This is a genomic window from Sneathiella litorea (assembly GCF_009882915.1).
Taxonomy (GTDB): Bacteria; Pseudomonadota; Alphaproteobacteria; order Sneathiellales; family Sneathiellaceae; genus Sneathiella; species Sneathiella litorea.
This window is the reverse complement of sequence record NZ_WTUW01000009.1, coordinates 230,687-285,602: the sequence shown is the minus strand read 5'-3', so window position 1 is coordinate 285,602 and position 54,916 is coordinate 230,687. Positions and strand designations below refer to the sequence as shown.

Here is a 54,916-nt window from a genome sequence, read left to right as displayed (position 1 = left end):
CACGGTATTCCCCATTGTGCGGAAATTGGCGTGAAGGTTCATGACATGGATGCGGACGGGGTGACGTTCAGTCTGCCGTATCAGGAACGGTTTGCGGGGAACCCCATCAGTGGCGTCCTGCATGGCGGGATTATCACGACCCTGATCGATACAGCGGCGGGCATGTGTATTTATGCGAGACTGCAGAAATATATGCCGATTGCGACGCTGGATTTGCGCATTGACTACCTGAAGCCCGCGACGCCGGGGGAGGATGTGTTCACCCGCGCAACCTGTTACAGGGTGACCAAGCAAATCGCCTTCACCCGCGCCATTGCCTATCACAGTGACCCGGATGACCCGATCGCCAACAGCGTTGGGACTTTCATGCTGAAATCCTCCAAGGGGACACCGCTTAATGAGGCGGCTGCCCAAAGGGGGAAATCATGAAAAACCTGACAACGGAAGATTTCGTCACCCTGATCGAAACGGCGAAGGCGAGCAAGGACTGGCAGCCGGTATTCGACATCATCCCGTATTTCTCCTTTCTCGGCCTCCGGCTTGAACCGTCTGACGACAAGCTGATCTGCGTCCTGCCCGAAGAAAAGAAGTTTATCGGGAACCCAACCCTGCCGGCGCTGCATGGCGGGGTCGTGGGGGCGTTTCTGGAAAGCACCGCCCTGGTCCATCTGTTCGCGACGCAGGAGGTGACCCGCCTGCCGAAAATCATCAATATCACGGTGGAATATCTCCGCTCCGGCAAGCCCATCGACACATATGCCGAGGCCATCATCACCAAGCCCGGCCGCCGGGTTGCCAATATGCGGATCGAGGCCTGGCAGAAAGACCGGAACAAGCCGATTGCCGCCGCCCATGCCAATTTCCTTGTCAGTTAGGGAATGCTTCCTAAATGATCAGAGAGCGCCTTTTTTTGTTGGAGTGAGTTTTACATGACCGAAGTTGCCCTTGCCAATTTGCCCGAATGGGACCTGAGCGATCTTTACCCGTCGCGGACCTCACCGGAACTGATCGAGGATCTGGATACGGCGGCGCGGGATGCAAAGGCCTTCGCCGAGCAGTATAAGGGAAAACTCACCGAACTGGACGGGCAGGGGCTGTATCTCGCCATCGCCAAATATGAGGAAATCGGCGAGATGGAAGGACGGATCATGTCCTATGCCTATCTGGTCTATGCGGGTAATATGTCGGACCCGGATATCGGCAAGTTCTTCCAGACCATGCAGGAGAAAATCAGTGCCATCGGCACCGACCTTCTGTTCTTCACATTGGAACTCAACCGGGTTGAGGAAGACAGGCTGCAGGCGATGTATGAGGCGAGCAGCCTCAAGAAGTACGAGCCTTGGCTCAATAATGTCCGGGCCTTGAAGCCCTACCAGCTTTCCGACGATATCGAGAAGCTGCTGCATGAGAAGGATATCTCCGGGCGGAGCGCCTGGGTGCGCCTGTTCGATGAGACGATTGCCGGCCTCAAGTTCGAGATTGATGGCGAGGAAATGGCCTCCCAGCAGGCGTTGCACCTGCTGTCCAATCCGAATGCGGAAGTCCGTAAGAAAGCTGCCAAAAGCATCGGCAAGGTGTTTGGGGAAAATGTCCGGCTGTTCTCGCTGATTACCAATACCCTTGCGAAAGACAAGGCAATCGAGGATGAGTGGCGTGCCGCGCCCGAGCCCGCAACCATGCGCCATCTGTCCAACCAGGTCGAGGCTGACGTGGTGAACGCGCTTTCCAAGGCCGTGCAGGATGCCTATCCGAGGCTGTCGCATCGCTATTACGCGATCAAGGCAAAATGGATGGGGCAGGACAAGATTGATTACTGGGACCGTAATGCGCCGCTGCCTGATTCCGATGACCGTGTCATCCCGTGGGACGAGGCGCGCGATACGGTGCTGGAGGCCTATGGCCGATTCTCGCCTGAACTGTCAGAACTTGGCAAGGAGTTCTTTGAAAAACCATGGATTGACGCCTCTGTCCGTCCCGGCAAGTCGCCCGGCGCCTTTGCCCATCCGACAGTGCCAAGCGTGCATCCCTACCTCCTGCTCAACTATCAGGGCAATATCCGCGATGTGATGACGCTCGCCCATGAGCTGGGCCATGGCGTGCATCAGCTTCTGGCAGCGCCGCAGGGCGGCCTGCTCGCCGATACGCCGCTCACTTTGGCCGAGACGGCCAGTGTTTTCGGGGAGCAGCTCACCTTCCGTGCACTTCTTGAAAAGGAAACTGATCCTGACAAACGGCGGATCATGCTGGCCGGCAAGGTGGAGGATATGCTCAATACCGTAGTTCGCCAGATCGCCTTTTATGAATTTGAGCGGCGCCTGCATGACGCCCGAAAAGAAGAGGAGCTCTCTCCTGACCAGATCGGCAAGATCTGGATGGATGTGCAGAAGGAAAGCCTTGGTCCTGCGATCCGGCTGCATGACGAGTATCAGTATTACTGGAGCTATATCCCGCATTTCATCCATTCGCCCTTCTATGTTTATGCCTATGCCTTTGGCGATTGCCTCGTGAACGCGCTCTACGCCATCTATCAGGAGGCGGAGAGCGGCTTTCAGGACAAATATTTCGATATGCTGAAGGCGGGCGGGACGCTCCGGCACAAGGAATTGCTGGCGCCGTTCAATCTCGATGCGTCGGACCCGGCCTTCTGGTCGAAAGGTCTGAGCGTGATCGAGGGCTTTATTGATGAACTGGAAGCGCTTTAGGCGGCTGTTTGGTCGCTTTTTATTGCATTGCACACGACAATCTGTTGCCCGACAGGCATTTTTCGGTATATTTCAGGTCAAATTATTCGTTACCTGAAGAAAAGAGGGGTCTGTCAAGATGAGTGAACAAGGCAATATGGACATTTCGGCGCAGCGGGAATCTTACGGGGCATTCATCAAGCTGTTTAAATACAGCACAATTTTCCTGGTGATTCTTCTGTCTCTGATGGGCTTTTTCCTTACTTGAGGCAAGCCGACTGCTGGCGTGGCCGGTAGCATCCATTGGCACGGCGGGGCGCCTTTCTACCCCGCAATAAATAACAGATAAAAGGATCGATTATGAAGATCGCCATCCCCCGGGAGCGTAGGGAAAATGAAAAGCGCGTCGCGGCATCGCCGGACTCTGTAAAGAAGTTCGTTGGTCTGGGCGCCGAGGTAATTATCGAGACGGGAGCCGGTGTCGCCAGTTCCTTCTCCGATGCGGAATTCGAGGCCGCGGGCGCAACCATTGCCCCCGATGAGGCCAGCGCTCTGAAAGACGCCGATATCGTGCTGAAAATCCAGCGCCCGCTTACCAAGGAAGAAGGTGAGGACGAGATTGCCCTGATGAAGAAAGGTGCAACTCTGATCGGCCATCTTGCCGCGCTGCAGAACAAGGATCAGGCTGCGGAGTATGCCAAGGCCGGAATCACAGCGCTCTCGTTAGAGCTGCTGCCGCGCATCAGCCGCGCCCAGTCCATGGACATTCTCTCCAGCCAGTCAAACCTCGCCGGCTATAAGGCCGTGCTGGACGCGACGTCGGAATATGGCAAGGCCCTGCCAATGATGATGACGGCGGCCGGAACCATCGCGCCCGCCAAGATTTTCATTATGGGGGTCGGTGTTGCCGGTCTTCAGGCAATCGCTACCGCCCGTCGCCTCGGCGCTATCGTGACCGCGACGGACGTGCGCGCCGCGACGAAGGAGCAGGTTGAGAGCCTCGGTGCGAAATTCGTCATGGTCGAAAGTGACGAGACCGGCGAGACCGAAGGCGGCTATGCCAAGGAAATGAGCGACGACTACAAGAAACGCCAGGCGGAGCTTGTGTTTGAGCATATCAAGAAACAGGATATCGTTGTTACCACCGCCCTGATCCCGGGGCGTGAGGCACCGATCCTCATCACCGATGAAATGCTCGCCGTGATGAAGGCGGGCTCGGTTATCGTCGATCTCGCGGTTGAGGCGGGGGGCAATGTCACCCAGTCGAAGCCGGGCGAGGTTGTGACCACCGACAATGGCGTGAAGATCGTCGGCCATCTCAATGTCCCGAGCCGGCTGGCGAGCGATTCCTCGTCCCTGTTCGCGAAGAATCTTTTCAACTTCCTCAATCCCATGATCGACAAGGAAACGGGGAGTTTAAACCTGAACTGGGAGGACGAGCTTATTCTCGGCACCGCGCTCACCCGCGATGGCAACATTATCCACCCACAACTAACCGAGGGAGGGAACTGATTATGGATATGGTAGATCCAACCGTTTTCCGGCTTGCCATTTTTGTGCTCGCCATTTTTGTCGGCTACTATGTGGTCTGGAGCGTGACACCGGCCCTGCATACGCCGCTGATGGCGGTGACCAACGCGATTTCCTCGGTGATTATCGTCGGGGCGCTGATTGCGGCGGGTCCGGCAGAGGTGAACCTCGCCAAGATCTTCGGCTTTATTGCCATCGTGCTCGCCTCGGTCAATATCTTCGGGGGCTTCCTTGTGACACAGCGGATGCTGTCCATGTACAAGAAAAAACAGAAATAAGGGGGACAATCCGTGTCAGCTAACTTTACGGCGCTTGCCTATCTGGTCTCCGCCATCCTTTTCGTTCTGGCGCTGCGTGGCCTGTCCTCACCGGACAGCTCCCGGCGCGGGAATATCATGGGTATGGCCGGTATGGCCATCGCCATCATTGTCACTATCCTGCGGCCCGACGTTCTCTCCTATGAGTGGATCATCGGCGGCATTGTCGTTGGCGGCGCCATCGGCGCGGTGATTGCCCAGCGCATCGCCATGACCGCCATGCCGCAGCTTGTGGCGGCATTCCACAGTCTCGTCGGTCTTGCCGCCGTGCTGGTCGCTGCGGCCGCTTTCTACAACCCGGACGCCTATGGTATTCTCGGCGCGAACGGCGAACTGACCGTTCTTTCCCGCGTGGAAATGTCTATCGGTATCGTTGTCGGCGCCATCACCTTCTCCGGCTCCATCATCGCCTTTACCAAGTTGCAGGGGCTGGTCTCCGGCAACCCGGTGATTTTTCCGGGGCAGCATTTCGTCAACCTGCTGATCGGCCTTGCCATCGTCGCGTTGATTATCTGGTTCTGCCTTGATCTTGACCCGACGATCTTCTGGGCGATGACCATCCTGGCCTTCGTCATCGGCTTCCTGATCATCATCCCGATCGGCGGCGCCGATATGCCGGTGGTGGTCTCGATGCTGAACAGCTATTCCGGCTGGGCGGCAGCGGGTATCGGCTTTACGCTGGAAAACACCGCGCTGATCATCGTCGGCGCGCTGGTCGGCTCTTCCGGTGCGATCCTCTCCTACATCATGTGTAAGGCGATGAACCGCTCCTTCTTCAGCGTGATCCTCGGCGGCTTCGGCGGCGATACGGCAGCGGCCGGTCCCGACAAGGGCGACCGTCCGTACAAGGCGGGCTCTGCTGACGATGCGGCCTTCATCATGAAGAATGCAGGCAAGGTCATCATCGTGCCGGGCTACGGCCTCGCGGTGGCGCAGGCGCAGCATGCCCTGCGCGAGATGGTCGATGCCCTGAAGGAAGAGGGCGTTGAGGTTGTCTATGCCATTCATCCGGTCGCCGGGCGTATGCCGGGCCATATGAATGTGTTGCTGGCCGAGGCTCAGGTCCCTTATGACGAGGTGTTCGAGCTGGAGGAAATCAACTCCGACTTCTCCGGGGCCGATGTGGCGCTGGTGGTGGGGGCGAACGACGTGACCAACCCGGCCGCGCGCGATGACCCGTCCAGCCCGATCTACGGCATGCCGATCCTTGATGTGGACAAGGCGCGGACGGTTCTGTTCGTGAAGCGCTCCATGTCATCCGGTTACGCCGGCATCGACAACGATCTTTTCTATAAAGACAACACGATGATGCTCCTCGCCGACGCGAAGAAAATGGTCGAGGATATCATCAAGGCGCTCTAACAACCGCGCCACCCAAAGCAAAAGCCGCTGGTGAGAGCCAGCGGCTTTTTTTGTGATCTCGCTCACTTGACCCTGTCAGGGAAAGGGCCATCTCCGTGAGAGAGATTATAAAGGATAAGAAAATGCGTATTTTATTGATCGGGGCGGCGCTGTTTCTGCTCGCGGCCTGCCAGACGACGACGGCGGAGCAGGACCCGGACCTGATGTGCTGTACCTGGGGCAATCACCAGCATCCGTGAACCAGCGGTGAAGGCGCTCTCCTAGTAGAGATTCTCTTTATAGGCGACCTCAAGATAGGCGTCGGCCTCTGCAGCGTCCATCCCGGCGATCTGATCGGCCATCACCTGTCCCAGCGTCGGGAAGCTTGAGCGTTCGACCTTATTATCCTCCGCCCACAGCTTGGAGCGGATCAGCGCCTTTGCGCAATGCATATAGGCCGACTTTACCTCAACCAGAAGCGCCGATGTCGGAGGCTTTCCATCAACGGCCTGCCGGTCCAGAAATTTCGGGTCGGTTGTGATTGTCGCGTTGCCATTAATGCGCAGGGTCTCGTTTATTCCGGGCACCAGAAAGATCAGGCCAACGGCTGGATTGCGGATGATGTTGATCAGGCTGTCGAGACGGTTATTGCCGCGCCGGTCGGGGATGAGCAGGGTCTTGTCATCCAGCACCGTGACAAAGCCCGGCGCATCGCCGCGCGGGGAGGCATCGGCCGTGCCGTCGCCGCCATCGGTTCCCATCACCAGAAAGGGCGAAAGCGCGATGAAGTTCCGGCAATGCTTGTCGAGCCGGGAAATCTCCTTCTTGATGGCCCGTTCCCCCGGCTGCTTGTAAATGCCGTACAGTTCCTCGACGGTGGTAATTGTATGCTCTGTCATGGTTATTTCCCTGCTTGTTCTTCTTTCAGCCCGGGTATCATACCCGCCTTACGCGCGTAGTTATAGTGGAGATTTTTTGATGTGGATCAATGCCAGACGCAGATGATTTGGTCTACACTTTTGCCACTCTCCTTCCCATATCGCGGAGTTCGCCGTGTTTTATGATCGCTTTACCCGTTTCCTGCATTTTCTATTTGCCTTCGGTATTGTCGCCCAGCTTTTAACCAGTGAATGGATGGTCCATCCAAAGCCGGACCGGGCCGCCAATTTTCTCTATGAAATTCATGAGAAGCTGGGCGTCGCGCTGCTGGTCGTGCTGGTTATCCATTGGCTTTGGTCGCTGGTCCGTCGTGGTCCGGTGCCGTTCGGCCAGGTTTTCCCGTGGGCCAGCGCCACGCGCCGCGCTGCGCTTTGGCAGGATATCAAGCATTACCTTGCGTCCATCCTGAAACTGCGTCTTCCCGGCGTGGATGAGCCGAGCCCTCTCGCGGGGGCCATACAGGGGGTCGGGTTGGTGATTGCCACCGTGATGGCGGCGACGGGCACATTGATCTTCTTTAATATTGGCGAAAACGGGCAATTCAGCAGCTGGCTCGCTCTTGTTAAAGAAGTCCATGAGTTCTTTGGACCGGTCCTGTGGGCCTATCTTGTGGTTCATGTCGGTGCGTCGGTCCTGCATGAAATTCTTGGGCACCGGATTATCCATCCGATGTTCAGTATTCGCAAAAAGAAACCGGACGCCTGACGTGATTCGGGATTCTGTAATTCCTTGAATTTATTGAGAAATTATATCGTATCGGATTAACTGATACTCAAGTGCGGCGCACATTATTTTGTGTCGATAGATGTCTATTCCAGTTTCCCTATGTCAATGCTAACCGTCACCGCGCCAATTGCTTTGTATGTGGCGGGGTCGACAATGGAGATGCTGACCTGAGAAAAATAGTCCTGCTGTGAATCATCAAAATCGACTTCCGTGATCAGAACGCCTTTCGGGCCGGCGCCATAGGACTTTAGCCATTTGTCTTCGTCGCCCTGCCAATAGTCAGAGGTAATGTCGCTCTGTCCGACATTGAGCCCTTTCTTATCCATAACGATTATTTCTGTATATTTGCCGTGCGAGTCAGTCTTGATGCTTTTGAGATAGCTGGACAGACTGTTCGACAGGACAGCCTTTATCATCTTGTGATTATCCACCTTAACTTCCTCACGCCATTGCCGGTCTCTTGCGTCAATATCGGCCTGACTGAGCGTGGTGGAAAGCTTGTTTTGTTCCCGGATGGCATTGACCACCTCGTCAACCTGGGCCCAATCGCGGATTTCGCTTTCTACCAGATCTGCGATAGCAACCTTATAGTCATGCGCGAATGCGGTTGCCGACTGGCCGATGACGACAGACATCGCGACAAGACGGACGAAGGCTTTGAGGATCATTCAGCAGGCTCCAGGTGGCGGATCATTTTTTCGTAGTAAACATTAATAAAACCAAGTGTTTTCTATATGTATTAGAATACTGAATGCAATCCATTTAATTACAGTTAATAAAACGTGTGTGAGGGGGGAGTCGGAGTATTTTCACAATTACTTGTTCAGGCAACCTGACGGTCGGTTTCCTTGGGGAAGGTGACGGTCACCGTCGTGCCTCGGCCGACCTCACTCTCGATATGCAGTTGGCCGTTGTGTGCGGCGACGAAGGACTTCACGATTGAAAGGCCAAGGCCAACCCCTTCAGAAGTAATATGGGAGGTACTGTTGCCCTTGACGAACGGTTGCGTGATATGGGGTAATTGTTCCTTCTTGATTCCTTCCCCCGTATCCTTGACCGCAATCGATACATTCTTGTCGGTCACTGTCGCGGTTATGCTGATTTTGTCCCCCGGATAGGAGAACTTGATCGCGTTGGTCAGCAGGTTCAGGAAGATCTGGCGCAGGGCGGTCTCATCGGCGTATATGTTCGGCAGGGAACCGTTGGCGACCAGCGCCACCATGATCCCCTGGTTGGCGGCGCGGTGGCGCACCGATTTCACGCATTCGGTTAGCAGGTCACGGATTGAAACCGGTTCCAGGACCAATTCACGCTTGCCCAGCTCGATGGCGGAGATATCCAGCACCTCGTTAATAAGCGATAGAAGATGGCGGCCGCTATGGTTGATATCCTCGGCATATTCCGTGTATTTCCGGTTCCCGACCGGGCCGAAATACTGGCCAATCAGAATGTCGCTGAAACCGATTATCGCATTGAGCGGTGTTCTGAGTTCATGGCTCATGGTCGCGAGGAATTTTGATTTTGCGAGGTTGGCTTCCTCCGCCTTCATCAGTGCGTTGCGCAATGCTTCCTCGGTCTTTTTGTTGGTACTGATATCGGTGATGGAGCCACCGACCGCGATCACCGCGCCCTCATCATCCAGGATGGGAAACATTTGTGCGAAGGTCGGGCGGGGGCCCTGTTGGACGGTCGGGCTGATATATTCCTGCTCGACCATCCTTTTCTCTTCAATAATCTGTTTTTCCTGCTCCATGACCAGTTTAGTGTAGTCCGCCGGGAAAAAATCCGAGGCGTTGCGTCCCTTAATGTCGCGCCCCGCCGGGTTGAACCATTCATGCCATTTAGAGTTTGCATGAAGATATGCCCCCTCGATATCCTTGATGATGATGGCAGAGGGGGAATTCTCGATAAAGGTCCGGAACAGCTTGTCACTCGCCTTGATGCGAAGTTGACGCACCATCGCCAGATGTATGAGATAGGCAATCGCGACAGAGAGCAGGATCAGCGTTATCAGGACAATCTCATCCACCAGGGAGGCATGGGCCGCGATTGTCTCGGCCGTCGGCAGCAGGCTGATCGTCCATACCCGATTACCGATTACAATCCATTTGTGTAGGACGCTATCGTCGTCCCATCCAGCCAGCGTATCAATCGTGCCGAACACGCGCCGCGTTTTGTCCTGGATCATGACGTTATATTTTTTGAGAAGGCCATCCGGCATCGCCTCCCGGATTAACGGTTCGGTGCGAAAGACGATATTCACGAATCCTGTCAACCGTTCCATCCGGACCACCGGGATATAGGCGACAAAGCCGTCTCCTCCCTGGGTAAGCTGGCCCGGCGGCGTGATCTGTAACCGGCCGGTACGTTCCGCCGCGGCCAGCGTCGCGGCCGGTAGCGGGAGTGTGCTGACATCCAGATTGAGCGCCGCCTCATTGCCCTTCAGCGGAGAAACCCAGCGGATTACTCCCATGGAGTCGACCCAGTTAATGGCCTGAAAGTCCCTGAAAATATCGTGCATATAGGAGGCTTGGGTGAGAAAATCCTCGCGGGTCCTGATCTGGCCGTTTGTCAGGGAATTACGGATCTGCCTGCCGATGGCGAGGCGGGTCGATATATGGCTTTCCAGACGCGCGGCAAAGTTCCCCAGATCGCTGCGCGCTTCCGTAACATGGCCCTGGGTATAATCCGTCGGTGTCATCACCCATGCCGTGACCACGAGCAGGATCATCGCTAGCCCAATAGCGATTGGCACCCCAATTGTGTAACGCGGTAAGCGATTGACAAAGCGGTGAAAACTGTCACGGTCGATACGTCTTTTCATCCCGCGCAGTCTAGTAAACATATCTTTAACAAACCCTAAACAATCGTTCTTGAGTTCTGGCTTTTTTAGCCCCGCCGGGCACATTGTTCACAACTTTGTGAGCCTGTTGGTTTGCCGTTGCCTTTTTATAGTCAATTAAATCTAATCTAGGCGCGGGTATTCGCCGTTGCCTGCCCTGATTTCAGCCATTTTACGGAGAGGAAACCTACATGACATTCTTGAAAACACTGACCGCTGCCAGCCTGCTGCTCGTAGCGAGTTTTCCCGTTGCAAGCGCCGAGGATCATCCGATGGGCTTTTTTGTCACCAGCGTCGGGCCGGGTAACGGCGGCGATCTTGGCGGACTTGAGGGCGCGGATGCCTGGTGCACGAAGCTGGCCACCGATGCCGGCGCTCCGGCGCGGGACTGGCGCGCCTATCTCAGCACACAGGAAGAGGGCAAGCGCGGTATCTCCGCCCGCGAGCGCATTGGTCTTGGCCCGTGGTATAACGCCAACGGGGAACTGATCGCGAGTGATCTCGACACGTTGCACCTGAGCCCCAACATCATCAAGCGCACCGCCGTTGATGAAAACGGCAACCCGGTCAAGGGCCGGGGCGACAGCGCGAACGAGCATGACATCCTGACCGGCACCATGTCCGACGGCACCGCCTATTTCCCGAGCGTGACCGACGACAAGACCTGCAGCAACTGGACCAGCTCAGGTGAGGGGAGCGCCACTGTCGGCCATCATGACCGCCACGGCGGGGGCAACACGTCCTGGAATGCGGCGCATGACAGCCGTGGTTGCAGCCCTGATGCGCTCAAAACCACGGGCGGCAACGGTTATTTCTACTGCTTCGCTGCGGACTAATCCGCCTCAGCCGCAGCAGTTATCCCCTGCCTGTTTCGGCGGGCAGGGAACACTCCCGTAGGAGCAATAGACGCAGCAGTCTCCCGCCTTCGGCTTGAGCAGCGCGCCGCAGCCCTTGCAGTCGTAAAACCACTGGCAGGCGTCAGTCGGCATGATCTCGACCTCCTTGTGGCCGCATTCGGGGCAGGTCAGGACGGAGGTGAGCTCGATAGATATTTCTTGCGTTTCCATAGGGCATAGACCGTTATTGCGATAAACAGGAAAAGGGCGGGGAGCAGCACATAGTCGAGCCAGCCCAGCAGGGCGGACAATCCCACCGCGCCCAGCAGGATCACCAGCACCGGCGTGAAGCAGCAAAGCGCAGCAATAACGCTGCCGATAACCCCGATTTTTAACAAGCTCTCGTTTTTCATGCCCTCATGTTACGCCGCCCCGCCGGGAAGGAAAGGCAACTTTCTACACTTTCCCGTGAGGCGGGCAGAGTGGGCGGCTCAGCCGTTCTGCATCTCTTCCATCCCGATCACGTCGCGATAGAGGAACGACGCGGTCGAGACCAAAATCGCAACGAAGAAGATCGAGATAAGTAAGTTCACGAGGAGGAGAATTACCATTGCGACAATAGATTGATCGATGATGTCGGTGATCAAATTCATCGCAAAATAGAGGATCGCCATCGGCGCTATCAGGATCAGCACGACCATCACGACGGCGATAACATAGGAAACAATCAGTGACATGCCCTTTTTCAGGAACAGCCCAAGATTTATAGGCTGATCGAGCGCGATGGCCGGATACATGAACAAGACCGTCATATAGACCGGCAACATGAGCAGAAGGCTGATAATCGCGCCGGCCCCAGATTTCAGCAACGCCGTAAAGGCGAAAAAAACCGCGAGGGCGATAACCGCCGTCCCGACGCCGAGCCCGGCGAACTTGATCTCCCTAAGGCCAAAGCCGAGCGCGAGGGCCTTGCGTCCCCGCTCGGCGGGGAGCAGGGTATAGCGGTGCCAGGATACAGCGAAGATGCTGAACAGGATTATGTTAATCAACTGCAGGGCGATGGAGAAGTCCGTCGTCAGCACGCCGAGTCCGATTTCGATCAGCAGCGCCACAAGAAAGATCGGCAGACCCCGCCGGAGGCAGGCCCCGACATTTTCGAACACAAATGCCCCCGCTGCCAAAATGGCCTTCGGTACCATCAGAAGAGGCACCCCGTTCTGTTGGTTTTCACTCAAACCGATAACTCCCGAACTGAAAAGCTCATTTTGCGAGTATAGGGGCGGGCGAAATCACTGGCAATGCGAATTGTGTTGGAATTGCTGTCAGTGGAGTTTGTTACGTTGCGGATAAGCAAGAACAGTGACCTATCTATGGCAACAGACGCTGCACTGATGCCGAGAAATGCACTCCAATATTCCCAAACTTTGAACTTATCCGTCATTGTTTGCTTCCGCTGGGGGCTTTTGTTGTAATGATTTCAGCATCTGCGTGTTTTGAAGTAAGTGAATGTCCTGTACAAAGGCAAATTTCTTGACATTTATCTAAATCTAAAGTAGTATATACGCCTTTCCTAATCGTGGCAAACTATCGTAATTCGGTCAACGATCAGGCGTTAGGAAGTCGCGCATGATTTCTCCGGCGCGGCTTTCTGCGTGAGCGGGAGGATCTCAGGCAGTCCGGGGATGGTGATCCCCCAGGCGCTTGAGGCCGACGGTTTGAAGAACTGCGAGGACAGCAACGGCAATGGCGAGGATCTCGACCACCCAGCTGCCCTCCGTCGTCAAACGGTCCTGGAACAAGTGGAGGGACAGACCACTCCCCACCACCCAGGCAACGTCGGCGGCAATGATGAGCCGGGCGAACAGCGGATTGATATTTTTCTGCGTGCCCGTCCAGGCGACATCGGCGGCGAAGAGCACCAAGCCCACCCCAAGCGTGTAGAGGATCCATGGAGCGATCCCCGTCCAGCGCGCGAGCGGGTCCGCGAAGGCGAGCGCCACCCCTCCCGTAAGAAGCGAGGTTCCTGCATTGATCAGCAGGGTATTTCGTAGCAGGTAAGACTTAACCGACATCTTGATCTCCTTTCAGTTGGACCGGCCATGGTGGCCACTGGAAGCAGGATGGCGGGGAGAGGTTATCTTCTCAATTACCTCATGGGTAATGTTCCGGATCTTTTTTTCGGGCTATTCTGGATGCCGAAATAAAGTGAAAGGAGAGAAAATGACTGCGTCTGCCTTGCAAACCCCGGTGCCCGAGCTCGGTCGGCTCTTAAAGCACTGGCGGCAGGTTCAGGGAATGAGCCAGCTCGGCCCGGCACCTGAGCTTTATTGAGAGCAGAGAAGGGGTAACGCCCTTTTCGGTGGATAAGGCCAAAAACGCCAAAAGCCGCAACCCGGAGCCCGGGGCGGCTTTTTGAATTCTATATATCCCGGCGAACCGGGAGGCGCGTTTTAGCCTTCGCGCTGCATCCGCTTGCGAGCGAGCTTGCGGGCGCGTCGAATGGCTTCCGCTTTCTGGCGGGCGCGCTTTTCAGACGGCTTTTCATAGGCGCCCCGGAGCTTCAGCTCACGGAAGATGCCTTCGCGTTGCATTTTCTTTTTCAGCGCCCGGAGCGCCTGGTCTACATTGTTGTCACGAACAGAGACTTGCACAGTTAATCGTGCTCCTATCTAAAAACTTTAGTTGTTCCGGTTACGGAGTGGCGCGGGTGTAGCACGCTTCATTTCCCCTGTGAAGGGGAAAAACCGCATTTTTAAGGTGAATTCCTCAAAGAAAAGAGTAAATAACATAAAAGACACGAAAATGGAAGGGCTTATGGCAATTCGAGACATCCTGAAAATGGGCAACCCGATCCTCAGAGAGCGCGCGGAACCAATCATTCCGCCCTTTGGTGACGAGATTTACCAGCTTGTGCAGGACATGCGCGACAGCCTCGAGTCGGTTGGCGGGGTTGGCCTTGCCGCGCCGCAGATCGGGGTCTCGAAATCCCTCGTCATCTTCGAGGTGCCGGCCGATCGCGTCGAGATGGAGGAGGGGGACATGGCGGAGAGTGTGCCCTCCACCGTGCTGATCAACCCCAAAATCGAGCCGCTCTCCGACGAGACGGAGTTGGGGTGGGAGGGCTGCCTCTCGGTGCCGGGCCTGCGCGGCCTTGTCCCGCGCGCGACCCATATCCGCTATGAAGGCCTCGGCCTCAACGGCCGGGAAATCTCGGTCGAGGCGCGCGGCTTCCACGCCCGCGTCGTGCAGCATGAATGCGACCATCTTTTCGGCATTCTGTACCCTGAGCGGATGACAGACATGCGCTTTCTGATGTATGAAAGTGAGGTGCAGGCCTTTATGGAGGACTTGCGCGCCAAATCCGAACCGGCGAGGGACGAGACATGAGCAAAAAGGCGGAGACCGAGCGGGAATGGCGACTGCGCCTGTTGGAGGCGGTGCTGCCCCATGTGCTGTTCGACGGCTGGAGCCGCAAGGCGATGAAAGCAGGCGCCGCGGATCTGGGCGAGGATATCGAGCGTCTCGATCTCGCCTTCCCCGACGGCGCGACGGACATGATCCGGCTGTTTATCGAGAATGCGGATGATGAAATGGAGGCGGAGCTGCAAAAGCAGGGCGTGCTCTCCCTCAAAATCCGGGAGCGTATCACCCTCGCCATCAAGGTGAGGCTGGAGCTCTATGCGGAGCATAAGGAGGCGGTGCGCCGCGCGGTCAATATTCTTGCCCTCCCGCAGAATGCGGCGCTCGCCCTGAAGCTCACCGCCAACACGGTCAGCCGTGTGTGGTGGGCGACGGGCGATACCTCCGCCGATTACAACTGGTACACCAAGCGGCTTACCCTGTCCGCCGTCTATGGCGCGACGCTGCTCTACTGGCTCGCCGACAAGTCGGCGGGGCACCAGAAAACATGGGAATTCCTCGACCGCCGGATCGAGAATGTCATGCAGATCGAGACCGCCAAATTCAAATGCCGCGAAAAACTAAAGCAAAAACCCGACTTTTCGCATCTACCGAGTGCAAAGAGATTTTGGCGGAACCTGACGGAGCGGTAAAAAGGTAGAGACTAAACACCAAATGAGTGTATAATCCTCATCAAATTTACGGTTTTGGTGAGGGAAAAATTGAATTATTCAAACCATCCACTAGCTGATGTAGGACTTAAGTTCCAAAATTTTAAGTGCTTCGGCGACTCTATGGACGAATACATAAATTTTTTGCCCATTAATATAATTATTGGACGAAATAATTCAGGTAAGTCGGCATTAATTGACATAATTGATTTATGTGTTTCCAAAGGCAAAAAATATGATTCAAGAGTACATAAGAAAGGAAGCAGAGAATATTCAATTTTTGTAAAACAAGTATTAGATGAGCAGTCGGTAGGAAGCGTTTTTCGGGAGGGCTATGTAGGCGGCGGAATTCCAATAGATCATTGGAAGGCTGGAAAAAAAATTGTCGGACAACTTATTGAACGGGCAATTGACCAATCATGGAATACGAGTGAAGTCAGTACTCCTAGTATGGACTTTATTGAACGGTCTTCTGTAAAAGCATTTTCCGATGCATTGGTTGAAAAAACTATTATCCCGTTTAGTGATATTAATTTATTTAGGATCGATGCTGAACGGGATGTTCAGCCAGAAGAAAAAAATTCTACACACAAACTAGAATCCAATGGTTATGGGACTACTAACCTAGTTAGGGCTTTTATCAATAGCGATAAACTAGACCGCGATGAAGTGGAAATTGGGCTACTAAAAGATCTAAATTTTGTTTATTCAGGCGATTGCGAATTCTCAAAAATTTTGTGCCATGAAAATGATAGTGATATTTGGGAAATATTTCTGAAGGAAGAAAGTAAAGGCGATATTCGGCTTTCCCAATCAGGTAGTAGTCTTAAATCTATCTTCATTATACTAGCAATGCTTCGGCTTATGCCAATTATAGACGAAGTAGATTGGACATCCGTGGTTTTAGCAATTGAAGAACCAGAAAATAATCTTCATCCAGCGTTGTTACGGCGTTTGCTAAACTTTTTATCAGTTCAACAAAGAAAAAAAAGGTTTACTTTACTAATTACGACTCATTCCCCTGTTGGGATAGATTGGTCCGTGAAGAATGAAAATAGCCAGATTGTTCATGTTCGCCATAACGGCAAAGAAGCGATTGCAGCGTCGGCCATTGGGTATGAGCATAATAGAAAAATTCTCGATGATTTGGATATTAGAGCCTCAGATATTCTGCAAGCAAATGGAATTATTTGGGTAGAAGGACCTACAGAAAGAATATATTTGAAAAAATGGATTGACCTTTTTTCTAAAGGAAAAATTAAGGAAGGTGTCCATTATTCGATTATGTTTTATGGGGGAAAATTACTTAGTCATCTTGATGCACTTCCTAAAGATGAAAGCAAAACATTAATTTCCTTGCTGTCAATAAATCGTAATGCGGCTGTCGTAATGGATAGTGATCGGCATAGAGGCACTTCAACCAGAAAACCTCGAATGAATTTGAATGAGACAAAAAAGCGCATTCGGGACGAACTTGAATTTATGGATGGTTTCGTTTGGATCACGGAAGGGCGAGAAATAGAAAACTATGTGCCTGTCACGGTGTTTGAGAGATTAGTGAGTAAAAAGTTCTCTAATATAGATCAGTACACTAAAATGACAGAACATCCGAACTTAAAGAAATACAAGCAGAAGAAAGTCGCATTGGCTCACGCTGTTGTGGAAGAAGTTACTGCGGATGATATGAGGTCGCATCTTGATCTTTGGCAACAGTTAGATACGCTTTGTCAGCACATTGAACGATGGAACGGCGAATGACACCATAAAAAAAGGGCCGGAGAACCGGCCCTTTTTGCTTGTGCCTGTAGAGGCGTCTGGCGTTAGTCGCTGGTGCCTTCGACCACGTATTTCTTCTCGTGGAGGAGCCCCATATAGAGGCAGACGCACATGGCGAGCAGCACCACCGTAAACGGCAGGCCGACCGTGATCGCCGCCGCCTGTAGCGCGGTGAGGGCATCCGCCCCGCCGCCAAACAGCAGCGCCGCCGCGACGACACCCTCGATGATCACCCAGAAGATCCGCTGCACCACCGGCGCATCGACCTTGCCGCCCGCCGTGATCGCGTCGATCACGAGGGAACCGCTGTCCGATGAGGTGATGAAGAAAACCAGCACCAGCACAATCCCGATCACCGAGGTGAGGGTGGCGTAGGGCAAATTCTCCAGCATATGGAACATGGCCAGCTCGACCGATTCCAGCCCACCCGCGAGGGAGCCGACACCGTTCTGGATCTGGTCAAGGGCGGAACCGCCGAAGACGCTCATCCAGACCAGCGTGACGATCGTCGGGATGATCAGCACGGCAATCAGGAATTCCCGCACCGTCCGGCCCTTGGAAACGCGGGCGATAAACATGCCGACGAAGGGGGACCAGGAAATCCACCAGGCCCAATAGAACACTGTCCAGCCGTGCATCCAGGCTTCGTCCTCGCGACCGACGAAGTTACTGTAGGAGACGATCTGGCCAAGATAGCCGATCAGGGTGTCGCCCATGGTCGCAATAATCACCGCCGTCGGACCCACAATAAAGACAAACAGCAGAAGCACGGCCGCAATGCCCATATTGATGTTCGAGAGCAGCTTCACCCCACCGTCAAGGCCACGAATAACCGAGAACAGCGCCAGCGCCGTCACCACGATGATCACGGCAATCTGGGTGTTGATCCCGGCCTCGAACCCGAAGAGATACGCAAGACCGGCCGAGGCCTGCTGCGCCCCGAAGCCGAGCGATGTCGCCAGCCCGAAAAGCGTTGCGAGAACCGCCACCGTATCGATGATATGGCCGACAATGCCCCAGCTATGATCGCCGATCAGCGGATAGAAGGCGGACCGGATGGTCAGCGGCAAGCCCTTGTTATAGGAGAAAAACGCAAGTGACAGTGCCACAACCGCGTAAATTGCCCAAGGGTGAAGCCCCCAATGGAACATGGTTGCACTCATCGCCATGTCGGCCGCGGCCGGGGTCCGCGCCTCCACGCCGAGGGGCGTCTCATACCAGCCGGTGTAATAGGCCGTGGGCTCTGCCACACTCCAGAACATCAGGCCAATGCCCATGCCCGCCGCGAACAGCATCGCAAACCAGGACGGGCGGCTGAATTCAGGTTTGGCAGTCTCTCCGCCCAGACGGATCTTGCCAACAGGGAGGACGATCAGGGCAAGGCAAAAGATCACGAAAATATTGCCTGCCGCCATGAACAGCCAGTCGAATGCGCCGATTGACCACCATTTCGCGCCATCAAGAGCGCCTTTCGCGGCCTCTGGCGCCATCAGGACGCCGACCACGAACAGGATCGCCAGCCCGGCAGATACCCAGAACACCGGGTGATGAACATCCATCCCCCAGCGCTGCAGATTACTCTGCCCGACCTCGAAGTCGGTTTCATAAAGGTCTTCTACATCACTCATACTACCCCTCTTTCTCTCCCGGCAGGCCGCCGCCCCGGACGGGGAGGCAGGGCCAGGAGGACTCTGAACGATTGCCAGTGTGCCTAAAAAATTAGCAAACATGGCTTCCGAAGTCCAATCGGACACCGGCAGAGCGGGGGGCTTAACATCTCGCCGGAGAGTGTGTCCAGAGGTTTTTTGAGTGTTTTACAACACGTTATGCGCGAAAATTAACACGGCTATTGCCATCACCATCCGCAGCAATGACGAGGGTTCCATTGCCGATTATCTTTACGTCATAATAGTGATTCTTGCCGACATTATTTTCCAGCCCCTTATAGAGCACCACAACGTAAATCTCTGTCGCGTCAATCTGGAAGCTGTCTGGGCTATCGATTTTACCATTCGTCACCTCGGCGGTGGCGAGCTCTTTCGATTGATCCTTGGAATAGATAATGATCTTCTTGACGTCCGTCATCTTGCTGCCGGACAGGTCGAGTGTAATCTGGGCCATGTTTTATCTCCATCTATGGGTTGAATGACGTTAAGACGGCGAAGAGACTGCTTCTGTGATAAATGATGGCAAGCGGCAAAAAAAAGGCCGTCCAGCGGGAGTAGATCGCCGGACGGCCAAGGTAAGGATCATGGAAGGGGAGACTTCAACATGACCCGCGGGAATCTCTAAAATAATGGGACGCGCGTTGCCGATAAATTGTTTCGAAGACGCGGTACCGTAATCATGCCTTATACAAAGCAAGCACTGTGCCAGAAAATTAAATTGTTATATTTCAATAACTTATGTAAATTACTTTCGGCGAGCGCCAGCAAGATGCCCAGAATTTCAGCAACAAATGCTGCAATGCAATATTTTTGTTCAAAATATAGGCGGCAAGTGGCTGGCGATTGCCGGGGATTTCGCCTAGATTGGCGTCATCATTGAGAAGGAGCGTAGAGTGCAAGGGGACATTGAGCGCAGGCTGGCTGAAGCGACCGCGTTGCAGCGGCGCGGGGACAAGAATGCGGCGGCAGCGATTTACCGCCAGATTTTGAAGAAAGAGCGCAAAATCGCGCCAGCCCATTACAATCTCGCACTTTTGTTAAAGGACCAGGGGAAATGGCAGGCGGCGGAAAAATCCTTCAAGGCCGCGCTTGCCGTCGATCCGGCCTATGCCCTTGGCTGGCGCGGGTATGCACGATTCCTGGCCGAACGGAAACGGCCGAAGGAAGCCATCCGCGCCGGGCTGAAACTGGCTGCCCTTGACGAATTTTTGCCCGCGTCCCTGCAGCAGCTGGCCGATCTTCTGGAACTGGTGCCGGTCGGCGATCTTGGCCCCGCCGGGGATGAGGCCATGCTCCGCTGCCTCAATTCCGATGAGGTGGAGAGTGACCGTTTTATCGTGACCCTGCTTGCGCGCATCCATCGCCAGAAGGGTATCGTCAGGATGCTGGACGGAACGGGTGGGCTCGCCGGGCTGGAAGGGGCGCTCAATGAGCCCGTGATCGCAGCCGCCTTCTCGCGGCTGATCCTGCCTTCTGCGGACATATCCGCCCTGATTGCTGAAGCACGCGAACAGCTGCTGCAGGAGGAATGGGAAATGGCGCAGGAACTGATGGCGTTGCTCGCGCTGCAGCTTGCACTCACCGAATATGCCCTTGAAAGCCCGCCGGGAACGCCCCCGGCGCCGGACGCGCTGGAGCCGGCACTGCGTGCCGCGCTCTATGCGCCGCTGTCGCCGGAGGTGGCGACGGAACTGCTGGAGAAAGAGGCGGAGCAGCTCGCCACCCGGCCGTGGTGCCGCCTGCTGCTGACCCGGATGGGCCCTCAGGCCGCGCGGGAGCGGGAACTTGCGGCGACCCTGCCGCGTTTATCCGCGAGCGGCGATCCGGTGTCGGGCGCGGTGCAGGCGCAGTATGAGGAAAGTCCCTATCCACGCTGGCGGGAGCTTCGAAGCGGCGGGGAAACAACCCTTCCGGCCCTCCTGAAGCGGCTGTTCCCGGACATGACGCCGCCGTTTCCCGCCGAGAACCCGAAAGTGCTGGTTGCCGGCTGCGGCACCGGGCGGCATGCGCTGCGCACGGCCAAGCGGATTATCGGGGCGGAGGTGACGGCGATCGATCTTTCCCGCGCGTCGCTGGCCTATGGCGCTCGGCAGGCAGAGGCGCATGATATCAGCAATGTCACTTTCGCCCAGGCGGATATTGTCGACCTGCCGGACAGTCTCGGCCAGTTTGACCTGATCGAGGCGAGCGGGGTGCTGCATCATATGGCCGATCCTGAAGCCGCGTGGAAAGGCTTGCTGTCCTTCCTCGCCCCGAACGGGGTGATGAAGATCGCGCTCTATAGCGAGCAGGCGCGGCAGGATGTGATCGTGGTCCGCGAGATGGTGGGGGAGAGGCTCGATCAGCTCACTCTTGATGATATCCGCGCGCTCCGGCAAAAGTTGCTGGCCCTGCCGGAGGATCACCCGGCGGCGTCCGTGACAAGGGAGCTGGATTTCTTCAGTCTCAGCGGTTGCCGCGATTTTCTCTTTCATCAGCATGAACAGCGCTTCGATCTTCCGCGGATCAAAACGGCGATGGAGGATTTGCGGCTTGAGTTTCTCGGCTTCGAGTTTGCCGATCCGCAGGTCATGACCGCCTACCGCGCGCGCCATCCGAAGGACCCGTCGGGCCGCACCCTCGATAACTGGGTTAAAATCGAGGCGGAAAATCCCACGCTGTTTCGCGGGATGTACCAGTTCTGGTGCCGAATAAAAAAGTAAATCCTCGCTATTGCCGGAGGCCTATGACACTATTAATTTAGTTTTTTGGTATATTCCAAACCTAACAGGCTCAAGGCAATGACACTGCAACGTCGACTTGCTACGATCATGGTCGCCGATGTCGTCGGATACAGCCGCATGATGGAAAAGGCGGAAGAAGAGACAGCGGCGCGTCTTGATGTGTGTCAGAAATTGATCACCGAGTCAGTCTCGGCCGGCGGTGGCCGCATTTTCAACCGCGCCGGCGATGCCGCCCTGGCGGAATTTCCAAGCCCGATCAATGCTGTCAAGACGGCGGTTGATATTCGCGAAGGCCTCGCCGGGTCAGTGCCGGAAATCGCCAACAGCATGAAGATGCGCTTTGGCCTGCATCTTGCCGATGTCATGGTATCCGGCTCGGACCTGCTCGGCGATGGCGTCAATCTCGCCGCCCGTATCCAGCAGGAAGCCGACCCCGACAGCATTCACCTGTCGCAAACCCTGTTCGACCAGATCAAGCGCAATTCGCCCTTTTCCTTTGATGATCTGGGGGAACGGCATTTCAAGAATATATCCGACCCGATCCACGTCTACCGCTTGAAGGGACATCTGGGCGCCCATGTGTTCCTGTCGGCCCCGAGCCAGCGCACCGCCGCGCTCAAGACCATTCATCCGAATTCCCTCGCAGTGCTACCCTTTGTCTCGGCAGGCGGGGACGAGGACCAGCGCTATCTCGCGGAAGGGCTGACCGAGGAGATCATTCTGGAGCTGGCCCGCTTCAAGAAACTGCATGTCGCCTCGCGCAGCGCCAGTTTCGTCTATTGGGAAATGAAGGCCAACCCCTCCGACGTTGCCCGTGACCTCGGCGTCAGCTATGTGCTGGAAGGGCAGGTGCGGCGGCTGGGGGACAAGGTCCGGCTGTCCCTGGAACTCACAAACGGACAGACAGGAATTGCCGTCTGGACCGACCGGATTACGCGGCAGTTCGCCGACCTGTTCGAGTTGCTTGATACCATGACAAAGCAGATCGCCGCCACCATCCTCGGCCGGGTGGAGGCAGACGCGATTGAAACGGCCCGGCGCAAGCCGCCGGAGAATATGAAGGGGTATGATTTCATGCTGCGGGGGCTGGATATGCACCGCATCGGCGGCATTACCTATGAAGCCTCGCGGGAGGCGGTCCGGTGGTTTGACAAGGCGATCGAGGAAGACCCGACCTACGGGCCGGCCTATGCCTGGCGGATCTGCGCTTCCTCCTGGCTGCCGGAATTCGATCTCGCCAAGGAGAGGCATTATATCGAGAAGGCGCTGGAACTGGATGCCAACAATCCCGAGGCGCAGCGGATCATGGGAACGGTCCATATGATGGAGGGAAATTTCGAGGCCGCGAAATATCATCATGAGCGGGCCATGGCGCTGAGCCCGTCGGATGCTTACCTCCTTGCCCGGTCGGCGGCCTTTTATTCGTTTAACGGGGAACCGGATAAGGCGCTGAAACTGCTGGAAAAGGCCGAGGATCTGGACGGCCTGCTGCCGGTCTGGTGCGTCGAGGAGCGCGGGATCGCCTATTTCTGCGCCGGCCAGTTCGAGCAGGCGGTGCAGGCGTTGACGGAACTCCCCTCGCAAACCTCGCGCAGCCGCTTGTATCATTGTGCGGCGCTGATCGCGCTCGGACGGCAGGCGGACGCCAAGGTCGTGATGCAGAAGGCGCTGGCGGTGAACAAGGACCTGACGGCCGCTGAATTCTTTTTCAAGGAAACATGGCGGGACATGGCGTTTCGCCGCAAGCTGCGCCATGACCTGATCGCGGCGGGCCTGCCGAAATAGCGCCGAAGTCGCGCCGAAACCGCGGCGAACTGCGGCAGTTTCCATGCTGCGCCGCAATATATTTCTTTGCATTCCGGCGCTTCTGCCCTATGGTGCGGCCAAATATTCAGAAATTTCGAACTTGGAAGTTTATCACGTGATCAAGCCAACGCTTGCCGCCGTTGCTGGCCTATTGTCTACCGGACGCAAACACGCCGATCCAATCCGCTTTACACCCGCCCGCATTAAGACGGAACTCCTGTCGGGCCTGACTGTGGCCTTGGCCCTGGTGCCCGAAGCAGTCGCCTTCGCCTTTGTTGCGGGTGTGCATCCGCTGGTCGGGCTATATGCGGCCTTTATTGTCGGGCTGATAACGGCGCTGATCGGTGGCCGCCCGGGAATGATTTCCGGGGCGACCGGGGCGCTGGCCGTGGTTCTTGTGTCCCTTGTCGCGCTGCATGGGGTGGAGTATCTGTTCGCCACCGTTGTGCTGATGGGGATATTGCAGATTCTCGCCGGCGTGTTCCGGCTTGGGAAATTTATCCGACTGGTGCCGCATCCGGTGATGCTGGGCTTCGTGAATGGCCTCGCCATCGTGATTTTCATGGCGCAGCTTACCCAGTTTAAAATGACGGATGCCTCCGGCGCCCTGGTCTGGATGAGCGGCACACCGCTGGTGACCATGCTCGGCCTCGTTGCGGCGACCATGGCGATCATCTGGCTGATGCCGAAGATTACGAAAGCCGTGCCCGCACCACTTGCCGGCATTGCGATTGTCGCGGCAATCGTGATTGCCTTTGGTGTCGATGTGCCGCGCGTTGGTGATCTCGCCTCCATTAAGGGCGGCCTGCCGGACTTTCACATTCCGATGGTCCCGATCAATCTGGAAACCCTGAAGATCATCTTTCCTTTCGCCCTGATCCTCGCCGCGATTGGCCTGATCGAGAGCCTGCTGACCCTCAATCTTGTTGGTGAGATTACCGAGCAGAGCGGCGGCGCGTCGCAGGAATGTGTGGCGCAGGGCCTCGCCAATACGGTCACCGGCTTTTTCGGCGGCATGGGGGGCTGCGCCATGATTGGCCAGTCGATGATTAATATGAAGTCGGGCGGACGGACGCGGATCTCGGGCATTTCCGCCGCGCTCTTCCTGCTGGTTTTTATCCTTTTTGCCTCCCCGCTGATCGAGCAGATCCCGCTCGCCGCGCTGGTCGGGGTGATGTTCATGGTCGTGATCGGCACCTTCGCCTGGCAGAGCCTCCGCATCATGCGGATTATCCCGCTGTCCGATACGCTGGTCATCATCCTGGTGACGGCGGTAACGGTGCTAAGCGACCTTGCCGTGGCGGTTGTCGTCGGCGTTATTGTCTCTGCGCTTGTCTATGCGTGGAACAATGCGCGGCGTATTCATGCGAATACGGAAATCCTCGCCGATGGCTCGAAGGTCTACAAGATCGAGGGGCCGCTGTTCTTCGGTTCCACCGATGGCTTCGCGGAGATTTTCGATGTGAAGGGCGACCCTGATCTTGTCATTGTTGATTTTATCAACAGCCGCGTCGTTGACCAGTCCGCCTTGCAGGCGATCGAGGTGCTGGCGTCCAAATACAACGCGCTCGGCAAGCATGTCCAGCTTCGCCATCTGTCGCGGGACTGCCACCGGCTTTTGAACCGGGCCGGACAGTTGATGGTCGATTCTGATGACGATCCGACTTATGGCGTCGCCGTCAATTATTCGGTCAAGACCGGGATTTTGAGCGGCGGCCACTAGGCGCATAACAACCGTCTTGCCTTTGGCGGGAGAGGTCCTATTGTTGGCGGATCAATTCTGGCAACAATCGGGACATAACAATGCTGAATGAAAAAGTCATCCTGATCACCGACGCCCTGCATTTCCTTGGAAAAACCGGGTCGCGCGTCATGATAGCCGAGGGGGCGACCGTCTACGCCCATGACAACGCCTTTACCGATGCGACGGCGCGCGAAAAATTTGCCGCCGAGATTCCGGGCGTCAAACCACTCGCCGCGCAGGACCCGACCGCAATCGTCGATCAGGTCATCGCCGCGGAAGGGCGGATCGATGTGATGATCAACAATGACGCCTTTCCCGCTCTCAAGGCCGCGATTGACGAGGTGGATCTCGGCGATTTGCGCAACACGCTGGAGGCGCTGGTGGTGCGCGGCTTTCATTTTGCGAAGGAAGTTGCAAAGCACATGAAGAAAGCGGGGCAGGGCAAGATCCTGTTTATTTCCTCCGCCGCGCCGAAGAACGGCATTCCCAACTACTCCATGTATGTGGCGGCTCGCGGCGGCGCCAATGCGCTGGCCCAGACGCTGGCCAAGGAGCTGGGGCGTTATAATATCCAGGTCAATGCGCTGGCGCCGAATTTCATCGAGAGCCCGGATTATTTCCCGAAGGAATTGCTGGAGAATGAGGCCGCGTTCAAGAAGATCACCTCGCAGATTCCGCTTGGCCGTCTCGGCACACAGGAAGAGGCGGGCGACTATCTGCTGTTCCTCGTCTCCGACAAGTCGAACTACATCACCGGACAGGTGCTTTACTTCGCCGGTGGCTGGGCGGTTTAGGCGTCAGGCTTTTGGTTTCTGGTTGAGGGGCAGGAGACGGGTCACATGCCCCATCTTGCGCCCTTCGCGGGCTTCCTTCTTGCCATAGAGATGGAGGTTGTTTTCCGGGTCTTCGAGCAGGGCGCCCCAGCGTTGCACATCGTCCCCGATCAGGTTGGTCATCACCGCGTTTGAATGATGCGCGGGATCACCAAGGGGCAGGCCGCAGACGGCGCGGATAATCTGGCGGAACTGGCTCGTCGCGCATCCCTCGATGGTCCAGTGGCCGGAGTTATGGGGACGCGGCGCGAGTTCATTGACGACAATCTGGTTATCCTGTGAGATGAACATCTCGACCGCAATCATCCCGACAAGATCGATTTTTATGGCAATTTTCTCGGCGATCTCAATTGCCTTCTCGGTCAGCCAGTCCGGAATATCGGCGGGCGCGAGCGTGATGTCGAGGATATGGTTCTTGTGGCGGTTCTCGACCGGGCAGAAGGCGGCGGTCTTTCCAAGTGCATTGCGCGCGATGATCACGGAAATTTCCATCTTGAAGTTTACCAGCCCTTCAAGGATCGAGGGGGTGTTCTTCATCCCGGCCCATACATCATCAAGATCGCTGGATTCCGTAATCTTCACTTGTCCCTTGCCGTCATAGCCGAGCCGCCGGGTCTTCAGGATTGCGGGCGTCTTGATCTGCCGGATAGCCTGGATCAGCTCGTCCATGGATTCCACATTGGCGAAAATCGCCGTCTCGATCCCGAGGTTGTTGATGAAGCTTTTCTCGAACAATCTGTCCTGGGTGATTTCCAGCACCTTCGCGCCGGGCCGGACAGGGACAATGTCGTTGAGGAAGCGAACCGTGTCAGTCGGGATGTTCTCAAATTCCAGCGTGACCACGTCTACGGTTTCGGCGAACGCCTTGAGCGCGTCCTTGTCGCTATAGCTGGCGACAGTGGAGCGATGGCTCACCTGCGCGGCAGGGCTGTTTTCCTCAGGGCCAAAAATATGGACGAAATAGCCCATCTCCGCGGCGGCGATAGCCATCATCCGGCCAAGCTGACCGTCTCCCAGAATACCGATATGTCCGCCGGGTGAAATTGTTGTCATGAAGGGGGTTGCCTTTATTTGGGGTCAAGCGCGACGGCGTCGGTCTGCCGCATGCGCCATTCATTGATGGCCGTTGCATAGGTGCTGTTCTGAAGAGCAAGGATCTGTCCCGCAAGGAGCGCTGCGTTGATCGCGCCGGCCTTTCCGATGGCGAGGGTGCCGACGGGGACGCCGCCCGGCATCTGGACAATGGAAAGCAGGCTGTCCATGCCTTTGAGGGACTTGCTTTCTACCGGCACGCCGAGAACGGGCAGGCTCGTCAGGGCCGCGGCCATGCCGGGAAGATGTGCAGCGCCGCCCGCGCCGGCGATGATCACCTTCAGCCCGCGCGCCGCCGCATGGGTAGCATATTCATAAAGACGATCCGGTGTCCGGTGCGCCGATACAATCTTGGACTCGAATGGAATTCCCAGTGTTTCCAGCGTATCTGCGGCATTCTTCATGATCTCCCAGTCAGACTGGCTACCCATGATAATTCCGACATCTGCATCCCGATTAGTCATTAATGCGGTTCCCTGTTGTGCCCCTTGCGATTTGAAGCAGGAGATTATAGGCATGCGGTCAAAAGACGCAAGTGAAGCTTGCGCCTTTGCCATGCGACAGGCTTAATTACAGCGACACTGTGTAAATCTTTGAGTTTTCGTACAAATTATAATAAACTTGTAGCTATAAATATAATTTGCCGGGGACAAGGGGCATTTCATGAAAATCGGACCAAGCGGCCAAAACCGATCTGTGGCGGAAAGCAGCAGAAAATCCGAGAAGGCGCGCGCAAGTGCAATAAGCCGTTACAGTGCCCCCCGGCAGATCGATGACAGCGCCTCCGTCCTTGGTATTCCGGAGACAGAGCTCACCCCGCGGGTGCGGGACGCTATTTTCACGCTGATGTCGGAGGTTGATACCCTGCGCCAGAATATCAAGGACCTGACCCGTCGCCTGAATGAGACGGAACAGATTGCCGATCAGGATCCGCTGCTGCCGATCTATAACCGCCGCGCCTTTGTTCGTGAACTGACCCGCGTGCAGGCTTCTGTCGAGCGATACCAGACGGAGGCAAGCCTCGTCTATCTCGACCTTAACCATTTTAAGTCGATCAATGATGATCTTGGCCATGAGGCCGGGGACTATGTGCTGGCCCAAGTGGCGATGCGACTGAAGGAATGCGTGCGTGACACCGATATTGTCGGGCGTCTCGGCGGTGATGAGTTCGGCCTGATCCTGTCCCGCACCAAGCCGGAAGATGCGCGTAACCTGATCGACCGACTGCCGCAGCTGTTTGCGGAAAAACCGATTATCTGGAAAGGGGCCGCGCTGGAGACCTCGCTGGCCTCCGGCGTTGTGTCCATCCATGCGGGGCAGAACCCGGAAAAGACCCTGAGTGCCGCCGATACTGAAATGTATAAGAGAAAACAGCAGGCAAGCCGACCGGAAGCCTGAATGGCGCGCAGCTTTTAATCAGGCGATTATATCCGGCAGCATCATATTCTGTGTTGCGTAGATTTGGTCCTTCAGGATCAGCTTCCGCTTTTTCAACCGTTGCAGTTGCAGCGAGTTGTAATTGCCGGTTTCGATCAGCGCGTCAATTGCCCGGTCGAGATCACCATGCTCGGTTTTCAACTGTTCCAGCCTTGCGCGAAGCATTTCCTGCTCGTCAATTTCCGCCATAATAAAAAGGCACTCCGACAACTATTTTCCAATGAAGCGACAGCTATGCTACCCTAACGCGGGTAACGACTTAGTAGCGTGTAAATATTAGCAGTTTTTCCCGCGAAAGCCTAGGGTCAGGGGCCGGAAAGGGAATATTTTTCTGGTAAGGGGACGTAGTTCAAGATGGCGATATATTCCTCTGCCGTGTTTCCGCCCAGCCAGCTCTGGGATTACGCGGTAAAGCTCTATAATAACCGCGACGTTGCGGCCGCCTGCATCCGACTTCAGGACCGGCGAGGGGTGGATGTGAACATGCTGCTCTTTTGTCTCTGGGCGGCGGCGAGTGGTCGGGGCCATCTCTCACCAGAGGAGCTGGAGGCCGGAATCGAGGCGGGCGCACGCTGGCAGGCCGAGGTGGTGGTGCCCCTTCGTCATGTCCGTCGCCACCTCAAGGGGCCGACTGCCCCGGCCGAAAATCGTCTTTCGGCAGAACTGGGCCGCGGCGTATCGGAAAGCGAGCTTTTCGCAGAGCATATAGAAATCCAATTCCTGAATGAAATCCTGAAACGGCCGGCCACCGGTTCCTTCGGCATGGAGGAGCGGGGCCTCGCGGCGGCGGACAATCTTGCGGCTTATCTCCCCCAGGTTACAGAAGTTATCAATAAGGATGACCTGTCCGACCTGCTGCAGATCTGGCAGCAGGCTTTTCCCGGAGCCGACCCCCGCCTGACCGACCTGTTCGGACCCCATATATAGACGGATAATGGACGAAGAAGAATGAGACAGCTTGATATGCTCTTGAAAACCCTTTTTCCCATGATGTTCCTTGTCGTCCTCTCACTCGCTGCCCCGGCCAATGGGGCCAGTAAAGAAGACGACCTGCGCAATGCCCTGATCACGAACGGGCAGGCCTGTGCAAAGAAGGGCGATCAGATATGTGCAAATGCCTGCCAGTCGGCGTCCAAAAATATTGCCGATAAGGCCGGTGTGGACAATTGCTTCTGGCTCCACAAGAAAGCCGCGATGGGCGGCAGGCTCAAGCGCGGGGACCCCACGTTCGAAAAAATGCGGCACCAGAGCAATATTTGTACCGGCCACCGGGATGCCCCCTGTGCAAAGGCCTGCAATGCCGCGGCGGGCGATCCGGCGAATGCTCAGCTGGTCGCGCAATGCAACGGCGAATACCAGCGGGTTGTCGCGGCCCATCTGCCACCCAAACCCAAATCCAAGCCGGAGGCAAGCATGACCCTGGCGCAGCGCATCGCCCTGATGAACGACAAAGGCGCCTATTGCAAGGCGAAGGATAGCTATAGTCACGACGCCGGCACGCAACGGGCGATCATGAGGTGTAAGAGGGCTTGTCTCGACAAGAGGATCAATAACGCAAATAATTCCGATCAACTGCGGGAGAAGATGGTCAGTCAATGCGAGACAGCCTATTACAACGTCTACCGAAAACTCGGGAAATAGGGGAGAGCTACGCGCCGCCTTTCAGCCCCGTCCATTCCCGCGCGAGGTCATTTTCGATCCCCATCAGGTTGAGCAGATGGCCAGTGAACTGATCAATGATCTCGCCGGTCGTTTCGGGCTTTGTGTAGAAGGCGGGCATTGGCGGAGCGATGATTGCGCCCATCTCGGATAGCTGGGTGAGGGTGCGAAGATGCCCGGTATGAAACGGTGTTTCCCGCACGGCCAGAATAAGTTTACGCCGTTCTTTTAAGCAAACATCTGCGGCGCGGGTTAGCAGGCTCGAGGTCACGCCCGTCGCAATTTCCGACATGGACCGGATGGAGCAGGGCACGACAATCATCCCCATGGTCTGGAATGAACCCGATGCGATGGCCGCGCCGATGTCGGCGGATTTATGAGTGTGGGAGGCGAGGGACTTCACCTCCGAGACACTGAAATCCGTTTCCTGCGTGATGGTGATTTCCCCGGCCTTGCTGATCACCAGATGGGTCTCGACATTGAGATTCTGGCAAGCCTCAAGCAGGCGAATGCCAAGCGCAGCACCGGACGCCCCGCTTATGCCGATAGCAAGTCGTTGATTTTCCATCGTCATCCGATTTTCCGGCAAAATATTCCACTCCAAGGGTATTGAATCATGGCCAGCTTGTTCATAAATCTGTAATATAAAGTTGTCTACCGCTGGTCCGCCAGCGTCCTGTCTTTTTTACAGAGGAGATACACTATGAGCACTGCAGATCATGTTGCACAGCTGACCGAAAAACACCACCGCATCGAAGAAAAAATCGAAAATGAAATGGCCAGCCCGTCCGCAGATCATGTGCATATAAGTGAACTCAAGCGTAAAAAACTCAAGATTAAGGAGAAGATATCCTTACTCTCGGCGGAGGGAGAAGTTACTCATTAACGAAGGACTTACAGACCTTATCTAACCTCCTACAGGGGTACAAGCCAGCGCCGAAATTGGTTTCGGCGCTTTTTTGTGGGCGAACGCTATCGCTGCTCTGGCAGGGTGCGGCGGAGTTTAATTTTTTCCGGGAAAAGAGAGCGGGAAGGGTATCCAATGCCGGCCGATTGCGATAGAATTGCCACGGTTTAAAACAGGTGAATTAGGGATTTCCTGCGTAAAATCCTTTTTGGCGATTCGTCAAGCGTATAAATTTTCAAAATTTTTCCACAACCAGTTGACGCCCCGACAGCGTTTATACAATATGTAGTGGTTAATGTCGTGTTTGAGTAAGTGTTTCAGTCCGCTAACGATACTAAAAATGGCTCATTTTTGTAATTACCGGATAAACAACCAGCATACCGGGAAATTATTACACAAATAAGGCAAGTGGCGCGAAATATTATTATCAGGGCCGGCTCAGTCCGATTCTGGAGTGTACAAGAGATTAGAAGGGGTAAGAGGAATGCTGGATACGGTCGATATGTTGACGGATATCGTTCAGGTAAAAGATGGCGCACGGGTCCAGATTGACCATAGTCGCGACAAGTACCTGACAGAATTCGGCAAGGCGGTCCTGAAAGATCGCTATCTTCTGCCGGGGGAAAGTTTTCAGGACCTGTTTGGCCGGGTGGCGAGCGCCTATGGCGAAGGCGATTCCCATGCCCAGCGCATCTATGAGTATATCAGCAAGCTCTGGTTCATGCCGTCAACGCCGGTTTTGTCAAACGGCGGTTCAACCCGCGGGCTTCCCATTTCCTGCTTCCTCAACGAATCCAACGACAGCCTGAAGGGGATCGTCAACCTCTGGACGGAGAATGTCTGGTTGGCATCAAAGGGCGGCGGCATCGGCAGCTACTGGGGCAATTTGCGTTCCATCGGCGAAGGCGTCGGCGCGGTTGGCAAGACCTCTGGTGTGGTGCCCTTCATCCGCGTGATGGATAGCCTCACCCTCGCCATCAGCCAGGGATCGCTCCGTCGTGGGTCCGCGGCCGTGTATTTGCCCATCTCCCATCCGGAGATTGAGGAGTTTATCGAAATCCGTCGCCCGACTGGCGGCGACCCGAACCGCAAGACCCCGAACCTGCATCACGGCATCCTTGTCTCTGACGCTTTCATGCGTGCGGTTGAGGAAGATAGTGAATGGGCGCTGACCAGCCCGCATGACCAAGCGGTTGTCCGCACGGTGAGTGCGCGTAGCCTGTGGATCAGGATCCTGACGGCGCGGGTCGAGACCGGAGAGCCCTATATTATTTTCAATGACCGGGTGAATGCCCAGATGCCGGAGCATCACAAGCTCGCCGGGCTGGAAGTGAAAACCTCCAACCTCTGTGCGGAAATCACGCTCCCCACCGGGATTGATCATCTGGGCAAGGAACGCACGGCGGTCTGCTGCCTGTCTTCGCTCAACCTTGAGAAATATGACGAGTGGGAAGGGCAGGACGGCTTTATCGAGGATGTCATGCTGTTCCTCGATAACGTTTTGCAGGACTTCATCGACCGTGCACCGGACGAGATGGAGCGGGCGAAATACGCTGCCGCGCGGGAACGCAGTGTCGGCCTCGGCGTGATGGGCTTCCATTCATTTTTACAGGCCAAGCGCGTGCCGCTGGAATCTGTCATGGCGAAGGTCTGGAACAACAAGATCTTCACCCATATCCAGAAGGGCGTCGATGCAGCGTCGAAATCCCTCGCCGAATTGCGGGGCGCCTGCCCGGATGCGGCGGATTACGGCTTTAACGAGCGGTTTTCGAACAAGACGGCGATTGCCCCGACGGCCTCCATCTCCATCATCTGCGGCGGCGCGAGCCCGGGAATCGAGCCGGCGGCCGCCAACAGCTACACCCACAAGACCCTCTCGGGCAGCTTCAACGTGCGCAACCCGCATCTGAAGGCACTGCTCAAAGAGAAGGGACAGGATAACGAGGACGTCTGGAGTTCCATCACCGTGCATGAAGGCTCCGTCCAGCATCTTGATTTCCTTGATGATCATGAGAAGGACGTGTTCAAGACTGCGTTCGAGCTGGATCAGCGCTGGATTATCGAGCTGGCCGCCGACCGCACGCCGATGATCGACCAGTCGCAGTCCGTCAACATCTTCCTGCCGGCCGACGTGCATAAGCGCGACCTGCACCAGATTCATTTCCTGGCGTGGAAGCAGGGGGTCAAAAGCCTCTATTACTGCCGCTCCAAATCCATGCAGCGTGCGGAAGTCGTGTCGACGAAGGAGGAACTGCCAGCGGAACTGCGTGAGCTTGCCGCGAGCCTGGCCCCCGCTGTCGCCAAGGCCGTGGAGGCCGCCGGCGAGACCACCGATTACGAAGAATGCCTCGCCTGCCAGTAGGGCGGGGTGTCCCCACAACCGATTACGTGAAGAATTGAAGCAGACATGTCCCTCCTTGATGCCAAGCCGGTCTACAAGCCCTTTTCCTATCCCTGGTGCTATGATGCCTGGCTGAAACAGCAGCAGATTCACTGGCTGCCGGAGGAAGTGCCGCTCGCCGATGACGTGAAGGACTGGCATAACACCCTGTCGGAGTCGGAACGCCATCTGCTGACGCAGATTTTCCGCTTCTTCACCCAGTCGGATATCGAGGTCAACAACTGCTACATGCGCCATTACAGCCGCGTGTTCAAGCCGACCGAGGTGCAGATGATGCTCGCCGCCTTCTCCAATATGGAGACGGTGCATATCGCCGCCTATTCGCATCTGCTCGACACCATCGGCATGCCCGAGACCGAGTATTCCGCCTTCCTCCACTATAAGGAGATGAAGGACAAATACGACTATATGCAGCAGTTCAATGTCGAGAACAAGTCGGAGATCGCGAAGACCCTCGCCGTGTTTGGCGCCTTTACCGAGGGGCTACAGCTGTTCGCCAGCTTCGCCATCCTGCTCAACTTCCCGCGCACCGGCAAGATGAAGGGCATGGGGCAGATTGTTACCTGGTCAGTCCGCGACGAGAGCCTGCATTGCGCCTCGATCGTCAAGCTGTTCAAGACCTTTATCGACGAGAACCCGGAAATCTGGACGAAGGAATTCTGCGAGGAGCTCTATGCGACCTGCCGCGAGATCGTCGTCCATGAGGACGCCTTCATCGACCTCGCCTTCAGCGCCGGCGATATCGAGGGGCTGACCGCCGCCGAGATCAAGGGCTATATCCGCTATATCGCCGATCGCCGCCTGATCCAGCTTGGCCTCGATGAAATCTACCATATCGAGAAAAACCCGCTCCCCTGGCTCGACGCCATCCTCAACGCGGTGGAGCATACCAACTTCTTCGAGAACCGCGCCACGGAGTATTCGAAAGCCGCGACAAAGGGGACGTGGGACGAGGCGTTTGCTTGAGGGGCTAGTCGTCTAAATAGGGCCAGTTAGTTATTTCGAGCTTTTTCAAAAAGCTTCTGTATGCCCCGTGACTAGCAGGATCTTTACTGTCTGCGGTTGACCAACTTCTAAATTGGAACTTTTTAGATATTTTTTTGTCTATTTCTTTGGCTTTTTCATCTTCGCCGTTGCTCATTAAGACGTCAAGTTGGGCGATTTGTTCTTCGTACTCATTTACGTCAAATCTATAGTTGGCGTTGAGTAAAGTATCTCTACTTCCAAAAATTAAATTTAATTTTTGTTTAGGCCCTAAATAAGGAACGGAAGAGAAATCTGCACCCATAATTGAGATTCCCCTATAATCAGCCACATTAATTGATGGTATCCATGCGCCAGGTTTCGTTATAGGTCTATTTATCATGGCTCCGTCAAACCTAGTCGCCCATAGCTTGGAGTTAAAGAATTCGGAATAATTTAGCAATGTACTAAAGAATAAAGTTCCTGAAAGATTGCTATCGCTGAAATTCCCATTCTCAATTTTACAAAAACTTATATTTGCAGCGGAGAAGTCTCCTTTAGAAAAATCAATATGGGATAAATTGCTTCCCCTTAAGTCAAGTCTGAATTTCTTACTTTCTTCTAACTTTAGCTGTTTTTTCTCGCGCCTTCCAATCACGGTGATTGCTGCCTGAATATCAACTCTAGGTTTTTTAATGTCGGATAGTGATTCGGATGGTTCGAAATTATCCAATGGAGAGTTTTCTCTGATGTAAGCGCAAAGGATTTCCATAATTTGCAGGTGATCCCGTAAACTATCTTTTGCGATACGCTCTAGCGCATAGATTGCGCCAATACGAACCTCTAGGTTTGGAACCGTGCGTTCAAATGCCTTCTTATCAAATTTTTGCTCTACAAAGGCGGGGCCGCTGGCTAGTTCTTCATTTGGGAGTGGAATTTCAAAGTTTTCTTTGACAGTTTTTTCCGCCCCGAGTCCTTCGACGGCTTTATTAATTCGATCTGTAATTTGGCTTTGTTCGGCGACATTGACCTGTTTTTGGGCAACGATTGACCTCCATACAATGAAGGGGAGGCCAACAAGTGCGGCCAAAACCAGACCGACATTTCGTATCGCTTGACTGGTTGGTTCATCCATGAATGGGCCTGTTCCGAAGAACGACAGCAGTATGGAAATCAATCCAGCGAAGAAAATCAATACCGATAGAAAGGCGACGACAAATAAGCTTCCAGATACTATACCGCCTAAGCCTCTCGCTTTTGAAAAATCGGGCTCTCGATTAATATGCAGCCAATCCAGTAATGTCGGTTTTTCGTCGCTCAATTGGGTTCCCCCTAACCACGCAGGCAATAATATTATCGAATATATCCGCGAATTTGGTGTGCTGCCAAAATAAATTTTCGGCTAAGGGTATCCCCCTCAACCACACTCCTCAAAAACCCACGCCCACCTCGCCCCTGCAAGTCCGCCGTCTTTTGTCTTGGGCTTTGGCGCGCGCGTCGCTAGACTGCTCTGATCGAGGGTGAGGCGCGGGGTGCGGGATGGACAAGAAGACATACAAGAAGGAGCTCTATAAGCTGCAGGTCGAGCTGGTGAAGCTGCAGCGGCATATCATTTCCCATGATCTGAAAATCCTGATCATTTTCGAGGGGCGGGACGCCGCCGGCAAGGATGGCACGATCAAGCGCATCACCGAGCATCTCTCCCCGCGGGAGACGCGCGTCGTCGCGCTCGGCAAGCCGTCGGACCGGGAGCAGGCGAGCTGGTATTTCCAGCGCTATACGGCGCATCTGCCCGCGGCGCAGGAAATGACCCTCTTTAACCGGAGCTGGTACAACCGCGCCGGGGTGGAGCGGGTGATGGGCTTCTCCACCGATACGGAATATGAGGCCTTTATGGGCTCCGTCCTTCCGTTCGAGCATCTGCTGGTGAAAAGCGGGGTGCAGCTTCTGAAATATTATCTCGATATCTCCAAGCCGGAGCAGATCGAGCGGCTGGAGGATCGGCGGCGGAACCCGCTCAAAACCTGGAAGATCAGCCCCATCGATGCCGTCGCGATTGAAAAATGGGATGAGTATAGCGCCGCCCGCAACGAGATGCTGAGGCGCACCCATAACCCGGTGACACCCTGGCATGTGGTCCGCGCGGACAGCAAGAAGCGCGCGCGCATCAATGTCATCCGCCATATCATGGCCCATGTCGACTACCCGGAGAAAGACCTCGACTGCACCCATCCCGACCCGGAGGTTATCTCCGCGTTTGACGAAAAGCAGCTGACAAGCGGCGCTATCGCTCCGTAAGCTTTCCGGTTCGTGGTATCAGGCTGCGACGCTGCCTATTTGGGCTGTTTGCGGTTGATGTTCAGCGAGACCTTGCCGGCGTTGGAATCAGCAGTGGCCAGAACCTTGGCCTTCACCTGTTTCGGTTTCTTGATTTCCTTGTTTCCGCGCTTGTTGTTACCTTTGGACATCTGATTTCCCTTTCAAGAGAAGCTGGTCGCTATTTACACGGATAATTTTTGCCGACTTCGGACGGGTGTTACGGCGTCCTGTCCGGCTTCTTGTCGCCTCAATCCGGGAAGGGCGACAAAATCGAGTGAGAGTATGGCTGCGCGCCGTTGCTGCCGCGAGATGTCACCCCGCTTTCAGGGGGGCACCGCCGTATCGTCCGGAGGGCAGCCAATTTCACAAGCGTATTATATCACATTTTTGGATAATAAACTGGATATTTCGCGGGTGGTTAGGGCGGGTTGCGTTATTTATTGAAGAGAAGCTTTGTCGGGTCGCTCATCATCTGGAGCTTCCTATTGGCGACGCGGCCAGCCTCATCCTCTGAATAGATGTCCTGAAGCCGGTCGAGGAAATACATGTTTATGGGCAGCTTGTTCTTCACCACGACCGAGCCGCGGACCGTGAAGTCGAAATAGGGGGCGATCTGGTGGTGGACCCGCTCCGAGACATTTATTTTTTCGGGCTCGCTGTGTGCCTCCAGTCGCGCCGCCACATTGACCGCATCGCCCCAGATGTCATAGGTGAAACGCTTTCGCCCGACAAGGCCCGCAATAACCGGCCCGCTGTGGATACCGATGCGGAACTCAAAATAGGGTAGCCTCAACTTCTGCCGTTCCGCCTTCTTTTTCGCCGCCACATCCTGCATGGCCAGCGCGGCAAGGCAGGCCTTTAACGTATGGAGCCGGTCGCTACTTGGCACGCCCGCGGCGGCCATATAGGCATCGCCAATGGTCTTGATTTTCTCAAGGTTGAATTGCTCCATAATGTCGTCGAAGGCGGCGAAATAGGAGTTGAGCATCCCGATCAGCGTGGCCGGTTCTGCCTTTTCCGTCAGGCTGGTAAATCCGACAACATCGGCGAACAGGACCGTTGCATCGTTGAAAAACCGCGGGGCCACCTTGTTGGATTCCAGAAGTTCATGGGCGATGGACTCCGGCAGGATCGTCGTCAGCAGGTTATCGGCCCGCGCCTTTTCTTTCTCCAGCGCGGCATGGGTAACGTCCAGTGCCCGCATGGTCTCGTCCAACTCGATAATCCGGCGGCGGTATTCCAGCTGGGCCATGGTTTGGTGCGCGAGGCGGCGGATTGCCTCCTGGCATTCAAAGGTCAGTTCGCGGGGCTTGAAATCCATGACGCAGATGGTACCGATGGCGAAACCGTCCGGAGTCACCAGCGGCATAGCGCAATAAAAGCCGAGGAAAGGATCGCCGACCACAAAGGGAAAATCCTTGTAATAGTCGTCCTGCTTGAGATCCGGGACGAGCACCAGCTCGGAGCCGCAGACAGTGACCGAGCAAAAGGCAATCTCCCGCGGGCAGCCCTCAAAATCGGCGGGCAGCCCGTATTTCGACTTGAACCAGAAGCGGTCGTCCTCAATGAAGCTGACATAGGCGACGGGGCAATCGCAGATCTGCGCGGCGAGCTGGCAGATATCCTCGAACGCGGCCTCCACGGGCGTATCCATGATACGATAGGAGCGCAGGGCCTCGTTACGTTCGACTTCGTTTTCCGGTACCGGATAGGTCAAATCAGAGCCTCTCGCTTATCAGAGGGCGGGCAATCGGACGGCGGCGCTTATTGCTTGGTGACGTCGTTCTTCATGCTGTACAGGATGAAGAGTACCTCTTCCTTCTCCCGCTGGCCAACATTGTTTTTCTCGAGCGCGTCCAGCGCATCGTCGAGGACGGCTATAAATTCCGCATTGCTGATGTTCATGCCCTTATGGACAGAGACCATGTCCGGGCCGGTGTAGTTATTTGGCCCGCCGGTTCCCATGATGAAGAAATCAGACGCAGACCGCTTTGCCTTCGCCACATCGGTTTCGACAAACCGCTTCGCGATTTCCGGGTTATTGATATGATTGTCGACCAGCACGTCCACGATTTTTTCTATTTTCTCAGTGCCGCCCAGCCGTTCGTATAGTGATGCGCCCATAGATCAACTCCTCATTTTCTGATTGCGTATTAGGAAAGTCTATTGCAAGCTCAGAAAGCCGTCTAGTTCAGAAACTGAACCTTAATGGACGTGCGGGGAATGTTTGGCGCGGCGGGGGTGTCCGCCATTGACGGGAGGTAGACATTATGCAGGCAAGCTACAAGCAATTCTGCCCGGTCGCCATGGCGGCGGAAATACTCGGCACCCGCTGGACAATCGTCCTGTTGCGGGAATTGATTGCGGGGTCCACCCGCTTCAATGACCTGCGGCGTGGTGTGCCGCGCATGTCGACGGCGCTGCTCTCGCAACGATTGAAGGATCTGGAGGGCGCAGGGATTATCGAGAAATTCCCTTTCGAAGCTGACCGCAGCACCCATGAATATCGCCTGACGGACGCGGGGCGTGACTTGCAGACGGTGATCGAAAGCATCGGTATCTGGGGGCAGCGATGGGTCAGCACCGACCTGTCGCTCGACAATCTCGATCCGAACCTGCTGATGTGGGATATGCGGCGCAATCTCAACCCGACACCGTTGCCGTCCGTCCGCAATGTGTTCGAGTTTCAATACACGGACCTGCCCACGTCACAGCAATATTGGTGGGTGATCGTGGATCCGGGTGGCGAGGTGGATATCTGCTCTGTTGATCCGGGCTTCGAGGTGGAGCTTTACGTCAAGACTACATTGCGGACCATGACCTCGATCTGGATGGGCCTGTCAACCGTGGCGGAGGAGAAGAAACGGAACAACCTTGAATTGGAGGGCAACAGCAGTCTTGCGAAAAACATGCAGATATGGCTCGGCCTCAGCCCCTTCGCAGTAGAGAAGAAACGGGTGTAAGAGCACGGGGTTAGACGCTTCGTGTCAGCCCGCCGTCAATACGGATATTCTGCCCCGTAATATAGGCCGCCACGTCGGAGGCGAGATAGCTCACCAAACCGGAGACTTCATCGGCTTTCCCGTAGCGTCCCATGGGGATACGAACTCGGCGATCCTCTGTCTCCGGCAGGCTGTCAATAAAGCCGGGGAGGATGTTATTCATCCGCACATTGTCACCCGCGAACTTGTCCGAGAACAGCTTGGTGAAAGAGGCGAGACCGGCCCGGAACACGCCCGACGTCGGGAAGAGGGGGTCGGGCTCGAACACCGCGAAGGTGGAGATATTGATGATCGTCCCGCCGCCCTGTTTCGCCATGATCGGGGCGACCATCCTTGCAGGCCGGATAACGTTGAGGAGATACACCTCCATCCCCTTGTGCCAGTCCTCATCGCTGATCTCCAGCACGTCGCCCTTCGGTCCATGCCCGGCGGAATTGACCAGCACATCGATGCGGCCCCATGTCTTCATCGCCAGATCGACCAGTTTCTGAAGATCTTCCTTTTCCAGATTTGAGCCGGTGAGGCCAACGCCACCAAGTTCCTCAGCGAGCGCTTCGCCCTTACCGGAGGAGGAGAGGATCGCGACCTTAAAGCCGTCGTCCGCGAGTTTCCGCGCCGCGTCCGCACCCATGCCGCTGCCGCCTGCGGTGATAAGAGCCACTTTTTCCGATGCCATTATCTTTCTCCCGGTTGATCATTTTCTCCACTATAGGCGGGCGCTCTATCTTTTCCATTTATTTCGGCTAAACTTGCGGTGAAAAGGAGAGCATAGCCGTGCAACGCCGCCTGAGCGCCATTCTCGCCGCCGATGTGGTGAATTATTCCCGCCTGATGGGCGCGGATCAAACCGGCACGCTCTCGGCGCTCCGGGCAATGCGGAGGGACCTGTTCGAACCCGCCGTCGCCAACCATCGCGGCCAGATCGTCAAGCGCATGGGCGATGGCTGGCTGGTCGAATTCGTCAGCGTCTCCGATGCGGTTGACTGCGCGATGCAGGTGCAGGAAGGGCTCGCGGACCATGATCTCCTGCGCCTCAGGATCGGCATCCATATCGGTGAGGTCATTTTCGAGGAGGAGGATATCTATGGCGACGGCGTTAATATCGCCGCGCGGCTCGAAGCGCTGGCCGAGCCCGGGGGGCTGCTGATTTCCGACAGTGCGCGGAACAGCCTCGATGGCAAGGCGGCGGCGGTCTTTTCGGACTGCGGGCCGCAATCGCTCAAGAATATCGCGCGGCCGGTTTCCGTCTGGCGCTGGTCGGTCGGCGGCGGCGCGCCCACGGGTGTCGTGGAACCTCTCGCGCTGCCCGAGAAACCCTCCATTGCGGTGCTGCCCTTCACCAATATGTCCGGCGATCCGGAACAGGACTATTTCGCCGACGGCATCACCGAGGATATCATCACCGAGCTTGCCCGCCTCCAGAGCCTGTTCGTAATCGCCCGCAACACCAGCTTCACCTTCAAGGGAGAAAGCCGCAATATTCAGGATGTCGCGCGGACGCTTGGCGTGCATTACGTGCTGGAGGGCAGTGTGCGCAAGGCGGGCAACCGTGTACGCGTGACCGGTCAGCTGATTGACGGCAAGAGCGGCGGCCATGCCTGGGCGGAGCGGTATGATCGCGATCTTGCCGACATCTTCGCGGTTCAGGACGATGTGACGGACAAGATCGTCAAGGCGCTGAAGGTCAGCCTTGTGGGTGCAGACGAACTGCCGGAGCGGGCGGAGACGGCGGCGCCCGAGGCTTATGACTGCGTTCTCCGTGGGCGCGAGCAGTACCGGCTCTTTACGAAAGAGGCGCTGGCCAATGCCCGCGCCCTTTACGAGCGGGCCACCGCCATTGATCCGGCCTATGCCGCGCCCTATGCCGGTCTTGCGGAGGTGTGCCTGCATGAATGGTTCCTTGGCGATGCGGCGGCAATTGACACGACATTCGAGCTGGCGCTGAAGGCGGCGAGCCTCAATCCCGACCTGCCGCTGGTCTATGAGGCGCTCGGCAATGCCTATCTGTTCACCGGCCGCCATGACGAGGCGATTGCGGCCTTCCTGCGCTGGATCGAGCTGGAACCGAACAGCGCCGAGGCCTTTGCCAACCTCGCCGGAGCCCATGTGTTCAACGGCGATCCGGAAAAGGTCCATGACCTGATCGCCAAGGCGTCGCGCCTCAATCCCGTCTATCCCTTCTATTATCCGCTGTATCGCGGCCAGGCCTATTTCGTCGCGGGCCGCTATGAGGAGGCGGCGGACTTCATCAAGCGGGCGGCGGATCTCAATCCGGCCTCGCCGCATCCGCCGATGTGCCTTGCCGCCAGTCTCGCCCTTCTGGGCCGGGAGGAGGAGGCGAAGGCCGCCGTCGCCGCGACCTATGCGATCATTCCGGACGCGCGCCTCGGCTCGGTTCAGAAGAACCTGCCGTTCCGGCGGCCGGACGATCTTGATCGCCTGCTCGGCGCGATGCGGCGCGCGGGATTTACCGACTGAAGGCTAGCGCTGCTGCCATCCCGGGGGAAATCCTCTCGCTTGCGCGGGCGGATGGTCAGTCGTCATGCCCGCCCCGGAGGGTAAGCCATTTCAGGTAAATACCGGCAACGAGGGAGATCAGGGTGATCACCATCAGCAGGGTGAGCAGCGGGATGGCCCCCGAAGTCTCGCTCACTAGGGTGCCGGTGAGAGCGGTCAGTGCGCCGCCACTGCCGACGGCCAGCGCGCCGATGAGCCCGACGGCGGATCCGGCAAGCTCCGGCCGGATTGACATGGCACCGGCATTGGCGTTTGGCACGGTCAGGCCATTTCCGGCGCCGATCAATATCAACGGTCCGAACAAGGTCAGGGCATTTCCCATATCGGCGAGGAAGAAGAGCAGGGCGCTAACCGCCCCGATTACCGCGATGACGCGTCCGGCGAGGATCAGGCTGGTCAACGACACGCGATGGGCGAGGCGGCTGGAAAGAAAGGTGCTGCAGGTAAAGCCGATGGTAATCGTCCCCATGTAGACCCCGAGCAGGGCCGGCGACAGGCCGAGCATGACCACCGCAATCAGGGGCACCCCGGCGATAAAGACGTAGAAGCCGCTGTTGGAAAAGGCCATGCAAACGGCATAAGCCCAGTAGCGCACGGATTTCAGCAGATACGGGTAGCTTCTGAACTGTTGGCGGAAATTCTCGCTGCGGCTCAGGTTGGTTTCTCTCAGGTCGAACCAGCAGAGGAACAGCGCCAGCACACCGAACAGGGTATAGGTGATGAAATTTGCGCGCCAGCCGAACAGCTCGTCCAGCACCCCGCCCAACATCGGGCCGAGCAGCGGCGCGACGGACATCGCCATGGTAATGAGGCTGATGCGGCTGGCCGCTTCCTTATGCTCGGACGTGTCGCGGATGACGGCCAGCGCAATGGCCCATCCGGCAATGATTGTTCCCTGCATAACCCGGAAAAGAAGAAAGACCCAGACATTCGTCGCGAGTGTACAGACAAAGGACGCCATCACGAAGATGACAAGCGCGACGAGCATGACAGGCCGCCGCCCGTACCGATCCGATAAGGGGCCGATGATCAGCATCAGCACCGCCGTGATCCCGAGATAGCCAGCGACCGCGAGAGTGAGGAGCGCATAGTCCGCGTCAAAATCCCGGGCCATATTGGCGAGGGACGGCACAAACATGTTAAGTGACAAGGTTGAGAGGGCCGTAAAAACAACCAGCGTGATCATCCGGGGGGGAGTGGCGGCAAGGGGCATGTTGTTCTCGTTACTATTCTGCATAAAAAAGCCCCCGAATTATCGGAGGCGCATGGGGAACGGTCTGGTATCCGCTACCTGCCCATGCGCAATTCCTTCACCACAAATACACGTGGCCTGATATGAGATTTCCATTCCATATGAGACAGGTTATGACCCTAGCACGATGCGGTCAAGCCTTTGCAAATCAACGTGTGCCGATCTGATCGAGGGAGACCTTGCGGTTAAAGAGCTTCTCGGCGGTTTTATAGGCGATCTGCTCGGCGGTTTCGCGGGGCAGCAGGCTCAGCCATTGCCGGTTAAGCGCGATCAGCTCCGAATAATTGTCCCACTGGCTGTTGACCCAGGTATCCGTGCCGACCATCAGCCGGTCGGAAAAGCGCATAATGATGCGCCGCCAGGCCGGATCGATTTTATCATCGGCGATAAGGATATCCCGCTCCCGGAAGGAGGTATCGGCATAAAGCGTCGGATAGGTCTCCATCACTTTCTCCACCACCTCTGCCGGTTCGCTCATCCCTGCATGAGCCCAGATGACAGTGAGGTCGGGTTCCAGCTCATACAGGAGATGCACCGGATCGGCCCCGGAATGGATATGGATGGGGATGGAGCGCGTTTTCGCCATCTGGGTCACTTTTTGAAGCAGCGGCCGATCGGTGGGGTCGAGATTATGGATATGAAACTCGCCGAGGCCCTCATGCGGATATTTCGCGAGGCGTTCTTCGAGATATTCCTCCATTCCGGGCGCTTTCGTCCAGTTGCTGGAACCAGCGGAACCGTGATAGGGGCGCAGCTCCGGCACGATGCGGTTCGGCGCGTACTCCCAGAGCTTGATTGTCCCCTCATCGGGGGTGGAGGAGACAAGACCCATGGCGACGCCGTTTCGGTCCATTAGCTCAATGACGCTTTTCACGGGGTAGGGGCCCCAGGCAGGCTCCTTATAATGGATATGGGCATCAAACAGCGGGACGTCCTTGATCGCCGCGCCAATCGGCGCATGATCGCCATCCGCCCCGGCGAGTGACGACGTGAATGTGAGCAGGGCTGCAAGAAGAAGGACGGGTCGGAAAAGGGTCATGCTACCTCCGGAAAGGGGAAATCCACAGTGAGCAGCATAGCATATTTTTGCAGCTATCCTCCGTTACTCTGCAACCATGTCGCCGGTGCCGCCAAGTTCGGCCGGAAAATCCCTGAGTTTCGGTAGGCCGTCCTTCATATGCAGCACCGTTTCCGCGTAATTCACATGGACGCCGGGCTCGAATTTCAGGTCTGGAATAGTTGCCGCATAGACATCGACCAGCCCCATTCCCGGATGATTGGTCATCACATGACCCCCGCAGAGCTTGCAGAACTGCCGCTCGCTGCTCGGGTTCTTGGTGTAGGTGCCAAGGTGGTCCGCGCCCTTGGTGACCTTGACGGCCTTGGGTTTCCAGAGGGTAAAAGCATTAACGGGGCCCGCCGACCAGGAGCGGCAGGAGCTGCAGTGACAATAGCCCATTCCTTCCGGCACGCCTGTCACTTTCACTTCGACAGAGCCGCAGAAACAAGTTCCGGTATAGGATCTTTCCATCAAAGTACCCTCCAATTTAAATAATTAGAATGTCCTAATTTATACCTCCTGCAGTGAAATAACAATCTCCATTGTTCGACAACTTTAGGGCAGGGTCGCTGCTATTTCTTTTTACTGCACTTGTCTTTCTTCCTGGATTTGCCGTCTTTCTTAGACTTTGCGTCTTTCTTAGCCTTCTTGCTCTTTTTCGGCTTGTCGGCCTTTCCGGACTTTTCGCTTTTTTTCGCCTTGGCGGGCTTGGCGTCCTTCTTTTTATCTTTCTTCTTGTCCTTTTTCTTGGTCTTCTTTGGCTTGTCGGCCGTGTCCGCTTTCTTGGTCTTTTCCGCCTTTTTTGCTTTTGCCTTGGCGGGTTTCGCGGCCGTGTCCGTATCCGTGTTCGCAGATGCGCCCTTGATCACGGTGACAGGGACGGCCGGTTTCGGGGCGGCTGTTTTCGGGACAGGTGCCTTGACCTGCGCCGCCGCGATATTGGAGACGGGCGTGGGTACAAGGGAGGCTTTCGCCGCGTTGATCAATACTTTCGCCCGCGCTTCGCCGATGCCCGGGACGGAGAGGAGATCGGCAACCTCGGCCTTGGCCAACTGCTCGGCGGTGGTAATTCCTTTATCGAGGAGGCCCGTGCCCGTCGTCGGGCCAACACCTTTAACGTCAAATACTGTCAGCATATTCGTTATCCTTTTCGCACGGATAAAAAGGCCGGCGCAAAGGCCGGCCTTAATGTGGGTTCAAACGGCGTCAGGCAGCTTTCTTGAGGGCTTTTTTCGCCTTCTTCAGCTTGCTTTCCTGTTTGACAATCTTCGCCTTGCGGCTTTTGATTTCTTTCTTCAGGTCCTTGATTTTCGCTTTCTTCGCCATGATACGTTTATCCTAGGTTATTGATTGGAAAATGCAGGGCAATCAGTCCGACGTAGCGTGTTGCTTCAGAAAGTCACGGATAAACCGCCGGACCTCGCGGGCGGCGCTGGTATCCAGTTCGTCACAGAGTTCGACAAACTGGTCCCGTTCCTTGCCCTTGATGCGAATGATCAACTGGCTGTCCTTCCGTTCCTTTTTCTTCGGCTTTTTGTCTGCTGCCATTGGTACATCTGCTCCTTACATGGCAATAAGTATATCGAACGCATATCGTATGTATATACATTTTATATGACAGTTTTATGACACCGGTCAAGGATCCCTGCGTTTGGGGCGAGCCGCTTACTTGTAGATTAATGTCCCGTCGTCAAGGTCGGCATTGGCCAGTGTTTCCTTGTCGACATAGTAATCCTGCGTATGAACCCAGGGGTCCTTGTCGCCCTGCTTGGGCATGATTTTCAGGGCGCGGGTAAGGTATCCGGCGTTGAAGTTCTCCGGATCGACGAAGGGCTTTTCGGGCATGTCCTTGTCCTCCTCGCGGAGCTGTGGAACCACCATGCGTGCGCCCTTCTGCGCCATATGTTTCATCAGGCGGCAGACAAAATCCGCCACCATGTCCGAGCGCATGGTCCAGCTGGTGCGGAGGTAGCCGAAGACCCAGGCCATGTTCGGGATGCCCGAGAACATGATCGCCCGGTGTGACCAGCAGTCGCCAAAATTGAGCGGCTTGCCGTCGATGGTGAAGGCGATATCGCCGAGCGCGCTCATATTGAAACCGGTTGCGGAAATGATGATATCGGCTTTTAGCTCCTTGCCCGACTTGAGCAATATGCCATCTTCCGTGAAATGATCGATCTGGTCGGTGACGACCGACGCCTTGCCATCGCGGATCGCCTGGAACAGGTCCCCATCCGGCACAAAGGCGAGCCGCTGCCGCCACGGGCGGTAGGTCGGCGTGAAATGCGGATCAACCGGCACGCTGTCGCCGAGATACTTCTTCGCACCCTTGATCAGATCCTCGCGCAGTTTCTCCGGCTCCTCAAAAGAACGTCGGGTGATTTCCTTCTGATCGAAAAGGACCTTGCGCCGCGCAATCTCATGTATCCATTCATCCGGCACGTCGAGTTCGCGCAGGGTTTCCGCCAGTTCGTCGCGGTTGGCGCGGGCGGAAAAATAGGTGGGGGAACGTTGCAGCATGGTGATATGCCCAGCGTCTTCCGCCATCGCGGGGATCAGGGTCGCTGCCGTCGCGCCGGAGCCAATGACGATCACCTTCTTGCCCCTATAGTCCAGATCCTCCGGCCATGTCTGCGGGTGGATAATCTCGCCCTTGAAATCCTTCTTGCCCGGATAGTCGGGCATGTACCCCTCGCTATGGCGGTAGTAGCCCTGGCACATCCAGAGGAAATTGCAGGCATAACGCCGTATATCGCCGCTTTCCTTATCCAGCACCTCCAGTGTCCAGCGTTTCTCCTCGCTGGACCAGACGGCGGTCTTCACCTCATGGGAAAAGCGGATATGGCGGCGCAGGTCATTTTCATCGAGGCTTTCATCGAGATAGCGGAGAATTTTGTCCGCCGCTGCAATGGGATCATCCTTCCAAGGCTTCCACTTGAAGCCGAAGGTGAAAAGGTCACTGTCCGAGCGGATACCCGGATATTTATGGGTCGCCCAGGTGCCGCCGAATGTGTCTTGTGTCTCCAGCACGGCAAAGCTTTTGTGCGGGCAGAATTTCTGAAGATGGTAGGCCGCGTCGATGCCCGAAATGCCAGCGCCAACAATCAGCACATCAAAGTAAAGGATTTCGCCCTTGGTTTCCTGGGCACTCTCGACCGCTGCATCCATGGTCACTCCTCCCTATCGCCTTCGGCGTTGTTCGTTATTAGCTAATAGAATAGCGAACTCAACCTGCTCCGCAATAGTCAATTGCGCGTGAGGGCTCTTATATGGGAATATAGGATGGGCATTTTGCCCTTATGGGGAGAAGGGGTCATGAACAGTTTTAATCTCGCAAATCCTGTTTTCGTCGCATATGCCATTGCGGCATCTCTCATGGTCCTTAAGATCATGGGGCAGGGATGGATGACCGTTTACAGAATGTCGAAAAGCGATTCCGGCCTCGTCAGCCCGGAAGACTTGCGTGTCGGCCCAATCAACAAGAACCCGCGGCCCGAGCAGCTGGATGTCAATGACTATGTGGACCGGTCGCGGCGAATGCATCGCAATGATCTTGAGAATATACCGGCGTTCCTGATTGCCGGCCTTCTGTTTGTCGCGGTAGACCCAAACCTGCTTTGGGCACAGATCCTGTTCTATGGTTTCGTGGTTGTGCGGTTACTGCACGCGGTTGCCTATGCCACGAAGCAGAGCCATGAGATGCGCGCGACTTTCTACAGCATTGGCAGCGTGATCGTGATCTATTTGGCGATTCATGTACTGGTAGTAATGATTTTCTAAGACAAGTTTCATCAAGTTGTCATTGCGAAGATCGCCTTAATTAGGGCAGTATAATTTTATCGAAGTTCCAAAGACTATTTACAGGGAGAAGATAAATGGCAGGCAAGTTCGAGCTTTACAAAGACAAGGGCGGGGAATTCCGCTTCCGGCTGAAAGCGGGCAATGGCGAAGCAGTCGGCGCCTCGGAAGGCTATAAGGCGAAGGCAAGCGCGGAAAACGGCATTGAATCCGTCAAGAAGAATGCCGCCGAAGAGGGCCGGTACGAATACAAGGAAGGCAAGAACGGCAAATGGTACTTCAACCTGAAAGCCTCGAACGGGCAGGTTATCCTGTCCAGTCAGGCCTATGCCGACGAAAGTGGCGCGAAAGCGGGTGCCAAGGCAGTTGGCCGGGCGGTAGATGGGGCCAAGACTGATGACCAGACGTAATTTTTACGCATAGAGCGCGAAAGGCCGGAGGAATATCCTCGCGGCCTTTCTTTTTGGAAAATTCTGGGAAAACAGATGACAGAGATGACAATCGAGGCGACAGGCCGCAGGGTGCAGGCGGTGGTCAGCAATATTTTCACCATCCGCGATGGCCGCGTTGCCGGGTATCAGGTTTTTCCCGACAGCGCCGCCTTTGCCATGGCGCTGGACCGGCTTGCTGTGGTAGAGCAGCACTAAACGACCCGTCCGAGTAAATTTTCTGGAGCGTATAAGATGGAATTGCCGGTTTTCTTGATCGTGCTGATGGCAGCGCTGCTGCACGCTTCATGGAACGCCTTTGTCAAGATGAACGGCGATCGCTTCCTGTTCATGGCGGTGATGATGGCGGGAAGCGCGGTGGTCGCCTTTGGCGCCACCATATTCCTGCCGCTGCCCGCGCCGGAAAGCTGGCCCTATATCGCGACGTCGGTCCTGCTTCATACCGGGTATCCGCTGTTTCTGCTGATGGCCTATAAATTTGGGGATTTGAGCCATGTCTATCCGCTCGCGCGCGGGTCCGCGCCGCTGATCGTCGCGTTGGTTTCGGTTCTCTATATCGGGGATGTGTTAAGCCATCAGGCCGTCATCGCCGTCCTGATCATGGCCTTTGGGATCATGAGCCTGTCGCTGACGCGCGGTGCGCAAAATCTCTGGAACCCCTGGGCCGTCTTCTTCGCGCTTGGGACCGGGCTGTTTATCGCGGCCTATACCCTGACCGACGGGATTGGTGCGCGCCTTGCCGGCAGCGCCCACAGCTATACCGCCTGGATGATGGGTCTGGAGGGGATTCCCTTTATCGCCTACGTCCTGATGACACGGAAATCGCAGGCCCTGCCGCAGATTGCCCGCGTCTGGAAAACCGCCACATTGATGGGCCTGATGAGCCTCGTCGCCTACTGGTCGGTGATCTGGGCGATGACAGTTGCGCCGATCGCTCTTGTCGCGGCGGTGCGGGAGACCAGCATCATTTTCGCGCTGCTGTTCGGGGTCTTCTTCCTGAAGGAACGGCTAAGCCTGATGAAGCTTGCCGCCACCTTCATGACCCTGTTCGGCGTGGTGTTGCTGAAGATAAACCGGAGCTGACCCGGCATGGAAAAGCCGGATAGATATCACTCTGTCCGGCTTTTTTAGGTCGCCACAACGGCATCATTACATATCTATGGCCTCGACGACCTCCACGGTTCCGCCATGATGGAGGATCGGGCAGCCTTTCGCGATCGCAAGGGCCGCGTCCATATCGGATGCCTTGACAAGGCTGTAGCCGGACAGGGGATTACTGCCGCCGTTATTCTCAACGCCGTTGGCGGTCACGGTCTTGGACATGCCGACAGGATTTCCCGGATCAACGAGATCCTTGCCATGCTTTTCCATCCAGGCACCCCAGGCGGCCATGGCCTTCGCGCCTTCTTCCTCAGTCTCGGGCTTTCCGCCGCCGTGATAGGCAAATACGAATTTTGGCATTTTCTCCTCCTTCTGTTGATAATAGTTAGCTCAAGAGTCGTTCCAGTTTGTTCAACGCCGATGTCCAGCCCTGCTCGTGGTTTGCGGCGCTTTCGTCATCGGGCAGGTCAGAATGAATCAGGCGGAACACCGCGCCGCCGGTGTCGCTCGGTTCGACTTCCAGCCGCACATGACTTTCATGGCCGCGCGAGTCATTTTCGTCATGCCAGCCCCAGGTAAGTTCGACAGAACGGGGCGGGTCAACCTTGATCACCTCGCCGGTGACCTTGTAACGGCCACCCTCCGCATTGACCATCACCGACATCCATTTGCCGGGCTTGGAAAAATCGAGATTATGTTCCGGCACGGTCATCCCCTCCGGTCCCCACCATTTCAGAATATTCTGCGGCTGGGTAAGGAAGGAGAAGACGGTTGCGGGATCTGCGGAAAAGGTTCGTTCCATTTTTAAGGTGCTCATTTCTTCCTCATTTCCTGATTAAGGGCCATTTCAAGCCGGTCGAGGCTCTTCTGCCAGAACTCGCGGTAGCTCATCGACCAGGACCCGATGGCCTGCACGGCTTCCGGACGAACAGAATAAAGCCGGCGCTGGGCATCGATGCGCTGTTCGACAACGCCCGCCTTGCGCAGAACTTTCAAATGCCGCGAGATGGCGGGGGCGGAAATCTGCCCCACGGACCGCAGCTCACCGGCGGGAAGCTCTCCCTCCTGCAGGAGTTTCTCGACAATGGCGAAGCGGGTGGCATCGCCGAGCGCGGCAAATGTACTTGATAAGTTGGACATGGCGTCTCTTTAATTTAACAATAATGTTAATTAACATATTAGAAAAACAAAAAGAGTCAACAGGAAGTTTGCCGACCGGAAAGGGCCGCGCTGTCAGGCAGGGGAGAGTTGTTCCTATTTCCCGTTTGTTTTCAGGCGGATGCGCATGGCGCGGCCTTTCGGTTGCTCGACATCGAAGGCGCCGGTCTTGCGGACAAGATCGCTCAGTTTTGGGACGCCATAGTTTCGGGAATCAAAGTCGGAGTTGAGGTTGAGGAGTTGGTTGCCCACATGGCCGAGCGCGAACCAGCCGTCATCGCTGTCAAGCTCGGCAATGGCCTTCTTGATCTGCTGGGTGGCCTTCGAGAGCTGCTCCAGCGATTTTTTCGGGGTGCCGCCGCCTTTCGGGCTTTCCTCGGCGACGCCGCGCAGGTTCTCCGTATAGATGAAGCGGCGGCAGGCCTGACGAAAGCTTTCCGGCGTTTTCTGTTCGCCAAAGCCATAGACGTCGGTTCCCTGTTCGCGGATGCGGGCGGCGAGGGCGGTGAAGTCGCTGTCCGAAGAGACCAGGCAGAAACCGTCGAAGCGGCCACTGTGGAGCAAGTCCATGGCATCGATCACCAGCGCGATGTCGGAGGCGTTCTTGCCCGTCGTATAGGCGAACTGCTGATGCGGCATGATGGCATGCTTGGACAGGATCTCGGCCCAGCTTTTCGAGCGAGGATGCGAAAAATCGCCGTAAATCCGCCGCACGCTGGCTTCGCCGATCTTGGCGATTTCCTCGAACAGGCCATCGGCGATCTTGGACGAGGCGTTATCGGCATCAATCAGGACAGCAAGGCGGGGGGAGCGGGTTTCGGACATCTTCAAACCTTTTTACATGAAGGGGATTTCTAATCCCGACAATGTCGCATGTCAGGGAAATATACAACCGGCTTCAAATAAAAAACGGCCGCCAGTGTAAACCGGCGACCGCTTTCCAGGAGCGAGGTAAATCAGGCGGCGAGGGCCTGTCTGGTCTTGACCGCATATTGCGCGATGCGTTCCCCGTAGAGCCGGGCGGTTTCCAGATCACCGGAGCGAGGGCCTTCTTCCGGGCTCGCGTCGGAGGGTGAAATCGCCAATGCCCCGGCAAAGCCTGCTGTCCAGTTCACATCGTCCGGGCCATGCTGTTTCTGGTTGGATGGAAGCAGGCCCGTTCCAACCCAGATCTGGCCATGCTGCTGCGACAGGGTGAAGAAGTAATTGATCGTTGAACCTTTATCACCGTTGACCGAAGCTGAATTGGTAAAGCCGCCCGCGATCTTGTCCTTCCAGACGGAGGCGTACCAGGGTTTCGAACTGGCGTCGGCGACTTTCTTGAACTGCCACGCAGGCCCGCCCATATATGTGGGGCTGCCGTAGATGATGGCGTCGGCGTCTTTAAGGACGTCCCACTCGGCATCGTTCAGTTCGCCGTTTTCAGAGATCTGAATGTCTGTGACGGTGGCGCTGTTGACGCGCGCGGCGCCTTCTTTGACGGCTTCGGCCTGCTTGGCGGTGTGGCCGTAGCCACTGAAGTAGAGAATTGCGATTTTGGTCATTTTGAAATCCTGTAGAATTGTAAACTCGAGTAAGAATTTTTGCGATAACTGGCACATAAAGGCTTTACTTTCTTTTTGCAAGTAGTTACCTTTTGGTAAGTATTGAGAAAAATCGGAGAAAATTTCGATGGCCCCAACACACAACCCCAATCAATGCCCGATGGAAAGCATTCTGGGCCAGATCATGGGCCCCTGGACGCCCTATATCCTGTGGCTGCTTTCCAATGAGGAGAGTTTGCGCTTTGGTCAGTTGTCGGCGCTTATCCCGGATATCTCGGCCAAGGTGCTGACGGACCGCTTGCGCAAGCTGGAAGCCTCCGGCCTTGTCCATCGTGATTATCAGCCAACCGTGCCGCCGACGGTTTATTATTCCCTGACAGAGCGGGGGGCAGAACTGCATGACGTATTGCAGGGTCTGAACAAGGTCGCGCTTCGCTGGGACGCGGAAGACAGGGAAAAGCAGGGTAAATCGGACTCAGAGGTAATTGCCGCCGAATAAAACGCGTGTTAGCCTGCCTCAAAACAATCGCCGCCGCAGGGTGCGAAAGATAAACAGGGGGACACAGATTATGGAACAGATCAATATCCAGTTCACGCTTTTTTCTGCCTTTTACTCGCCTTTGATTTCGACTATGTCCGGCGGTTTCCTGAAGGAAGAGGGGCTGGCGCCTAAATGGTCTGTCTCGGCGCCCGGCGCCACCGCGATTGATGCCTTGAAGGATGGCAGCGCCCATGTGGTGCAGTCGGCGCTCAGTCAGGGATTTAACGCGCTCGCCCGCGGGGAGACGCTGACAACCACCCACTTTGCGCAGATCAACGAGATGGACGGCTTCTTCCTGACCGCGCGGGAACCGGACCCGGATTTTAGCTGGAAAAAACTGGAAGGGGCGGAAGTTGTCCTCTTCGGCGGTGGTCAGCCGCTGGTGATGTTTAAATACGCCTGTTACAAGGCCGGGATAGACTATGACAAGATCAAGGTGATTAATGTCGGCGGCGCAGCGGCCATGGACAAGGCCTTCCGGGAAGGACAAGGCCAATATGTGCAACAACAGGGCCCGTTCCCGCAGCAACTGGAGGCGGAGGGTATCGGCCATATCGTGGCGCAGGTTGGAAAACAGATCGGTCCGTGCGGCTTTTCAAGCCTTGCGGCGCGAAAGGACTGGCTGGAGAGCGACATGGCGCGAGCCTTCATGCGCGCCTATCGCAAGACGCGGGCCTATATGAACGAGACGCCCGCCGCCGAAATCGCAAAGGCGGAGAAGAGCTATTTCCCGGATATTGATGAAGCGGCATTGGCAGCCTGTATTGCCACATACCAGAAGCTCGGCTGCTGGACGCCGCATGTGGAAATAACTGAGAGCGCCTATGAAGCGACCATGGATATCTTCGCCTATAATGGCCTCCTCAAGGAGCGTTATCCTTATGGCGCGATTTGCAGCCTGCCGCCTTAATGATTTGGCATTGCAACTCCCGCCCTGACACTCAGGTCAGAACGGGGGAGGGTGCCTTTTAGGTCGCTGTTAGCGTCCGGGAGGAGGCGGAGGCAGAACCGCTCGCAGGCGTTCTTCGCTCACCCCGAGGCGGGCGGCAGCCGCCTTCAGATCGGGACGCTGTCCTCTTGAACCGTCCAGCGCTTTCATCAATTCCTCAACAGATACATCAAGTTTATGGGCAGCCTCTTCAAATCCCGGAGGGAGTTGACCCATGCCATTTCCCGGACGCGGAGGTTCATTCCGTGTGATTTCGGTGTCAGGATCCGGTTCCGCCCCGATCCCGGCCTGCGCCGTAGTCTTGAAATTGTCCTGTGCTACCAAGCCAACAAGGCATTTGGGAAGGTTCGGAAACTCGTCCGTTGCGTGATAGTGATAGGCGGCTTCATGGCCTTCTTCGGTGACGCCCACATGACCCCGGCACGCATCAAGATCGGTAGGGGTCGAGCCGTCCGGGTCTGTGCTGCCATAGATGGCGTAACCATCAAAGGCGTATCCGAACTTGGCGCTTGAATCCTGCGGTAATGCACAGTCTGCGGCAACATTCTCTTTCTTGAACACGGTTTCGATATCGGTCGAGGTGGCGTGCCAGTGGTACCACCCACCGGGATCGACATGGCCGCCACAGGTATCGAGGGCGGGCATATGGCCAGTGTGCTGAATGCTGGGGGCATCAGAGAAGATGGGAACCCCGTCAAGCGCGACGCCGACCTTTGACACCACACCGAGGGGTGTGGGCTCTTCCGCCATAACCGGGTTGACCGGGATCAGCATGGTCATGGTCACCGTTTCATCGAGGGCAACATTGATGCAGGCGTGATCGTCGACTGGCTGGGCTTTAGCAATATCTGCGATATGCACGGTGCCATCATCGTCATAGAAACGATAACCGAGTCTGTCGAGCATCTGGAAATATTCCTTGTTCACCCGATAGAG

At 56.0% G+C, this 54,916-nt stretch carries 62 protein-coding genes and 1 pseudogene (2 of these 63 cut by a window edge); 31 read left to right on the top strand and 32 right to left on the bottom strand.

Annotation, left to right across the window (positions count from 1 at the left end; translation table 11 throughout):
* The 7 genes and pseudogenes from GQE98_RS15345 to GQE98_RS15315 all read left to right on the top strand — a co-directional run.
* On the top strand, positions 1-429 hold the 3' portion of the coding sequence (locus GQE98_RS15345; RefSeq protein WP_161316590.1) for a PaaI family thioesterase. It extends 45 nt beyond the left edge of the window; 429 of the gene's 474 nt are visible here — the last part of the coding sequence; its start codon lies beyond the left edge, outside the window; the stop codon is at positions 427-429.
* Positions 426-875 (top strand): PaaI family thioesterase, encoded by a 450-nt coding sequence (locus GQE98_RS15340; protein WP_161316589.1) that lies wholly within the window; start codon positions 426-428, stop codon positions 873-875. The genes GQE98_RS15345 and GQE98_RS15340 overlap by 4 nt, the downstream gene beginning before the upstream one ends.
* 54 nt (positions 876-929) lie before the next feature.
* Positions 930-2,702, top strand: coding sequence for a M3 family oligoendopeptidase (locus tag GQE98_RS15335; RefSeq protein ID WP_161316588.1), 1,773 nt, complete (start codon positions 930-932; stop codon positions 2,700-2,702).
* A gap of 118 nt (positions 2,703-2,820) precedes the next feature.
* Positions 2,821-2,949 carry an aa3-type cytochrome c oxidase subunit IV gene (locus GQE98_RS15330; RefSeq protein ID WP_161316587.1) on the top strand — a complete coding sequence of 43 codons (129 nt, stop codon included), beginning with the start codon at positions 2,821-2,823 and terminating at the stop codon, positions 2,947-2,949.
* Positions 2,950-3,041: 92 nt separating this feature from the next.
* Positions 3,042-4,193: a Re/Si-specific NAD(P)(+) transhydrogenase subunit alpha gene (locus tag GQE98_RS15325; protein ID WP_161316586.1), complete on the top strand. Its 1,152-nt coding sequence runs from the start codon at positions 3,042-3,044 to the stop codon at positions 4,191-4,193.
* Positions 4,194-4,204: 11 nt separating this feature from the next.
* Positions 4,205-4,489, top strand: a pseudogene (locus GQE98_RS15320) (NAD(P) transhydrogenase subunit alpha part 2); the annotation flags it as partial.
* 12 nt (positions 4,490-4,501) lie between these two features.
* The gene (locus GQE98_RS15315) at positions 4,502-5,890 is read left to right on the top strand and encodes an NAD(P)(+) transhydrogenase (Re/Si-specific) subunit beta (protein WP_161316584.1); all 1,389 of its coding nucleotides are present in this window, start codon (positions 4,502-4,504) and stop codon (positions 5,888-5,890) included.
* Positions 5,891-6,150: 260 nt separating this feature from the next.
* Here the strand turns inward: GQE98_RS15315 and GQE98_RS15310 are convergent, their stop codons facing one another.
* Complete coding sequence (locus GQE98_RS15310) at positions 6,151-6,768, bottom strand: pyridoxamine 5'-phosphate oxidase family protein (protein ID WP_161316583.1); 618 nt, start codon at positions 6,766-6,768, stop codon at positions 6,151-6,153.
* Positions 6,769-6,922: 154 nt separating this feature from the next.
* Between GQE98_RS15310 and GQE98_RS15305 the strand changes: the two genes are divergently transcribed.
* On the top strand, positions 6,923-7,513 hold the full coding sequence (locus GQE98_RS15305; RefSeq protein WP_161316582.1) for a cytochrome b/b6 domain-containing protein: 591 nt from the start codon (positions 6,923-6,925) through the stop codon (positions 7,511-7,513).
* A gap of 104 nt (positions 7,514-7,617) precedes the next feature.
* On the opposite strand, the gene GQE98_RS15300 is transcribed toward GQE98_RS15305, so the two are convergent.
* Together GQE98_RS15300 and GQE98_RS15295 are read right to left on the bottom strand one after the other, a co-directional pair.
* Positions 7,618-8,202: a hypothetical protein gene (locus GQE98_RS15300; RefSeq protein WP_161316581.1), complete on the bottom strand. Its 585-nt coding sequence runs from the start codon at positions 8,200-8,202 to the stop codon at positions 7,618-7,620.
* Between the two features lie 155 nt (positions 8,203-8,357).
* Positions 8,358-10,379 (bottom strand): ATP-binding protein, encoded by a 2,022-nt coding sequence (locus GQE98_RS15295; RefSeq protein WP_161316580.1) that lies wholly within the window; start codon positions 10,377-10,379, stop codon positions 8,358-8,360.
* Positions 10,380-10,567: 188 nt separating this feature from the next.
* Between GQE98_RS15295 and GQE98_RS15290 the strand changes: the two genes are divergently transcribed.
* Positions 10,568-11,212, top strand: coding sequence for a hypothetical protein (locus GQE98_RS15290; protein ID WP_161316579.1), 645 nt, complete (start codon positions 10,568-10,570; stop codon positions 11,210-11,212).
* 6 nt (positions 11,213-11,218) lie between these two features.
* Here GQE98_RS15290 and GQE98_RS18325 read toward each other — a convergent pair whose 3' ends face one another.
* The 6 genes from GQE98_RS18325 to rpsU form a co-directional block, all read right to left on the bottom strand.
* Positions 11,219-11,443: a GDCCVxC domain-containing (seleno)protein gene (locus tag GQE98_RS18325; RefSeq protein ID WP_281351317.1), complete on the bottom strand. Its 225-nt coding sequence runs from the start codon at positions 11,441-11,443 to the stop codon at positions 11,219-11,221.
* Positions 11,401-11,625 (bottom strand): mercury resistance system transport protein MerF, encoded by a 225-nt coding sequence (gene merF, locus GQE98_RS15285; protein ID WP_161316578.1) that lies wholly within the window; start codon positions 11,623-11,625, stop codon positions 11,401-11,403. Before merF ends, GQE98_RS18325 begins: the two co-directional genes overlap by 43 nt.
* A 78-nt stretch (positions 11,626-11,703) precedes the next feature.
* Entirely contained in the window at positions 11,704-12,447 is a 744-nt protein-coding gene (locus GQE98_RS15280; protein WP_161316577.1) for a hypothetical protein, read from the bottom strand.
* Positions 12,444-12,653: a hypothetical protein gene (locus tag GQE98_RS15275; RefSeq protein WP_161316576.1), complete on the bottom strand. Its 210-nt coding sequence runs from the start codon at positions 12,651-12,653 to the stop codon at positions 12,444-12,446. Before GQE98_RS15275 ends, GQE98_RS15280 begins: the two co-directional genes overlap by 4 nt.
* Before the next feature lie 226 nt (positions 12,654-12,879).
* Entirely contained in the window at positions 12,880-13,284 is a 405-nt protein-coding gene (locus GQE98_RS15270; RefSeq protein ID WP_161316575.1) for a hypothetical protein, read from the bottom strand.
* Positions 13,285-13,662: 378 nt separating this feature from the next.
* Positions 13,663-13,863, bottom strand: coding sequence for a 30S ribosomal protein S21 (gene rpsU, locus GQE98_RS15265; protein ID WP_161316574.1), 201 nt, complete (start codon positions 13,861-13,863; stop codon positions 13,663-13,665).
* A gap of 163 nt (positions 13,864-14,026) precedes the next feature.
* Between rpsU and def the strand changes: the two genes are divergently transcribed.
* Genes def through GQE98_RS15250 form a run of 3 tightly spaced genes read left to right on the top strand, consistent with a single transcriptional unit; the run spans position 14,027 to position 17,040 of the window.
* Positions 14,027-14,599 (top strand): peptide deformylase, encoded by a 573-nt coding sequence (gene def, locus GQE98_RS15260; protein WP_161316573.1) that lies wholly within the window; start codon positions 14,027-14,029, stop codon positions 14,597-14,599.
* A complete protein-coding gene (locus GQE98_RS15255; RefSeq protein ID WP_161316572.1) occupies positions 14,596-15,264 on the top strand; it encodes a COQ9 family protein in 669 nt (222 codons plus the stop codon). Before def ends, GQE98_RS15255 begins: the two co-directional genes overlap by 4 nt.
* A gap of 57 nt (positions 15,265-15,321) precedes the next feature.
* The gene (locus GQE98_RS15250) at positions 15,322-17,040 is read left to right on the top strand and encodes an ATP-dependent nuclease (protein ID WP_343044230.1); all 1,719 of its coding nucleotides are present in this window, start codon (positions 15,322-15,324) and stop codon (positions 17,038-17,040) included.
* 62 nt (positions 17,041-17,102) lie between these two features.
* Here the strand turns inward: GQE98_RS15250 and GQE98_RS15245 are convergent, their stop codons facing one another.
* The gene (locus GQE98_RS15245; RefSeq protein WP_161316570.1) at positions 17,103-18,686 is read right to left on the bottom strand and encodes a BCCT family transporter; all 1,584 of its coding nucleotides are present in this window, start codon (positions 18,684-18,686) and stop codon (positions 17,103-17,105) included.
* 196 nt (positions 18,687-18,882) lie between these two features.
* Positions 18,883-19,179, bottom strand: a complete 297-nt coding sequence (locus GQE98_RS15240) for a hypothetical protein (protein ID WP_161316569.1) — start codon at positions 19,177-19,179, stop codon at positions 18,883-18,885.
* Between the two features lie 439 nt (positions 19,180-19,618).
* On the opposite strand from GQE98_RS15240, the gene GQE98_RS18485 reads away from it, so the two are divergent.
* The 4 genes from GQE98_RS18485 to GQE98_RS15220 all read left to right on the top strand — a co-directional run bounded on the left by GQE98_RS18485 (position 19,619) and on the right by GQE98_RS15220 (position 25,792).
* Positions 19,619-21,427 carry a methyltransferase domain-containing protein gene (locus GQE98_RS18485; RefSeq protein ID WP_161316568.1) on the top strand — a complete coding sequence of 603 codons (1,809 nt, stop codon included), beginning with the start codon at positions 19,619-19,621 and terminating at the stop codon, positions 21,425-21,427.
* A 78-nt stretch (positions 21,428-21,505) separates the two neighbouring features.
* A complete protein-coding gene (locus tag GQE98_RS15230) occupies positions 21,506-23,233 on the top strand; it encodes an adenylate/guanylate cyclase domain-containing protein (protein ID WP_161316567.1) in 1,728 nt (575 codons plus the stop codon).
* A gap of 136 nt (positions 23,234-23,369) precedes the next feature.
* Positions 23,370-24,977, top strand: a complete 1,608-nt coding sequence (locus GQE98_RS15225; RefSeq protein ID WP_425501142.1) for a SulP family inorganic anion transporter — start codon at positions 23,370-23,372, stop codon at positions 24,975-24,977.
* Positions 24,978-25,057: 80 nt separating this feature from the next.
* Positions 25,058-25,792: an SDR family oxidoreductase gene (locus tag GQE98_RS15220; protein ID WP_161316565.1), complete on the top strand. Its 735-nt coding sequence runs from the start codon at positions 25,058-25,060 to the stop codon at positions 25,790-25,792.
* A gap of 3 nt (positions 25,793-25,795) precedes the next feature.
* Here GQE98_RS15220 and GQE98_RS15215 read toward each other — a convergent pair whose 3' ends face one another.
* Entirely contained in the window at positions 25,796-26,884 is a 1,089-nt protein-coding gene (locus tag GQE98_RS15215) for a 5-(carboxyamino)imidazole ribonucleotide synthase (RefSeq protein ID WP_161316564.1), read from the bottom strand.
* Between the two features lie 14 nt (positions 26,885-26,898).
* Entirely contained in the window at positions 26,899-27,387 is a 489-nt protein-coding gene (gene purE / locus GQE98_RS15210; RefSeq protein ID WP_161316563.1) for a 5-(carboxyamino)imidazole ribonucleotide mutase, read from the bottom strand.
* A 199-nt stretch (positions 27,388-27,586) separates the two neighbouring features.
* Here purE and GQE98_RS15205 point away from each other — a divergent pair, with 199 nt between their 5' ends.
* Positions 27,587-28,321 carry a GGDEF domain-containing protein gene (locus GQE98_RS15205; protein WP_161316562.1) on the top strand — a complete coding sequence of 245 codons (735 nt, stop codon included), beginning with the start codon at positions 27,587-27,589 and terminating at the stop codon, positions 28,319-28,321.
* A gap of 18 nt (positions 28,322-28,339) precedes the next feature.
* Here GQE98_RS15205 and GQE98_RS15200 read toward each other — a convergent pair whose 3' ends face one another.
* The gene (locus GQE98_RS15200; protein ID WP_161316561.1) at positions 28,340-28,549 is read right to left on the bottom strand and encodes a YdcH family protein; all 210 of its coding nucleotides are present in this window, start codon (positions 28,547-28,549) and stop codon (positions 28,340-28,342) included.
* A 165-nt stretch (positions 28,550-28,714) separates the two neighbouring features.
* Between GQE98_RS15200 and GQE98_RS15195 the strand changes: the two genes are divergently transcribed.
* A complete protein-coding gene (locus tag GQE98_RS15195) occupies positions 28,715-29,287 on the top strand; it encodes a TIGR02444 family protein (RefSeq protein WP_161316560.1) in 573 nt (190 codons plus the stop codon).
* A gap of 21 nt (positions 29,288-29,308) precedes the next feature.
* Positions 29,309-30,001, top strand: a complete 693-nt coding sequence (locus GQE98_RS15190) for a hypothetical protein (protein ID WP_161316559.1) — start codon at positions 29,309-29,311, stop codon at positions 29,999-30,001.
* Positions 30,002-30,008: 7 nt separating this feature from the next.
* Here the strand turns inward: GQE98_RS15190 and GQE98_RS15185 are convergent, their stop codons facing one another.
* Positions 30,009-30,587, bottom strand: a complete 579-nt coding sequence (locus GQE98_RS15185) for a UbiX family flavin prenyltransferase (RefSeq protein ID WP_161317358.1) — start codon at positions 30,585-30,587, stop codon at positions 30,009-30,011.
* Between the two features lie 135 nt (positions 30,588-30,722).
* On the opposite strand from GQE98_RS15185, the gene GQE98_RS15180 reads away from it, so the two are divergent.
* The 3 genes from GQE98_RS15180 to GQE98_RS15170 all read left to right on the top strand — a co-directional run bounded on the left by GQE98_RS15180 (position 30,723) and on the right by GQE98_RS15170 (position 34,293).
* A complete protein-coding gene (locus GQE98_RS15180) occupies positions 30,723-30,905 on the top strand; it encodes a DUF465 domain-containing protein (RefSeq protein WP_161316558.1) in 183 nt (60 codons plus the stop codon).
* Between the two features lie 523 nt (positions 30,906-31,428).
* Positions 31,429-33,288, top strand: a complete 1,860-nt coding sequence (locus tag GQE98_RS15175; RefSeq protein WP_246157376.1) for a ribonucleoside-diphosphate reductase subunit alpha — start codon at positions 31,429-31,431, stop codon at positions 33,286-33,288.
* 45 nt (positions 33,289-33,333) lie between these two features.
* Positions 33,334-34,293, top strand: coding sequence for a ribonucleotide-diphosphate reductase subunit beta (locus GQE98_RS15170; RefSeq protein ID WP_161316557.1), 960 nt, complete (start codon positions 33,334-33,336; stop codon positions 34,291-34,293).
* 4 nt (positions 34,294-34,297) lie between these two features.
* Here the strand turns inward: GQE98_RS15170 and GQE98_RS15165 are convergent, their stop codons facing one another.
* On the bottom strand, positions 34,298-35,611 hold the full coding sequence (locus GQE98_RS15165) for a pentapeptide repeat-containing protein (protein ID WP_161316556.1): 1,314 nt from the start codon (positions 35,609-35,611) through the stop codon (positions 34,298-34,300).
* A gap of 218 nt (positions 35,612-35,829) precedes the next feature.
* Between GQE98_RS15165 and ppk2 the strand changes: the two genes are divergently transcribed.
* Entirely contained in the window at positions 35,830-36,588 is a 759-nt protein-coding gene (gene ppk2 / locus GQE98_RS15160; protein ID WP_161316555.1) for a polyphosphate kinase 2, read from the top strand.
* Positions 36,589-36,623: 35 nt separating this feature from the next.
* Here ppk2 and GQE98_RS18320 read toward each other — a convergent pair whose 3' ends face one another.
* The 3 genes from GQE98_RS18320 to GQE98_RS15150 all read right to left on the bottom strand — a co-directional run bounded on the left by GQE98_RS18320 (position 36,624) and on the right by GQE98_RS15150 (position 38,733).
* Positions 36,624-36,758, bottom strand: a complete 135-nt coding sequence (locus GQE98_RS18320; protein WP_281351315.1) for a hypothetical protein — start codon at positions 36,756-36,758, stop codon at positions 36,624-36,626.
* A gap of 284 nt (positions 36,759-37,042) precedes the next feature.
* Positions 37,043-38,326, bottom strand: coding sequence for an adenylate/guanylate cyclase domain-containing protein (locus GQE98_RS15155; protein ID WP_161316554.1), 1,284 nt, complete (start codon positions 38,324-38,326; stop codon positions 37,043-37,045).
* 47 nt (positions 38,327-38,373) lie between these two features.
* Positions 38,374-38,733: a group I truncated hemoglobin gene (locus GQE98_RS15150; RefSeq protein WP_161316553.1), complete on the bottom strand. Its 360-nt coding sequence runs from the start codon at positions 38,731-38,733 to the stop codon at positions 38,374-38,376.
* Positions 38,734-38,876: 143 nt separating this feature from the next.
* Here GQE98_RS15150 and GQE98_RS15145 point away from each other — a divergent pair, with 143 nt between their 5' ends.
* Positions 38,877-39,572 carry a winged helix-turn-helix transcriptional regulator gene (locus tag GQE98_RS15145; RefSeq protein ID WP_161317354.1) on the top strand — a complete coding sequence of 232 codons (696 nt, stop codon included), beginning with the start codon at positions 38,877-38,879 and terminating at the stop codon, positions 39,570-39,572.
* A 10-nt stretch (positions 39,573-39,582) separates the two neighbouring features.
* Here GQE98_RS15145 and GQE98_RS15140 read toward each other — a convergent pair whose 3' ends face one another.
* Positions 39,583-40,287 (bottom strand): SDR family oxidoreductase, encoded by a 705-nt coding sequence (locus GQE98_RS15140; protein WP_161316552.1) that lies wholly within the window; start codon positions 40,285-40,287, stop codon positions 39,583-39,585.
* Positions 40,288-40,385: 98 nt separating this feature from the next.
* Between GQE98_RS15140 and GQE98_RS15135 the strand changes: the two genes are divergently transcribed.
* On the top strand, positions 40,386-42,089 hold the full coding sequence (locus tag GQE98_RS15135; protein WP_161316551.1) for a tetratricopeptide repeat protein: 1,704 nt from the start codon (positions 40,386-40,388) through the stop codon (positions 42,087-42,089).
* Positions 42,090-42,144: 55 nt separating this feature from the next.
* Here the strand turns inward: GQE98_RS15135 and GQE98_RS15130 are convergent, their stop codons facing one another.
* From GQE98_RS15130 to GQE98_RS15105, 6 genes are all read right to left on the bottom strand, one after another.
* A complete protein-coding gene (locus GQE98_RS15130) occupies positions 42,145-43,365 on the bottom strand; it encodes a multidrug effflux MFS transporter (RefSeq protein WP_202526335.1) in 1,221 nt (406 codons plus the stop codon).
* A 163-nt stretch (positions 43,366-43,528) separates the two neighbouring features.
* Positions 43,529-44,419: an amidohydrolase family protein gene (locus tag GQE98_RS15125; protein WP_161316550.1), complete on the bottom strand. Its 891-nt coding sequence runs from the start codon at positions 44,417-44,419 to the stop codon at positions 43,529-43,531.
* 63 nt (positions 44,420-44,482) lie between these two features.
* Positions 44,483-44,911: a GFA family protein gene (locus GQE98_RS15120; RefSeq protein ID WP_161316549.1), complete on the bottom strand. Its 429-nt coding sequence runs from the start codon at positions 44,909-44,911 to the stop codon at positions 44,483-44,485.
* A 101-nt stretch (positions 44,912-45,012) separates the two neighbouring features.
* Complete coding sequence (locus GQE98_RS15115) at positions 45,013-45,576, bottom strand: helix-hairpin-helix domain-containing protein (RefSeq protein ID WP_161316548.1); 564 nt, start codon at positions 45,574-45,576, stop codon at positions 45,013-45,015.
* 232 nt (positions 45,577-45,808) lie between these two features.
* Entirely contained in the window at positions 45,809-45,988 is a 180-nt protein-coding gene (locus tag GQE98_RS15110; protein ID WP_161316547.1) for a hypothetical protein, read from the bottom strand.
* A gap of 117 nt (positions 45,989-46,105) precedes the next feature.
* Positions 46,106-47,608: a flavin-containing monooxygenase gene (locus GQE98_RS15105; RefSeq protein ID WP_161316546.1), complete on the bottom strand. Its 1,503-nt coding sequence runs from the start codon at positions 47,606-47,608 to the stop codon at positions 46,106-46,108.
* A gap of 147 nt (positions 47,609-47,755) precedes the next feature.
* Between GQE98_RS15105 and GQE98_RS15100 the strand changes: the two genes are divergently transcribed.
* From GQE98_RS15100 to GQE98_RS15085, 4 genes are all read left to right on the top strand, one after another.
* Entirely contained in the window at positions 47,756-48,220 is a 465-nt protein-coding gene (locus GQE98_RS15100; protein WP_161316545.1) for an MAPEG family protein, read from the top strand.
* Positions 48,221-48,315: 95 nt separating this feature from the next.
* Positions 48,316-48,648 carry a YegP family protein gene (locus GQE98_RS15095; RefSeq protein ID WP_161316544.1) on the top strand — a complete coding sequence of 111 codons (333 nt, stop codon included), beginning with the start codon at positions 48,316-48,318 and terminating at the stop codon, positions 48,646-48,648.
* Positions 48,649-48,723: 75 nt separating this feature from the next.
* Positions 48,724-48,885, top strand: a complete 162-nt coding sequence (locus GQE98_RS15090) for a nuclear transport factor 2-like protein (RefSeq protein ID WP_161316543.1) — start codon at positions 48,724-48,726, stop codon at positions 48,883-48,885.
* A gap of 36 nt (positions 48,886-48,921) precedes the next feature.
* Positions 48,922-49,770, top strand: coding sequence for a DMT family transporter (locus GQE98_RS15085; RefSeq protein WP_161316542.1), 849 nt, complete (start codon positions 48,922-48,924; stop codon positions 49,768-49,770).
* Positions 49,771-49,836: 66 nt separating this feature from the next.
* On the opposite strand, the gene GQE98_RS15080 is transcribed toward GQE98_RS15085, so the two are convergent.
* The 5 genes from GQE98_RS15080 to GQE98_RS15060 all read right to left on the bottom strand — a co-directional run bounded on the left by GQE98_RS15080 (position 49,837) and on the right by GQE98_RS15060 (position 52,490).
* Positions 49,837-50,148: a YciI family protein gene (locus GQE98_RS15080; protein WP_161316541.1), complete on the bottom strand. Its 312-nt coding sequence runs from the start codon at positions 50,146-50,148 to the stop codon at positions 49,837-49,839.
* Between the two features lie 25 nt (positions 50,149-50,173).
* Complete coding sequence (locus GQE98_RS15075; protein WP_161316540.1) at positions 50,174-50,605, bottom strand: SRPBCC family protein; 432 nt, start codon at positions 50,603-50,605, stop codon at positions 50,174-50,176.
* Complete coding sequence (locus GQE98_RS15070) at positions 50,602-50,928, bottom strand: ArsR/SmtB family transcription factor (RefSeq protein WP_161316539.1); 327 nt, start codon at positions 50,926-50,928, stop codon at positions 50,602-50,604. The genes GQE98_RS15075 and GQE98_RS15070 overlap by 4 nt, the downstream gene beginning before the upstream one ends.
* A gap of 114 nt (positions 50,929-51,042) precedes the next feature.
* Positions 51,043-51,771: an NYN domain-containing protein gene (locus GQE98_RS15065; RefSeq protein WP_161316538.1), complete on the bottom strand. Its 729-nt coding sequence runs from the start codon at positions 51,769-51,771 to the stop codon at positions 51,043-51,045.
* A 131-nt stretch (positions 51,772-51,902) separates the two neighbouring features.
* The gene (locus GQE98_RS15060; protein ID WP_161316537.1) at positions 51,903-52,490 is read right to left on the bottom strand and encodes a flavodoxin family protein; all 588 of its coding nucleotides are present in this window, start codon (positions 52,488-52,490) and stop codon (positions 51,903-51,905) included.
* 127 nt (positions 52,491-52,617) lie between these two features.
* Here GQE98_RS15060 and GQE98_RS15055 point away from each other — a divergent pair, with 127 nt between their 5' ends.
* Both GQE98_RS15055 and GQE98_RS15050 read left to right on the top strand, forming a co-directional pair.
* Complete coding sequence (locus GQE98_RS15055) at positions 52,618-52,989, top strand: winged helix-turn-helix transcriptional regulator (RefSeq protein WP_202526334.1); 372 nt, start codon at positions 52,618-52,620, stop codon at positions 52,987-52,989.
* Between the two features lie 70 nt (positions 52,990-53,059).
* Complete coding sequence (locus GQE98_RS15050; protein WP_161316536.1) at positions 53,060-53,941, top strand: ABC transporter substrate-binding protein; 882 nt, start codon at positions 53,060-53,062, stop codon at positions 53,939-53,941.
* Between the two features lie 69 nt (positions 53,942-54,010).
* Here the strand turns inward: GQE98_RS15050 and GQE98_RS15045 are convergent, their stop codons facing one another.
* Positions 54,011-54,916 carry the 3' portion of a YHYH protein gene (locus GQE98_RS15045; protein ID WP_161316535.1) on the bottom strand. Its footprint extends 279 nt past the window's final position, so the window shows 906 of its 1,185 coding nt (coding positions 280-1,185); the start codon falls outside the window, past its right edge — the gene reads right to left on this strand; it ends in the stop codon at positions 54,011-54,013.

Excerpts from the sequence above, each read along its gene's own strand:
- GQE98_RS15340 (WP_161316589.1), top strand. The coding sequence starts at position 426 with ATGAAAAACCTGACAACGGAAGATTTCGTCACCCTGATCGAAACGGCG.
- GQE98_RS15335 (WP_161316588.1), top strand. The coding sequence starts at position 930 with ATGACCGAAGTTGCCCTTGCCAATTTGCCCGAATGGGACCTGAGCGAT.
- GQE98_RS15330 (WP_161316587.1), top strand. The coding sequence starts at position 2,821 with ATGAGTGAACAAGGCAATATGGACATTTCGGCGCAGCGGGAATCTTAC.
- GQE98_RS15325 (WP_161316586.1), top strand. The coding sequence starts at position 3,042 with ATGAAGATCGCCATCCCCCGGGAGCGTAGGGAAAATGAAAAGCGCGTC.
- GQE98_RS15310 (WP_161316583.1), bottom strand. The coding sequence starts at position 6,768 with ATGACAGAGCATACAATTACCACCGTCGAGGAACTGTACGGCATTTAC.
- GQE98_RS15300 (WP_161316581.1), bottom strand. The coding sequence starts at position 8,202 with ATGATCCTCAAAGCCTTCGTCCGTCTTGTCGCGATGTCTGTCGTCATC.
- GQE98_RS15295 (WP_161316580.1), bottom strand. The coding sequence starts at position 10,379 with ATGTTTACTAGACTGCGCGGGATGAAAAGACGTATCGACCGTGACAGT.
- GQE98_RS15290 (WP_161316579.1), top strand. The coding sequence starts at position 10,568 with ATGACATTCTTGAAAACACTGACCGCTGCCAGCCTGCTGCTCGTAGCG.
- GQE98_RS18325 (WP_281351317.1), bottom strand. The coding sequence starts at position 11,443 with ATGGAAACGCAAGAAATATCTATCGAGCTCACCTCCGTCCTGACCTGC.
- merF (WP_161316578.1), bottom strand. The coding sequence starts at position 11,625 with ATGAAAAACGAGAGCTTGTTAAAAATCGGGGTTATCGGCAGCGTTATT.
- GQE98_RS15275 (WP_161316576.1), bottom strand. The coding sequence starts at position 12,653 with ATGACGGATAAGTTCAAAGTTTGGGAATATTGGAGTGCATTTCTCGGC.
- GQE98_RS15270 (WP_161316575.1), bottom strand. The coding sequence starts at position 13,284 with ATGTCGGTTAAGTCTTACCTGCTACGAAATACCCTGCTGATCAATGCA.
- def (WP_161316573.1), top strand. The coding sequence starts at position 14,027 with ATGGCAATTCGAGACATCCTGAAAATGGGCAACCCGATCCTCAGAGAG.
- GQE98_RS15255 (WP_161316572.1), top strand. The coding sequence starts at position 14,596 with ATGAGCAAAAAGGCGGAGACCGAGCGGGAATGGCGACTGCGCCTGTTG.
- GQE98_RS15245 (WP_161316570.1), bottom strand. The coding sequence starts at position 18,686 with ATGAGTGATGTAGAAGACCTTTATGAAACCGACTTCGAGGTCGGGCAG.
- GQE98_RS15240 (WP_161316569.1), bottom strand. The coding sequence starts at position 19,179 with ATGGCCCAGATTACACTCGACCTGTCCGGCAGCAAGATGACGGACGTC.
- GQE98_RS15230 (WP_161316567.1), top strand. The coding sequence starts at position 21,506 with ATGACACTGCAACGTCGACTTGCTACGATCATGGTCGCCGATGTCGTC.
- GQE98_RS15220 (WP_161316565.1), top strand. The coding sequence starts at position 25,058 with ATGCTGAATGAAAAAGTCATCCTGATCACCGACGCCCTGCATTTCCTT.
- GQE98_RS15215 (WP_161316564.1), bottom strand. The coding sequence starts at position 26,884 with ATGACAACAATTTCACCCGGCGGACATATCGGTATTCTGGGAGACGGT.
- purE (WP_161316563.1), bottom strand. The coding sequence starts at position 27,387 with ATGACTAATCGGGATGCAGATGTCGGAATTATCATGGGTAGCCAGTCT.
- GQE98_RS15205 (WP_161316562.1), top strand. The coding sequence starts at position 27,587 with ATGAAAATCGGACCAAGCGGCCAAAACCGATCTGTGGCGGAAAGCAGC.
- GQE98_RS15200 (WP_161316561.1), bottom strand. The coding sequence starts at position 28,549 with ATGGCGGAAATTGACGAGCAGGAAATGCTTCGCGCAAGGCTGGAACAG.
- GQE98_RS15195 (WP_161316560.1), top strand. The coding sequence starts at position 28,715 with ATGGCGATATATTCCTCTGCCGTGTTTCCGCCCAGCCAGCTCTGGGAT.
- GQE98_RS15190 (WP_161316559.1), top strand. The coding sequence starts at position 29,309 with ATGAGACAGCTTGATATGCTCTTGAAAACCCTTTTTCCCATGATGTTC.
- GQE98_RS15185 (WP_161317358.1), bottom strand. The coding sequence starts at position 30,587 with ATGGAAAATCAACGACTTGCTATCGGCATAAGCGGGGCGTCCGGTGCT.
- GQE98_RS15180 (WP_161316558.1), top strand. The coding sequence starts at position 30,723 with ATGAGCACTGCAGATCATGTTGCACAGCTGACCGAAAAACACCACCGC.
- GQE98_RS15175 (WP_246157376.1), top strand. The coding sequence starts at position 31,429 with ATGTTGACGGATATCGTTCAGGTAAAAGATGGCGCACGGGTCCAGATT.
- GQE98_RS15170 (WP_161316557.1), top strand. The coding sequence starts at position 33,334 with ATGTCCCTCCTTGATGCCAAGCCGGTCTACAAGCCCTTTTCCTATCCC.
- ppk2 (WP_161316555.1), top strand. The coding sequence starts at position 35,830 with ATGGACAAGAAGACATACAAGAAGGAGCTCTATAAGCTGCAGGTCGAG.
- GQE98_RS18320 (WP_281351315.1), bottom strand. The coding sequence starts at position 36,758 with ATGTCCAAAGGTAACAACAAGCGCGGAAACAAGGAAATCAAGAAACCG.
- GQE98_RS15150 (WP_161316553.1), bottom strand. The coding sequence starts at position 38,733 with ATGGGCGCATCACTATACGAACGGCTGGGCGGCACTGAGAAAATAGAA.
- GQE98_RS15140 (WP_161316552.1), bottom strand. The coding sequence starts at position 40,287 with ATGGCATCGGAAAAAGTGGCTCTTATCACCGCAGGCGGCAGCGGCATG.
- GQE98_RS15130 (WP_202526335.1), bottom strand. The coding sequence starts at position 43,365 with ATGCAGAATAGTAACGAGAACAACATGCCCCTTGCCGCCACTCCCCCC.
- GQE98_RS15125 (WP_161316550.1), bottom strand. The coding sequence starts at position 44,419 with ATGACCCTTTTCCGACCCGTCCTTCTTCTTGCAGCCCTGCTCACATTC.
- GQE98_RS15120 (WP_161316549.1), bottom strand. The coding sequence starts at position 44,911 with ATGGAAAGATCCTATACCGGAACTTGTTTCTGCGGCTCTGTCGAAGTG.
- GQE98_RS15115 (WP_161316548.1), bottom strand. The coding sequence starts at position 45,576 with ATGCTGACAGTATTTGACGTTAAAGGTGTTGGCCCGACGACGGGCACG.
- GQE98_RS15110 (WP_161316547.1), bottom strand. The coding sequence starts at position 45,988 with ATGGCAGCAGACAAAAAGCCGAAGAAAAAGGAACGGAAGGACAGCCAG.
- GQE98_RS15105 (WP_161316546.1), bottom strand. The coding sequence starts at position 47,608 with ATGGATGCAGCGGTCGAGAGTGCCCAGGAAACCAAGGGCGAAATCCTT.
- GQE98_RS15100 (WP_161316545.1), top strand. The coding sequence starts at position 47,756 with ATGAACAGTTTTAATCTCGCAAATCCTGTTTTCGTCGCATATGCCATT.
- GQE98_RS15095 (WP_161316544.1), top strand. The coding sequence starts at position 48,316 with ATGGCAGGCAAGTTCGAGCTTTACAAAGACAAGGGCGGGGAATTCCGC.
- GQE98_RS15090 (WP_161316543.1), top strand. The coding sequence starts at position 48,724 with ATGACAGAGATGACAATCGAGGCGACAGGCCGCAGGGTGCAGGCGGTG.
- GQE98_RS15085 (WP_161316542.1), top strand. The coding sequence starts at position 48,922 with ATGGAATTGCCGGTTTTCTTGATCGTGCTGATGGCAGCGCTGCTGCAC.
- GQE98_RS15080 (WP_161316541.1), bottom strand. The coding sequence starts at position 50,148 with ATGCCAAAATTCGTATTTGCCTATCACGGCGGCGGAAAGCCCGAGACT.
- GQE98_RS15075 (WP_161316540.1), bottom strand. The coding sequence starts at position 50,605 with ATGAGCACCTTAAAAATGGAACGAACCTTTTCCGCAGATCCCGCAACC.
- GQE98_RS15070 (WP_161316539.1), bottom strand. The coding sequence starts at position 50,928 with ATGTCCAACTTATCAAGTACATTTGCCGCGCTCGGCGATGCCACCCGC.
- GQE98_RS15065 (WP_161316538.1), bottom strand. The coding sequence starts at position 51,771 with ATGTCCGAAACCCGCTCCCCCCGCCTTGCTGTCCTGATTGATGCCGAT.
- GQE98_RS15060 (WP_161316537.1), bottom strand. The coding sequence starts at position 52,490 with ATGACCAAAATCGCAATTCTCTACTTCAGTGGCTACGGCCACACCGCC.
- GQE98_RS15055 (WP_202526334.1), top strand. The coding sequence starts at position 52,618 with ATGGCCCCAACACACAACCCCAATCAATGCCCGATGGAAAGCATTCTG.
- GQE98_RS15050 (WP_161316536.1), top strand. The coding sequence starts at position 53,060 with ATGGAACAGATCAATATCCAGTTCACGCTTTTTTCTGCCTTTTACTCG.